The organism is Acetobacter sp., from assembly GCF_052102375.1.
Lineage (GTDB): Bacteria > Pseudomonadota > Alphaproteobacteria > Acetobacterales > Acetobacteraceae > Acetobacter.
In genome coordinates this window covers 1-57671 of record NZ_JBQDXI010000018.1, presented here as the reverse complement: position 1 = coordinate 57671, position 57671 = coordinate 1, and the positions used below count along the sequence as shown (strand labels likewise).

Below are 57671 nucleotides of genomic sequence, written 5' to 3'. Positions count from 1 at the left end.
GGGACCACCCCTCGAAAATGTTATGTTATATTATTTCTTTTCTGAATAAATTTTATTAGACTATTTGGGAGCAATAGAAAAAGACCGGAATTCCATACCGTGCCAAAGGCTTCCTCCTTCACTCCTGACACACCCTTTCTCCCCGTGTTGATCCTTGCTGCCGCACTGTCGAGCTTTGGGGCAGCCCCTGATGCTGATGCCGCAGCAGAAACCACCGATACCCAAATGGAAACACAGGATAAGGAGGCAGACGACACACGCGCCACGTCCGCGCATCCTGAATATGTAACGGTCAAAAGCCGCACAACTGCCGATGGCTCCACTGGCCATTCCCCCGGCGGTGGCCTGATGCCGCATCAGAAGGCTCCGCGGGCGCAAAGCGGCCTGACACGGGACTATATTGCCCGCCAAAGCCCAACAGAGAGCCCGGTTGCCCTTATCGCCAATTTGCCCGGTGTTATTTACTCGGCCAATGACCCGCTTGGCACGAACGATGACCAGCAAGGCCTCTCGGTACGGGGTCTGGACCAGACGGAGATAGGGTACTTATTTGAAGGGGTCCCTGCTGCTCCACCCCTTTTTCTGATGCCCTACACATCCGCTACCGCAGATACGGAAAACATCAGTTCCGTCACACTCACACAGGGGTCTTCTGATGCTGCATCGCCGCTTTATAATGCGGTTGGTGGACAATTAAGCGTGCATCTCTCCAAGCCCAAACGCACGGCTGGTGGCTTTATGGACCTCTCTTACGGCTCCTATGCCCTCAACCGTGAGTTTTTACGCCTTGATAGCGGAGAGATCGGACATACCGGCGTAACGGGGTTTGCGTCCTTTTCCTACCGTAATGCGTCCCAATGGCGTGGTGCCGGAGATAGCCCGCGTTTTCATGTTGATAGCCGTTTACTTAAGGAATGGGGCAAGGGGAATTCAGCCTCCCTCATCTTTTCCTTCAACCGGCAGAGGCAATATTATCTACGTGCTCCCACCAAAGCACAGTGGAAAGCACACGGCACGAACTTCAATTATTCCCGCACTTACACTGATGGCGATACATCCTATTATCTCTTGCAGGAAAACGCACGGGCGCAAATTTTTCTGGCAGCACCAGTCAACTTACACCTCAACCACCATCTGCAACTCTCCCTTACACCCTATTTTATTTATGTCAGCGGGTATGATGGTTTTGGAACATCCCTTGACCCAAACACCAGTTATCAAGGCAACCAACCTGCTGGACCGCTTCAGGGCGGTGTAGTTGGTGCAGATGGAAAAATCACTGCCGTTGCGACCGACACATTCAAACAGGCCCATTCAGGAATCACCGCGTCTCTCGAGTGGAAAGCGGGGCGAAACAGCCTGACAGCAGGCACATGGTATTCTTATTACGATTTTTCAAACCCGTCCCGCTATGCTACCGTGTACGCCAATGGCGGGGCTTCCAATATGCTGGGGCACCACCCCATTCTCACGGCATCAGGGGAGCCTTTGTCATCCTATAACTCTCACCTCGTGCAGCAGGTGAATGCACTTTTTGTGCAGGACAGTTTTAAAGCACTTTCCAATAAATTAACGGTATCAGCCGCCTTCCGGGCCATCATGGTCACACGCACCATTAGCAACGCCCTTCCCGGCGCACGCTACAGAAACGGGTCCAGCTATTTTTCACCCCAACCACAAGTTTCTGCCAGTTATGACATAACTCCGCATGATCAACTTTTCATCAATGGCACAACCGGCTTTCGTGCTCCTTCCGGTATTTCAAACTATAATGACCGCTTCAGCGTTGCGACCGGCAAGCAAAACCGCAATGCCACCAGTGACACGCGGCCAGAATATTCCATTGGGGAAGAACTAGGCTACCGCCACACAGGGGCCATCAACCTTTCTGCTTCAGTGTTTAATTACAATTTCACTAACCGCCAAATCAGCACAACCAGCACCCTAAATGGGGCGCAGGTTTCAGAATCCATTAACGGAGGTGGCCAGACCGCACGCGGCGCACAACTGGAAATCAGTCTGAAACGTTGGCACCATTTCAGCCCTTATCTGTCCGGGCAGTATATCCACGCGACCATTGATAATAATTTGAAATCAGGAGACGACTACCTGCCCACACGCGGTAAAAAAGCCATCCGTACGCCCACGCTCTCCGGCAGCATCGGCCTGTCTTATGATGATGAGCATTTTTTCGGCATGGCGACGGTTAACTATGTCGGCCCAACCTATTCAACCTTCATGAACGATGAGCGTATTCCCGGTTTTACAACAGCCAACCTCAGCATGGGCTACCGGCTTAAAAAGGTTGGCTTTGCCAAGTCTCCGCAAATTCAGTTGAACCTGATGAATCTGGGTCAGCCGGGTTATCTGTCCGGGGTCAATAGCGTGTCTTTTAACGCCAAACCCACAACAGGTGTTTATGGCACGCGCATAGCCGGGCGGGCCCCCTCCTACTTTGTGGGCGGTGGGTTTGCTGGCATAGTCTCCCTCTCCACTGGCTTTTAACGGGCAACTGCCAATCCGTTTTGCACAGGCATAAACAGGGCATACACCCTGTTATACGGGCTTGAATGCTGGACATACGGGCCAAGGGCGCATATCCCAAAGCTATGCTTTTCTTCCCTGCACGGCTGCGTCCGGCAGCCCTTCAGCCGGTAGCCCAATCATGACCCATTCTGACGCACCCCATCTTGTTCTGGTTGATGGCAGCGGGTTTATTTTCCGCGCCTTCCACGCCCTGCCCCCCATGACCAGCCCGGATGGCGTGCCGGTTAATGCCGTGTACGGGTTTACCAACATGCTGGCCCGTATGCTGCGTGAGCATGTGGGCACCCATTTGGCCGTGATTTTTGATGCCGGACGCCACACCTTCCGTTCAGACATCTACCCGCAATACAAGGCACACCGACCTGAACCGCCAGAAGACCTGCGCCCTCAGTTCTCGCTTATTCGGGACGCAACACGGGCCTTCAATGTCGCCAGCGTGGAACTGGCAGGCTGGGAAGCTGATGACCTGATTGCCTCTTACGCCCGCGCCGTGCGGGAGGTAGGCGGCACCTGCACCATTGTCTCATCCGACAAGGACCTGATGCAGCTTATTGGCCCCGGCGTCTGTATGCTGGACCCTATAAAGCAAACACCTATCAGCCTGCCTGAGGTTGAAAAGAAGTTTGGCGTCCTGCCAGAAAAAGTGGTGGAAGTGCAGGCCCTTATGGGAGACCCCACGGATAACGTACCGGGTGTCCCAGGCATTGGCCCCAAAACGGCGTCTGCCCTGATTAACGAATTCGGCACACTTGAAGCTGTGTTGGCCGCCGCACCGGACATGAAGAAGTCCAAACGGCGCGACATGCTGATTGAACATGCGGATGCCGCCCGTATTTCACGCCAACTGGTTGAACTGGCGTGTGATGTCCCCCTCCCCGTGTCCATTGCTGATCTGGCTGTGCGCGAGATGGACAAACTGACACTGGCTGACTGGCTGGAAAGTATGGGCTTCCGGTCTGTCCTGACACGTCTGGGCGTGGGGCATCCGTCCGGTGCGCATGCTCACCGTGCTGCCCGGGCCGCAGCCCATGCCTCCATTACCGGCGCGGCTGCTGAAGCAACGCCTGCCACCCCAGATCAGGACGCCCTGACCAAAGCGGCACTTGCAGCACCCTACGGTGTATATGAGACCGTGCGCACGGCGCATGACCTGCAAAAATGGGTAAGTGCTGCACAGGAAGCCAGTGTCTGCGCTGTGGACACAGAAACCGATGGACTAGACCCGCTGAGCGCCAATATGGTCGGCCTCTCTCTGGCCACTGCACCGGGCAAGGCCTGTTATGTTCCGCTGCGCCATGAGGGAACTTTAGAAGAACCCGCAGGTGAACAACTGAGTGTGCAGGCGGCTCTGGACATTATCTGCCCTCTCCTGACGGATGACACCACGCTCAAGGTTTTTCAAAACGCCAAGTTTGATCTTCTGGTCTTTGATCATGCAGGCCTTGATTATACCACCATAACAGCGGTGGATGACACCATGCTGATGTCCTATGCCCAGTCCGCCGGGCTGCATGGGCAGGGTATGGATGAACTCTCCACCCGGCATCTGGGCCATACCCCCATCAGTTATGATACGGTTACAGGCACAGGCCGCAATCGTATTCCGTTTGCACTGGTACCTGTCAAACGCGCCACAGACTACGCGGCGGAAGATGCAGACGTCACACTCCGGCTATGGCATGTGCTGCGCCCTACCCTGCGCACCAACAAAGCCCTTGCGCTTTATGAACAAATAGAGCGCCCGCTTTCACCTGTTCTGGCTGGCATGGAAAAAGCGGGCATTGCCGTTGACCGCGCAGAACTTGGTCGCCTGTCAAAAGATTTTGAAACCCGCATGGCGGTTATGGAAAAAGAGATCCATGCTGCCGCAGGCCGGGACTTCAATGTAGCCTCCCCCCGGCAACTCGGGGAAATTCTGTTTGATGAAATGGGGCTACAGGGTGGAAAACGCGGCAAGGCAGGCGCTTGGGGGACAGATTCCTCCGTGCTGCAAGACCTTGCTGACCAAGGGCATGAACTCCCGGAAAAAGTTCTGGCATGGCGGCAGCTTGCAAAGCTGAAAAGCACTTACACAGACGCCCTATTACGCCAAACCACAATGGAAGACCGGGTACACACCTCTTTCCAGATGGCTATTACCACAACAGGCCGCCTGTCTTCCAATGACCCTAACCTTCAGAATATCCCCATCCGCACGGAAGAAGGCAGCCGTATCCGGCAGACCTTTATTGCCCCCAAGGGTAAAAAGCTGATCTCTGCTGACTATTCACAAATCGAACTCCGGCTGCTGGCTGCGGTTGCCAATATTCCGGCCCTACGGGAGGCGTTTGAACTCAAACAGGACATTCACGCCCGCACGGCATCAGAAGTTTTCGGTGTTCCGCTGGAGGGGATGGACAGTCTGACGCGCCGGCGGGCCAAGGCCATTAACTTTGGTATTATTTATGGCATTTCCGCTTTTGGTCTTGCTCGCCAGCTCGGCATCCCTGCCGGAGAAGCACGCTCCTACATTGATGCCTATTTTGCACGTTATCCGGAAATTCGAGACTATATGGAGCGTATGCGTGAAGAAGCACGCGCGCAGGGTTACGTTCTCACACCCTTCGGGCGACGGTGCTACGTACCCGGCATTCAGGAAAAAAGTGCCGTAAGGCGGCAATATGCTGAACGACAGGCCATTAACGCTCCCTTGCAGGGCGGGGCTGCGGATATCATCAAACGCGCCATGGTCAGGCTGCCCCATGCCTTGGCAGAAGCTGGCTTCTCTGCCCGCATGCTCCTGCAAGTGCATGACGAACTTCTGTTTGAAGCTGATGAGGCGGAAGCCGAGGCCGTAGCACAGCTTGTAAAAACCGTTATGGAATCTGCGGCAGAACTCTCTGTGCCGCTGGTAGTAGAAACTGGCATTGGCAACAACTGGGCAGAGGCACACTGAACATGACCCCAACAGGCAAACGTATTCTCTTGACCGCCACAGCCATTTTGGCAGCAGGTGGTCTTGCAACCTATGTGGGCACAACCCTTGCCCTGCATCACACCATTAGCCTCAACACCTATGGGAATGAGGTTGGAGGCGCTTTTCGCCTGATGGATGCCACAACCGGCACCATGACAGACCAGACCTTTCTTGGGCGTTGGATGCTGGTGCTGTTTGGTGCAACCCACTGCACGCAGGATGCGTGCGAGCCAGCCCTGCGTGCAATGTCAGACGCGCTGGACAAAGTGGACCCCAGCAAACGCAAGGCTGTTATTATTTTTGTAAGCCTGGACCCAGACCGGGATGATGCTGAACGCCTGCACCAATACGCCGCGACCCTTGGCCCACGCATTGTGGCCGGTACCGCAGCGCCGCAGGCTTTGGCGGACCTTGCAAAAGAATACCATGCACCAATTGAAAAAGTTGCTGATCCTGAATGGTCTTATACCATGCGCATGTCACCCAGCTTTGTGGTGATGAACCCTGACACGCGGTACAAAGGTATGATTAGCGCAAACCAGAGCGCAGAGGCGATGGAACAGCAACTTCAAACACTCATGAGCAAGCCCGACTAAACACTTTGATACAGGGAGACGTGCAAACTCATGCCGGAAACTCCGTCTGACCTCTTTGCTGTCACTGGTTTTGTTCCCGCGCTCCGCGCAGGGGGCTGGACGCGGGTTTGCGTGCAGGGCAAGACCCTCTCCCCCGGACCTGTCCCTGCCTATAGCGGGCAACCCTTAGACGAGTTTGATCTGGGCCTGACGCTTTACAACGCCCACAGGTCTGGGCAGGACAATATGGTCAGCCTTCCCCACACCGGGCTGATGCTGTTTACGCTCCATAATGCACGTTTTGTCATAAATCCTGGCCTTGATGGCATGATTATAGACCAGCATGACCGGGTGGTAAGCGAACCCTCCTGCTTCTGCCAGCACGATATCTATCGCCATACGCACAAACTGCCCGATATGCCTGTGCATGAAGAACTGGATGAAGTTTTTATCGGGTTTGATAATGCCTTCCGGAATTACTACCACTGGCTTTTATATGGTATTTCCAAAACACAACTAGCCAATACGCTCCTGCCCTCCTCCGTTACACTTGCCATGCCTGAGCAAGGCTTGACGTTTGCCCGGCGGAACCCTGCTTATTCCCCTGATATTTTTGAAAAATCTCTTACACTGTCAGGCCTCTCTGACCGGGTAACTTATTTGGGCGAAGGCTTGCACCGGGCACGCACACTCCATTTCTTCTGGCATTCTCCGACAATGCCAGAACTGTACCTGAACCTTAACGAACCTTATGCCCTATTTGATGGCATGAAGGCTGCGCCACAACGGGACCTTCCAAAACGTATTTATATTTCGCGTGAAGGCGGGCATGACAGGCGCATTACACCAGAAGAACAGGCACAGATAGACCCGGTTTTGAAAGCAAACGGTTTTGAAAAAGTTTTTCTGGAAGATCTTGATTTTGAAATCCAGACTGCCCTTTTCAGTCAGGCCGAGGCCATTATCGCGCCCCATGGCGCGGGGCTGGCCAATCTGGTTTTTGTACAACCGGGCGTTAAACTGATAGAACTCAACAGACAGTTGGACGGCCAGCCCCATTTACGAAACTGTTTTTACCTGATTGCTGAAAAACGCCGTGCCCGATATTGCGTCTTTAACCTGCACACAGAAACCCTTACTTCTGCCAAACTACAAAATGCCCTCGACAACCTGGAAGCCGCACCGGTTCCCGCACTTCCACCGGCAGCGCAGGAGGGTGCCTAATGCTTTCTCCTGAAGACCTTACACTTCTGGTAACACGTTTTGCAGCACGCGCAGCGGCCCATGACGTGTCCGGGGAGATTGCTCTGGAAAACCTGGAGGACCTGAAAGCCGCCGGGCTGCTGTCCCTGACTGTTTCTCCTACCTATGGTGGCGGTGGGAAAAATCTGCGCGATATACTGCCACTTCTCGAACACGTGGCACAAGGCGATCCCTCCACCGCTCTTATTCTCGCTATGCAGTGCCTGCATCATCATGACATTGCAACTTCCAGACAATGGCCTGAAGCCACCCGTGAGATGGTCTCTACTGCGGCGGTTCGGGACGGTGCATTGCTTAATGCTCTCCGGGTTGAACCTGAGCTCGGCACCCCCTCCCGTGGCGGTATACCTGCCACCAAGCTTACTCAGAAAAATGGGCAGTGGGTTTTAAATGGGTGTAAAATTTACTCTACGGGCTCCACTGCGCTCCGTTGGGGGCTTGTCTGGGCCGCAACGGATGAAGCCGAACCACGCGTAGGGCATGTCCTTGTACCGCTGGATGCACCCGGCATACGCCTGGAGCCAACATGGGACCAAATGGGTATGCGGGCCACCGCCAGCCATACAGTCCATTTCGAAAATGTTGTTATTGCAGAAAACTATATTGTCGATATCCGTTCACCATCTGACTGGAAAAAGCAGGGCACGGACACCATCATGTGGCACGCACTCTGCATTGCCAGCCTCTATAATGGTGTTGCGCTGAGTGCGAAAAACTGGCTGGTCGATTTCCTGCATGAGCGCAAACCAGCAAACCTTGGGGCGTCTCTGGCAACACTTCCCCGCTTCCATATACTGATGGGAGAAATTGAAGGGCTCCTTATGAGCAATCGCGCGCTGATAGCAAACTGGCTGCAAAGCTATGAGGCTGGGCAAGCTACTCCTACCGATGCCAATCTTGTCAAACATCTGGTCACTGAAAACGCTATTAGCAGCGTGCAGAAAGCTGTTGCTGCCATTGGCAATCCGGCCCTCAGCCGCGCCAACCCGCTTGAGCGGCATTTGCGCAATGTTCTCTGCGCTCGCATTCACACACCGCAGGCAGACACCGCTCTAGCCATGGCTGGCAAAAAAGTTTTAGGCGTTTAATGGTCTTTTTTTTAAATAAGATTTCCTGTGCATGTTCTCTGCCGTCTCTGGCAGCATTTTGCCTTGTGCTTGGCAGCGCACCTGCACAGGCTCAAACATCCGTCAGCACCCCGGCCTCCGCACATGCAGGAGGTGCATTACGCCTGACCGGACAAAGTTCGGGCGGTACGCTGGACCCTCAAGTGGCCTATATGGCCCTGACCAAGCAACTCGAATTACCTGTGTATGACACACTCCTTTCCTACCCCAAATTTTCAGGAGCGGGTGCTGTACCAGTCGTGGCCAATCTGGTCGAAGCCATTCCCCTTCCGGAAGACGGTGCCCTGACATACCGCTTCACACTCCGTCAGGGCATTCATTTTTCCAACGGGCACGTGCTGGGCGTTGATGATGTTGCTGCATCGTTCAGGCGTTTATTCAAAGTAGGAAGCCCCACGGCTGGCCCGTATTACAGTCATATTGTTGGCGCAGAGGCCTGCCTCAAAAAGCCGGAAACCTGTACGCTCGAAGGTGGTATTGAAACAAATGCCGCAACCCACAGCATAGTTTTTCATCTCAGCACACCAGACCCGGAATTTCTTGCTCATCTGGCATGGGTTCATTCCACCATTCTACCCGCCAATACGCCTGCTCATGATATGGGTAATACAGCGCCTCCCGGCACAGGCCCCTACCGTATCACCGGCTACGACCCCACACGCTACATTCTGCTTGAACGCAATCCCTATTTTCAAGAATGGTCACACACCACCCAACCTGCGGGCTACCCTGATACACTCCACATGACGTTCGGGCTGGATCAGGAAGCAGAAGTGACGGCTGTAGAAAACGGTCAGTTTGACTGGATGTATGAAGACGTACCGCTCGACCGTTTGGGCGAGGTTGGCTCCCGCTATCCGCAGCAGGTACAAATTTACACGCAACTGCTCTATTATTATGCGGCACTCAACACCACGTTGCCGCCTTTCAACTCCCTGAAAGTACGACAAGCCCTCAACTATGCCGTAAACCGTCATGCCATGGTCATTTACCACGGCGGACCGGCCATAGCTCTTCCACTCTGCCAGCTTCTGCCCAAAGGCTCTCCGGGGTACGAACCCTCCTGCGCTTACACCAAAGGTGCTTCTGCGGAGCACCCGGCAGACCAGTGGCGTGCCCCTGACCTCGCCAAAGCTCGCCAGCTTGTGCAGGAGAGCGGCACTGCGGGGCAGAAAATAACACTCGTTGCCCCGCTGGATGGACGGTACGGCGCCATGGCGCTGGAACTACGCAGCACGCTTGCACAACTGGGGTATGACGCCACAGTCCGCAGCATGACCCAGGCCGTGCAGTTCCCCTATATTCAGAACAGTGACAACCACGTGCAACTGGCCCTGACCGGCTGGCAGGCAGACTATCCTTCCGCCGATTCTTTTCTGCATACCCTTTATTCGTGCGATAGCATCCATCCGCACTCCGATAACTCGCTCAACGTGTCAGCCTTCTGCCAGCAGGGTATTGAGCAACTCATGCATCAGGCGACAACACGTGCCATAACGGACCCAGCAGCCAGCCTACAGCTCTGGGCGGGAGTGGACAGAGCCCTTATGGCACAGGCTCCATCAGTTCCTTTGGTACAAATACGACGCGTTACCCTGTTGTCAAAACGTGTGCGTAACGTCATCGTAACACTCAATGATGAAATTCTCCTCTCTCAACTCCAGATCCAATGACCGCTAAGCCCCTTTCCGCAGGACCGTGGCAGCAGGCATGGCGTGCCATTTTGCGCAACCCGTCAGCCCTTGTCGCTCTGGCTGTATTGGCCTTCATGGTGCTGGCCAGCCTGCTTGCCCCGGTTTACGCACACCACATTGCCAAGGTTGACCCCTTCACTTCCAACGTAGCGGGAAGCATTCTGGTCAACGGGCAAGCCGTTGACATCATGCAGCCTAACGATAACCCGCTGCATCTGGGTCTCAGCCCTATCGGGCCGACAGGTCACGCGGCTTATCTGCTGGGGGCTGACAGTCAGGGGCGAGATGTTGCTGCCCGCCTTTTATACGGGGGGCGGAACTCACTGCTCATTTCAGCCAGTGCGGCTGTCATCTGCCTTGTTCTGGCGGCCATAGCAGGCATAGCCGCAGGTTTTTTTGGCGGTCTTGTTGATAGTATCCTGTCCCGCATGATGGACATTATGTGGGCTGTGCCTGTCTATCTGTTTGCAATTTCGCTCTCCATCGTTACGGTCAGTCAGGGACTGCATATCGGCCCCTTCGTGATTGAAGCGGATAATCTGCTTATTCCCATTGTCATTATTGCGCTGGTTTATGTGCCCTATGCTGCACGGCCTATCCGGGGGCGTGTGCTGGCCTTGCGGCAGGCAGAGTTTGTTACGGCCTCACGCTGTCTGGGTGTGCCGCAATGGCGTATTGTGCTCTATGATATTCTGCCCAATGTCATGACAACGCTGGTTGTGATGGGCCCTTTGCTGATGGCCCTTGCCCTGCTGGCGGAAAGCGCTTTGTCCTTTTTGTCCATAGGCGTGCAGGCCCCCGCGGCATCGTGGGGCACCATCATTCAGGACGGTGAAGGCTTGATCTATACTCGCCCCATGGTTGCCATCGCACCCGGTCTGGCCATTGTTATTGTGGTTCTGGCCCTTAACATTCTAGGCGATGGCCTGCGGGACGCGCTGGATGTGCGGGACGCCGCCCGCCGGTCTCCTTAAGAAAGGGGAGTTTTTATGATCATGCCCCTTCTCCGTCGGCTTGGGCAAACGGCATTTGTGCTGTTTGGTATCTCAGCACTCGTGTTTCTGGTGTTTTTTGCCACACCGGGTGCAGACCCCACAGCCCGTATTGCCGGACGCAACGCCTCCCCCCAAACCATGGAAAAAGTGCGTAAGGAATACGGTTTTGACCGCCCCTTACCGGTGCAATACGCCACCATGATGAAAAAGCTGTTCATCACGCAGGACCTCGCCTCCTACGTTGACCGTGGTGAACTTGTCGTACCTGAAATTATCCGTGCGGCACCGGTTACAGTCTCTCTAGTTGGCGGTGCGGCACTTATCTGGATTGCCTTGTCCATTACCATGGGCACCATAGCCGCCGCCCTGAAAGGCACATGGATAGACCGAAGCCTGATGATGATAGGGCTTGTCGGCATTTCCATACCTGTGTTCTGGCTGGGGCAGGTTACCAACCTGATAACGCAAAGCCGCTACCACGACACATGGCTTTTCTCCTGGGTGCCGGGGCTAGGATATGTGCCCCTGACAGAAAACCCATGGGGATGGTTCAAAGCGCTCATCATTCCATGGTGTGTGCTGGCTGTCATGTTTATTGGCATCTACAGCCGGGTGCTCCGGGCTGACCTTGTTGCTCTTGCGGGGGAAGACTTCATGCGCACAGCCCGCGCAAAAGGCCTTTCACCCACCCGCGTGCTGCTGCGCCACGGGCTGCGCACCTCCATGGTTACCTTTGTCTCCCTCTTCGGGTTAGACTTCGCTCAGCTTGTTGGCGGTGGAGCCCTGTTGACAGAGGTTGTATTTGGCCTGCCGGGTGTTGGGCGGCTCACCTATCAGGCTCTGACCAATCTTGATCTGCCGCTCATTATGGCCACTGTCATGTATTCTGCCGTATTTGTCGTATTGGCCAACGCAGTAGTGGATATTCTCTATCTCTTTCTTGACCCCCGAGTGCGTGATGCCCGTTAACCCCCCTGCCCCGGCACTTGACCCAACGCCGCTGCTCGAAGTCCGTAACTTCAGCGTTAGCGTGCAGTCCCGCGGCACACGGTTGCCATTAGTCGAAAACGTGTCCTTTACCATTGGCGCGCAGGATATTGTTGGGCTGGTTGGTGAGTCAGGCTCTGGCAAATCCGTAACCGCAATGGCTCTCATGGGGCTGATTGACAGCCCCGGCGTTAGCATAACTGGCTCAGCCCGTTTTAAAGGGCAGGAACTGGTAGGTCTGCCAAACCGCCAGATGCGCCGCCTGCGCGGGCGGGAAATTGCCATGATTTTCCAAGACCCCATGACGGCCTTTACACCCGTTTATACAGTAGGCTGGCAGATTGATGAGCAGATACGCGCCCACGAGCGCCTGTCCCGCAAACAGGCACGCGCCCGCACCGTAGAGCTTCTGTCCGAGATGGGTGTGCCAGATCCTGCCCGTATGGCAGACCGTTACCCACACCAGCTTTCCGGTGGCCTCCGCCAACGCGCCATGATTGCCATGGCCCTCTCCTGTAACCCCTCCCTCTTGATTGCGGACGAGCCCACAACAGCGTTGGATGTCACAGTACAGGCGCAAATTCTTGATCTGATACGGGGCCTACGTTCCCGCTATGGTTCATCCGTCTTGTTCATTACGCATGATATGGGCGTTGTGGCCGAAACCTGTGATGCCACGTTGGTTCTCTATTCTGGACGAATTGCAGAAACAGGGCGGACTGAGGCCCTTTTTGCACAGCCAAGCCACCCTTATACCGCCGCCTTACTTGCCTCCATCCCGCCTTTGGATGGCGTGCGCCCTGCCCGACTACCAGCCATTGCGGGGACACCACCCGCACCACAGGACCGCCCTCCGGGCTGTGCCTTTGGGCCACGTTGCGCGTTTGTGCATGCGGCTTGCCGGGCAAATCCACCGCCTCCCCTCATCAACACAGGCTTGCATCATCAGGCCGCCTGCCTGTTGCCCGCAGAAAGCTATGCGTTCCCGCTGCACCTACCGGAAGCACGCCCCCTGTCATGAGCACTTTGCCAATGCCTCATACTCATCCGTTACTGGAGGTCACGAACCTCCACAAAACCTATGCCTTGCCGCGTGGGCAAAAACTGAAGGCGGTTGATGGTATTTCCCTGACAGTCCATCGTGGAGAAGTGCTCGGTCTGGTTGGAGAGTCAGGGTGCGGCAAATCCACTCTGGGCCGCTGCCTCCTACGCCTGCTGGATGTTTCTTCCGGCCAGATTAAGTTTGATGGTCAGGACATTACGCACCTTTCCGACCGCGCACTCCGCCCCTTCCGCCCGCGTATGCAAATGGTGTTTCAAGACTCATACGCCTCGCTCAACCCGCGCCGCCGTATTGGCGACCTTTTAGTTGACCCACTGCGTGTACATCCCGCACCAGATGGCAGCACACGGACGGCACCCACCATACGCGCCCGCCTGCTGGAGCTGATGGAACTTGTCAGCCTGCCCGCAACGGCTCTGGACCGCTACGCGCATGAATTCTCCGGTGGGCAGAGGCAGCGGATCAACATTGCGCGTGCTCTAGCCCTTTCTCCACAGTTAATTGTTGCTGATGAGCCCGTTTCTGCACTGGATGTTTCCGTACAGGCTCAGATCGTTAATCTGTTTTCCGACCTTCAGGCGCAACTGGGCCTGACCTATGTTTTTGTCGCTCATGATCTGGCAGTTGTCCGTCAGATCTCTACACGTGTTGCGGTCATGTATCTTGGCGCAATTGTGGAACTGGGCGAAACAGATACCGTGCTACACCAACCGGCACACCCTTATACCTTTGCGCTTATGCAGGCGGTCCCACGCCCGCAGGTTGGTACTGTACGCCCACCACCGCTTGGAGGGGATATTCCCAGCCCTGTTTCACGCCCTGCAGGGTGCCGTTTCCATACGCGCTGCCCGGCTGTGCAACAACGCTGCCGCCAAGAAGAACCCAGCTTACGCCCGCTGACAGCCATGCGGTCCGTTGCCTGTCATTTTCCGCTGACAACATAGCTAAGAGACTCTTACTCAGTCAGGTTTCTACAGGGTAGAGACCTTCTCTGATCCTAAGATTGAAACAAAAATAGCTTCACTTGCGTAAAGTGAAGCCATTTTCCAAATATGCTTTAATAAAACAGCTTTATCAGCACATAGCTGGCCATAGCGGCAGGCAGGCAGCCGCAAACCATTAAGCCTGCTTTGTGTTCTGGCTTCCTGCTATTCTCGTAATTTTTAGCGTTTCTGAATGATAATATTTCCACATCATTCAAAAAACACTGAAACTATATGAAAGCATATTTTTATATGAAAACGGCCCACTGAATAAATCCAGCAGGCCGTTGTTACACCACAGTAATTTTTGCCTTTAAGCTGTGATTGCTTTCTTTAAGCTGTCCTTCAACATTGCTGTGATGTGCTCTGCCACTTTCGGAGAGACCTCACGGTTTTCAATGGTTTTAACCGTGCTGTTCTCCAGCGTCACAACAACATCGAGAGGTCGGATGCCAATATGGTCATTCACCGTATTAACAAGGCAGATGCGATAATCGCCCTTAAGTGCTCTTGGAAAGCCTGACTTAAACGTAATATCGGCCTCAAACCCGACACACAGAGGAGCATCGGAGAAGACACCGCTTACGTCACTCCGCACAGCACGCTCAGTGCCGAAGAAGAAAATCTCGTCTTCTGCTTCAGCAACGCAGGCCACAAAAAGCTGACCTGCGGCACGTAGATTATGCAAGAAGGCCCAGCCCCTCAGATACAGGCTAGTTTTATTAACTTCACGCGGCGGGTTCCCAATCAGACCCGTGCATTCATCAATATAATACTCAAGGTCCCCACCCTGGTAGACTTCCAGTGCGCGTTTACCTGCCTGCATCAGCTTCACACCGCGCAGCTGACCATCTTGATGTGCAATGCGGCGGAAGTCAGACATGACACGCAGGTTCGAAACCTTACTTTGCAGAATTTCAACAATCTTGCCGCCATCTACCTTAATCTGGAACGGCGTCAGGGCAAAACTGCCACGACCATTGATAACATTGATAAGACCAACGCGGAACGTGCCTTCACACCATTTACCACGCAGCGCAACTTGTCCGGCAAACCCGGAACGGCGGGGTGCATCCGGGTAAATGCTCAGCACGTCCGGGCGGGACTCACGAATGCAGGGCAGGAAAATAACCGGTTGGTCATTACCGCCAATCAGGACGGTATAAAGGTTACCAGACGCACTGACGCGCGGAACCATGTGCCAGCCACGAATATGGAATTCGTATGCCTCATTAAAGTCTGACAACTCGCTTTCAGCGAACACGTGATGGCAGATGTCGTCGATATAATATTCGGCATCCTGAATGGCAAACCAGTCGGAAACTGGCTCAGGCAGTTCCACCGCCACGTCACGCACGGTTGGCGGGTCAAAGATGTGGCGTGGTGGGGCCTGATGACGCCATGAAGCATGCGGCAGCAAATGTACCTGGCCAGCGTCAATCTGCATTTCAGAGAAACCAAGGCGCGTGTAAGGCGCTGCTTCTTTGTAAATTTCAAAAAGCTGCTGGCCGTAAGCCTGACCATCCGTCCAGAGTTCTGGGGTGATATTGCTCATCATCTTGCGGCGGAGAGGCTCTGAGGCAAGCAGAAGCTCCAGACGCGCCAGCACAACAGAAGGGCTATTGATGGGCACTTTAAAGCCGTTGACGCCATCTTCAACACGGTCATGCAAAGCACCCACATCTGTCACAATGGGCAGAAGACCATTCTGCCATGCTTCAGACAGAGAAATACAATATGTTTCCGGCCAGATGCTCAAGTTGAGCGCAACGTCTGCCACTTTCAGGGCATCTATGTCGCCCATGGAATACTGGCCATGCACGGTCACATTCGGACGGTTAAGATCCGCCAGAACCTGCTTGTACTCTGGATGCACAGCCCCGAAAATATGGAACTGGAAGTGATCCGGATGAGCAATCTCAATCAGGTTGAGAATGGTGTCTGCCCCCTTGGTACGCAGGAAGTTGCCAACAATGGCAACCCCAAGCTTACGACCATCCAGCGGAGCATAGTCTTTCCGTGCAACTGGCAGGGTGCTCTCCGGAGAAGGAATACCCATGATGGCGCATTTCTTCTCTTTTACAATCGGATAGATCTCGCTGATCAGATTGTAAGAATGTTCGGTGCCGAACAGAAGCGCATCAACAGAGTGGAGCATGAGAGCCACAAATGCGCGACGCGTCTGCTCTCCACCATACTCCACATTTTCAGCGTTTCTCAGGATGATGTCATAAGCAACAACTGACTTCACCAGATCTTCGTCATAACGGAAGCTCTGATCCAGCAGGTTATACCGTGAAGAAATCAGCCAGAAATCATGCGCTGAAAAAACAACCCCTGCCCCGCAAGCTTTGGCAATAATAGGCAGAGAAAGCGCGTGATGGCCGAGATGCTGGAAATGCACCACATCCATGTTGTAGTGGCTGATGACGTTTGAAAAGGCCATTTCTTCAGGCCCATCGCACATGGCATCTGTCCAGCCGACTTCTGGCACATCAAAGCGTTCGACCTCTTCGCCATCGGCGGTCAACAGGCGGCAATGGTTACCGCGACGCAACCAGTAATAGAAATCGACCTCACGGCCAAGCAGGTTGCACAGCGTTTCCTGATAAACTTCAACACCGCCCCAAGCAGCTTCATATTTTGTAGAGTGTGTGCACATCAACACACGCAGGCGGCGTTTGGCATCAACCGGTGCAGGCGCAGCACGACGACCAAAGTCAGCGCCTGTAATGTCCATCATCCTGCGCATGCGGTGTTCGTACAGATGTTTTTCCTGCACGGATTTTTTAGCAGCCTGTGCTGCACGACGACGCAATGACGGATTATTCAGAAAGCCATCAATGGCCGCAATAACACCCCCTACATGCCGCGCAAGCGCAACACCTTTGACATCATCAAAGTATTTGCTGTCCATAGCTTCGGGCGCTTCAATAACCTGTGCTGTGCCAGCAAGACCCAGCTCATAGAAACGCGGGCCAGGCGCTGTGGCCTGACTGGTATCACCATGGCTGGCGTAATCACGGAACATTGTGAGCGTGACAGCACTGGCGTTGGCAAAATCCACAAAGGCTTCATGGCTGACGGGGCGTTGAATAGCCAGTTCCGCCAAATCTGACGGCAGAGGCGGCAGATATTCGTTGCCCGGGCAAATAAGCTTCAGGCGTGCTTGCGGGAAAGCCGCAATAACGTGGCGGAGCGTCTCCACGCGGTTAGGCCACATCGTTCCCGCGAAGAAAATGTCGTAATCCAACTCTTCCAGAGTTTTGATTTTACGATCATGCAGGGAAGGAGATGCCGCCAGAGGCAGATAATGGCCTTTATGCCCGTAAGCATCTGCACAAGAAGGATCGTTTGTGAAAACGTAATCAAAAAGGCCAGCATTTGCAGCGTTGAAGTCCTTCATGAAAGGGTCTTCAAACGTCCACAGAATCATGGTTTTAAAAGCAGGACGCATACGCTGTAGCAGCGGCACATTGATACGCTGCGCATCAATACAGATCAGGGTTTGATGCTCGCCTTTGGCGGCTAGTTCACCCAGATCATGGTTATCGGCCACAACAACCTGATCATCCCCCAAAATAGCGCGCGCAGCACGCTCTACTGCCAATGTAAGGTAAGAGTTGGGGTTATGCGTATAATTTGTGTTGTAAATTATGGCCATTTGATTTTCTGCTGCCTTCTAAACCCTATTGTGCGCCATGTTCGGGCACGGAATGAATCATAATGTGCCAGTCACAAAACAACTGGCATGACATTACGTCAGTACTGATCACGATGCATGACGATACTTAACAGGGATGCCATGCTGACCCCTTAGGTGCTGCCAGAATGCTTTGTATTGTCTTAATATACGCCTCGGGCTGATTTTCCTGAGCAATACGGCGCAACTCGTTTTGTTGTACCCTCTCCCACAAATCCTGATCCTGATAGAGGTTAAGGATAGCATCCGCAAAGGCGACCGCATGCCCGGTTTCTGCTGCCAGAATATCCTGACCGCTCTGCCATCCCACCTGCTCACACAAAATGCTGGAGGCTACAATCGGTACCCCATGTGCCGCTGCCTCATGCAGCTTGTAAGGGATACCGCCAGCAAAGCGGGTTGGGGCCACAAAAACCCTGTGAGTATTATAGTACGGCGTCACACTGCCGACCCGACCGACAACATCGACGCGTGGATGCGGCAGAAGTTTTTTCAAATCAATCTCAGGATTTACAAATCCACAGATCCTGAATTTGACTGTGTCTGGCAACTTACCGTCCAGCAACGGCAAGACTTCATTGGTAAACCAGATCAGAGAGTCAAGGTTTGGTGAATCCCTATCGTGCACGGCCCCAACAAACAGCAGGTCTTTGCGGGATGCGTAATCTGGAGTTGCGGTATGCGGCTGCTGAAGGTGCCCCAAGACAGTGACATCTTCCATTCCAAGACGGCGCAGTGTGGCGGCGTCTCGCTCGTTCACAGCAACAAATTTGCGTGCCACACCTGCTGCGCGAAACTCTTTCTGGAGCAATTCCTCTAATGTGTGCTGCGGTTGCTCACCACTCAGTGCCCATTTTTGCAATTCACGCCCGGCGGCCACAGCTTCCGTGTCCAACACCACTGAACATCCGGCCAATGCCCCGACGCACTCAGACAGAATAGGGGCCAGACGCTCAGCATTATGGGTCCGGGCCATCCAGATCACATCATAGTAGCCAGCACGCGACTTCAGGAAGGCGGCCAGATCTTCCAGCCCCTTATTCCACATCACCTCCGCACGGTCCGGGAAGCCGGTATAGGTGTCTTCAATAACCCCCATAGGACGGAAAACCGGGTAAACGGTTACATGGCACCCAAGGCAGTTGACCATTGCGGTGATGATGTCATTGGAGCGGGTAAAGCCTGAACCCAAATGACGGAACGGCAAAAAATCTTCAATTACCAGCACGCGCTTGATAGCGGGATACGCAGACCGGGCATGGACTATCTGGTTAGCCTGCCGCACCGGGCGGTTTTCCAGATAAGCGCGGTTCTTCTCAATAAATTTCTGCTGGTTCATTAGCATCATCTGGTTGCTTTCCAGCGTACCTGATGTGCCATATTCATAATGCAGCACGACCACGGCAGGGTCATACACCACGTCCAACCCTAACTGGTTAATCCGGACGCATAGGTCAGTTTCTTCAAAATATGCGGGGGCGTAATCAGAGTCGAAACCAGACAGGTCTTTCAGCACTTTGGTTTGCACAAGCAGGAAAGCACCCGAGCAGAAATCAACAGACCGGACGTAATTGGCTTCTGGCACATCTGGCAATTGGTCACGCAGATAACCGCTCACAGAGCCATCATGCCAGACTGTGCACCCGGCTTCCTGTAGCAGGCCATTGGTACGAACAAGCTTTGCGCCGACAGCCGCTGTCTGAGGTTCTTTTGCAAACCGGGCAAGGGCAGCCTCAATGGCATGAGGCATCAGCTCAAGATCATTATTCAGGTAAAGCGTATAGTCAGCTTTTACAAATTCTAGCGCCTCGTTACAGCCTGTCAGAAAACCCACATTACCCAACGTCCGGATAACATCCAGTCCCTGCACATGGTTTTCAATATGCCGGATTTCATCAGACGAGCCTGAGTCAACAAGAATGACCTGAATCTGGCCTGTATAATTCTGACGCAAAGACCCAAGCGCTGTCATGGTCATGGCAAAATTATTATGCGCAACCATAATAACGCTCAGCTCCGGCTTGTCGTAAGCAAAGCTTATATTGGCACGCAGCAACAGAGGCAAACGAACACGACACATGCTCTGATAAACATTTTTGGAAATAAACTCTATTTCCTCGGGTGTGTAGCCTGTTTCTTCCACTATACCGCCATGCGCCATGTAATGCACAAAAAAGCTTGGATATGTTTGAGCCGCAACTTCGCTTTTTACTTTAGGATTATCCGCATAAGCTCGCAATTTAACGTCAGACGCTGGTTGGCGTAGCTCATACTGGCCGCATTTTACGAAATGCTCATAACAATTTCTGAAAGCACCATGTTTGACGGCTCCGGCCACATCTTCATAGGCCTGCATGTAAAATTTTTCTGAAAAATAGGCATTTGGATCATAGTTTTCAGGCGTAGGGTTGGCCAGATAATGATGGAGCGGGCCATACCAAAGCTCAGCATCTGCCTGCACTTCCGGGTAATTTTCCAGATACCACTCCGGGTCAAAATACCAAGACAAACGCTTGGTATATAAACTACGGTCTGGCATGGAGCGCAGCAGAGTAACGTACGGGCCTTCTTCGGTATTAAACGAAAAATCCGGCACTTCATGCAAAAAGAAAGACGGGTCAAAAAACATGGATGACGGGCAGAGCAAGCGACTGCCCTGATTCAGGTAATGGTCATACCCGTTCCGGATACCGCTTGCCTCCAGCTTCTCTGGCGAGAAGTCCAGAAAGGTGCGCCGATAATAGTCCTCGTCAAATAACCAATGAGGGTTATGCGCCCAGAAACCAACTTTCTGGTAGTGATCAAACCCGGTTTTGAATTCACCCGCTGCAATCTGGTCCTGTACCGCCGGGTAACGCAGCAGGTACCAAGCCTCGTCAAAAAAAGGATTGGGCGAATGCTTGAGACCAGCTCCTTTTTGATCATAAAAATCACGAACCGCTTCGTCTTCCACCAGATTTAAAAAGGACAGGACACGCTGGTACCGTTTTTTGTACCATTCAAGATCAAAAGCTGCCCAGTCGATCTTCTTACTCATCTTAGACAAAGACATTCTTGCTGCCCGCAGTTAACTTATGAGACCCGAGTTCTCTTGACTTGACTAACACAGGGTGGACCCGCAACCATTCCCAATGCTTTTAAATACTTAGGTGAGGCTCGTAACTCCAGCAAACCCCACCCCGAATATGCACCTCAAGTTAAGCAGCCATAAAGCCTTGTTCCTGCAGAATCCTCACCACGTCCTGAATACGATTGCCATACGTATGATCTGACAATGTGCGCGCCTGCGCACGTTTGGTTGCTTCCGCACGTTTTGCAGGAGCCTGCAAATAGGTTTCAATCAACTTGTCAAAATCACGCTTATTGGAAAATGTCGGGATTTCTTCGGCCGTGTAATACCGCCGCAATTCATAGGTGTCTTCATGGAAAACCTGAAACGCCCCTGCTGCTGCGGCCTCAAAAGTACGGGGCCCTGGCGTTGAGGGTGACACCATGAAGCGCTTGTTTTCAAAGTGCAGCGAACGCCCAAGGTTCAGCACCAGCTTGGAACGCTGATACAATTCAACAAGTTGAGTTTTTTCAATACGGGCGTCAGAGAAACCAACCCCGAATTCACCCCAGCCGGGCCCGATAATCCGAACATTCAGGCGGCGCAGACTTGGCAGAAGTGTGCGAACAATGTCCTTACGGCTCGTAAAGGCAACCCCACAGAACAACACGTCAATATTACGTTCGGCCTCACCAGTCAGTGGGGCGTAATGCAGCTTGCGGCTGGCAGCGAGTGGCAGGTGAAAAACCCGGTCACGCAAGTAGAAATTATGACCCCAGCGGTCACAGGAAAATACGACATCAAAGTCACCGGCAATACGGTAGTTCGCGTCCTGCTCATAGGGATCTTCCGTTGCCCAGAAAACCGTGGTAGCGCCAATTTTTTTTGCTTCACGGCAGACTTCACCAAAATAGGTGCTCTCCGGCAGATAGGAACCAATGGCAAAAACAATGGTTGGCTTAAGTTGTGCAATAGAGGCCGCTGCACCACTAATATGAACAGCGGTTACGTTATCATCGCCAAAGCACTCGGCCCACCCATCCATGATGGACTCCCGAATCTGGGCATTCGCCTGAGATTCATACCGGCCGCCACTACATACCAGAACCCGTTGATCTTTCCACATTGCTGGTAACACCGCGTTGTTCTCTTTGAGAGCTGCCATAAAATTGTCCGTGCGTTCCAAAAATTCTATTTAACCAGAGCTAGCTGGAGCGATAACCATTAAACTGCACAGTCGCATGTGCCGCAAACGCTGTAAAGCATTACACGCTAAAAAATCAGGCTGAAAAACACCTTAGACTTAATAAAAACAATGGTTTTTTACTGTAAATCGAATATGACTATTATAATATGTCATATCGAACATTCACATCAACTTTTAAAGTAATATTAAAAACCAACAAACATTGCATTAATCTGCCAAATACCGCACGGCATCCCTAAACACTATCGTCATTCTCTTTATCATACAATCAGTTAAGCCTTATGGCTTTTCTTTCCCCACGACTGAACTAAAAGTCATGGTATGTCTAACTCTGACCTGACACCCCCACCCATGCGCTCGACACCCGACCGCATCCGCCATGCCCTCCTGTTTGAATGCCTTGCTCTAGCCTTGGTTATCCCTAGTGGGTCTCACCTCTTCGGCCTCCAGACAGAAACCATGGGCGTTATTGGTGTAGGCAGTGCCGTAACAGCAGTTCTCTGGAATTACCTCTACAACCTTGGATTTGACCATCTGTTACAATACTATACAGGCAGCACAACCAAAACGCTCGGGCTTCGTGTTATTCATACGTTGCTTTTTGAAGCCGGATTACAGATTGTTCTTTTACCTGCCATTGCACTTTATTTGAAAATTTCGCTCATTGACTCATTTTATATGAGCTTTTCTATTGCTCTATTTTACCTTGTTTATGCTTTTTTCTTCAATCTGGCTTACGACAGTCTTTTCCCAATCCGTCGCCACCACACTTCCAAACCCGCTTCGTCCTCCTGAACACTGCCGCAGGCAATAGGACCACGGTTTTTGCCGGTCGTACGCCGCATGACACTTTGCGGCCCTTCCGTCCGTAACATGTTTTTAATCAAATTGAGGTCGATACCGCACTTCAGGCTATTGCGAATAATTCTCATTGTCCCTATATGAAGAATGCACGCCACTTTAAGAACGGGACGATCTGAATGGTCATCTGCTCTTGTAACCGCCTGACGCACAAAGATGTGGAAGCCGCTGTTGAAAGCGGCGCAACGCACCCGAGAGAAATTTACGCCTCCAAAGGCTGTAAGGCACAGTGTGGCAACTGCGTTCCGGGTGTTGTGTGTATGCTACGCGAAGCACGCATGAAAAAAATGCACATCGCCTAAAGTCACGCAGCCCATCTGGCAGCCTGCGCTCCGGCCAGCGTACCACTTTCTGCCTAAGCAGCAGCCCAACGCCGGAAAACCTCCGCTTGCCGGTTTCTCCTGTTTCTGGCACGGCTGAGGGTATGAAGAAGCATATTCTTGTTGTTGGGGCTGGAGCATGGGGCTGTGCTTTAGCACTTCATCTGCACCGAACAGGGGCACACGTGCATATCTGGGCGCGCAGCCCGGAACAGAGGCTTGCTTCCGGGGCTATGCCGCATTTGCCGGACACCCCTCTTCCCTTTAGCCTTCCTGTTAGCCGGACCATACCCTCTCGGGTAGACACTACTCTTGTTGTTATTCCCGTACAGCAACTTGCCTCTGTATTACCCCTACTACCAATTGCTCCTACTATTCTTTGCTGTAAGGGTGTTGAGCGCTCAACGCAGTCATTCCCGCTTGAAATCCTGCACCGTATTCGGCCAGACCTTGCTGGCGCTGTGCTATCCGGGCCAAATTTTGCGCATGAAATTGCCGCCGGCCTTCCCGCAGCCGCAGTGCTGGCCGCATCAGAACTGAGTGAAGCACACAGGCTTGCAGAACAATTATCCTCACCTGTGTTCCGACTCTATGCGAGTCAGGACTGTGTTGGTGTGCAATTAGGCGGGGCTGCCAAAAATGTTATCGCCATTGCTGCGGGCATAACCATTGGTGCAAATTTAGGTGAAAATGCTCGCGCAGCCCTTGTAACGCGTGGCCTTGCAGAAACAGCGCGACTGGCAACAGCGCTAGGCGGTTTACCTGCAACCCTCTCCGGGCTGGCGGGTATGGGGGACCTCCTTTTAACCTGCACCGGTGCGTCATCCCGCAATTATCAGATGGGACTGGCGTTGGGCCGCGGCGCACAAACAGAAGATGCTCTTGCTGCCCTACCGGGAGTAGCAGAAGGTGCCACAACAGCAAGCGCCCTCTTGGGGCTGGCACATAGCCACGGTGTTAGTGTGCCGATTATCGAGACAGTCTCACAGTTTCTGGCCAATACTCTAACACTTTCTCAGGCGCAGGAGGCATTGCTGAACCGCCCGCTCAAGGCGGAGTAGGACCTGCATTTAGTGTGACAATTTTCTTAATTTCTCTTGCATCATAGTCATGTCTGCTCTGCCACCTCTTGCATGCAACACTTTCCGCCCCAACATCGTTAGAACAGAAACGCCGCGCCATAGTGACGCAGTATTTCATTTCGCAGCGAGGAACAGTTTTATGAGCAAAACGCCGTCTGACGCCAAAGCCGCACACGTGAAGGAATATCTGGGTACACCAACAGACCTGAAAGCAGAGGCCGTGCAGGCTGTTGCTGTTGGGCTTGCCGATGTGCTGGCTGATGTTTTTGCACTTTATATTAAAACCAAGAATTTTCATTGGCATATGAGCGGACGCCACTTCCGCGATTACCACCTGCTGCTGGATGAACAGAGCGACCAGATTTTCGCAATGACAGACCCGCTGGCAGAACGTGCTCGTAAAATTGGTGGCACAACCCTGCACTCCGTTGGGGAAGTCAGCCGTCGTACGAAAATTCAGGACAATGACGCACTGTATGTCACCCCAGAAGACATGCTGGCAGAACTGCGCGACGATAACCTGACTTTGACCAAGCGCCTGCGTCAGGTCCACGCTGTGTGTGACGATGCCAATGACATTGCAACTGCAAGCCTGATCGAAAACTGGATTGATGAAACAGAACGCCGCACATGGTTCCTGTTTGAATCCACACGTCCGGCTTTTGGTAAAAACGACTGAGTTTATCGCACGTCCTTTATCTGACATCACACCAGAAAGCGGTGCCCCTTCAGGGTGCCGCTTTTTTTGTCATGCATCTGTCATAAACTGTGTGAATAGCGCACGTCAGCCTGCAAAAATGGGGCTGTTAGCGCTAAAATCTTGCTGTTTTCTGCCATATCTCGCATATACCGCCTCACATATCAGCCTGAACGGCTTTTTTGGTTTGGTGTCATATGGTGGGCAGGCGCAGTTGCTCTCATAATTTGATATAATGGGAGCAGGACCATTTTTTACTCCGTCTTCACAACAGTTTTCCAAACAGTCACATCGCGTCGCACTTTGTTGGCAGTCAGCACCACACTGGGGCTGGGCATTACCCCTACGTTCAGTGTGCCGGTTTTGGCCGCAGACAAGCCTGCCACACCTGCCCCTGCCAAAAAATCACGCCACCATTCGCCACGCACCGTTGCTGGACGCTCCACCACAATAGATGTCAGTGCCAGACGGCATGATTTTGCCTATCCGGAAGCACAGCATCAGCCAGACGCCACAACCCGATTGACGGCCGAACGCCTCCGGGAGAGAGATGTCACGACATTGCGCGGGTTGGAGCGCGTTGCCCCCAATCTGACAATCCAAAGCATTAACGGTACAGCATCCACCAACTTCTATCTCCGTGGCGTTGGGTTTAATGACTTTACCCAAAGCAATATGGCACCGGTGCTCACTTATATTGATGATGTCGCTTACCCGTACTCCACCATGTCAAACGGTCAGATGTTTGATCTGGCGGGCGCTTCAGTCACCCCCGGTCCAGTCGGCACGGAGCACGGACAGTCTGATACCGGCGGTGAAGTTCATATCCGCACCAACAACCCAACCGATACATGGCACTTTGGCGCAACGCAGGACGTTGCCTCCTACGCCCGCAGCCGCAGTGAAGCCTATATTTCAGGCCCACTCGCAAAAGGGCTGAGCTTCCGCCTTGCTGGCCAGACACTGCATGGTGGCGGCTGGCAGACCAACCCACAAAATGGCGACCATTTGGGTGATGCCGACCTATGGGCCTTACGCGGCAAGCTGCAATGGAAGCCAGATAGCCACACGACCATTTTGCTTGGCGGCCACTTTACGCAGGATAACAGTGAGGTTGTAACAAGTGTGCCCGTGCACAGGCTTATTGGCACACAGGCTTTGCCAAAATTTGCATCATGGCAGCAAGCCAACTGGTCTTCCCGCCCGGAATTTGCAAAACTGTTCGGCCGGAAGGCCGGCATCAAGCCCAGCGAGCATAACCAGTTCTGGGGCGCAGATCTTCACATCATTCACGATTTCGGGCCTGTCACCTTCACGGCCATCAGTGCTTTTGAGACCGAGCGCGAAGGCGAATATACGGATCAGGATGGCACAGCGCTTTCTGAAGCTGACACCTACCGCACCGTTGATGCCAACAGCTTTACACAGGAAGTGCGGCTGAATAACTCCAACACTAACGACAAACTGCAATGGGTAGTGGGAGCCTATTATCAAAGAAGCCGTATGAACCAGCGCTTCTTTTTTGATTATACCAACTACTCGGCTCGCCGTTACATGATGGCTACCAATTTTGGGCTTAATCAGGAAGCTGTCTCAGAATTTGGCCATGTCAGCTATCGCCTGCCGCATAATATAACACTGTGGACGGGCTTGCTGCACGAGTTGGATGATCGCTCCATCACTGGCTTGCGGTCAGAAATTTTTGGCGGTGCAACCAACACCTTCCACGGTGAGAGCACGGCATCCAACCAATTTGCGGGGCAGGTTGGCATTTCGTGGCAAATGACGGCCCATAGCTTAGTCTATTACAAAATGAGCAAAGGCTTTAAACCGGGTGGCTTTACAGCAAACAACACCCAAATTCAGGCGCAGCTTGACCCCTTTTGCCCTGAAACTGTTCTCACCTATGAAGCCGGGTTTAAAGCTGACCCCATCCCTAACCGGTTAAGAGTGAATGGTGCCACTTTTTATAATGACTTCCATAATCAGCAGATTTTGGGCACCGTTCTTATACCCAACTATGGACCGTTGAGCGAAATTACCAACGCCCCGAAATCTGAAAGCTGGGGGTTTGAGGGCACGATAGAAGCCCACCCCTTCAGCCACCTGTTCCTGACACAGAACATTGGTTGGCAGCGCGGTAATTTTCAGAATTTCCCGACAGTAAACCGGGCAAAAACAAATGCCTATTATGCACAGCACCATGTGTGGAAAGCTATCAACGATAATTTTGCAGGTGTTGATAACGGGCAACCCAAGCTCACCCTCAACGGGTCTGCGGACTGGCGGCAACCCATTGCCAAAGCCTATGCTCTGGACTTCGGGCCTGACTGGCAATATCGCGGCAGCCAGGCAATCACCCCCGGTGGCACCGGGTTTTATCGCCTTCCCCCTTATTTTCTATTGGGTGCACATGTGACATTCCGCCCAGCTTCCGGGCGGTGGGAAGCAACCTTGTATGCACGCAACATCCTCAACCGCCGTTACGCGGAAAGCGGGGGACAGGCCACGACAACCTATTTCTACATCCCCGGTGAGCCACGCTTTATAGGTGGCCGTGTTTCCTACGGATTTTAAAACTGACACCTTAATACTGGATGCTGGCCAAAGGTCTGCATTCAGGCGTTTTTTACATTACGACTCAATATTAAGGGCTTTCAGCTTACGGTATAATGTTGCCCGGCTAATGCCCAAACCCCGCGCGGCTGCACTCACATTTCCCTGTGTGGCCGCAAGAGCAGAGCGTACAACACATTTCTCTGCTCGCTTGAAGCTGATTTCCGTGCTGGTTTCCAATTCTGTCAGCAGGTTGGGGCGCTCATGAATCATGTCATCCGTCCACCCCATAAGCGTACGGGCTGCGTGTGTAGCCCCCGTTACCTCCCCTGCTTCATTGACGGCAACAAACAAGGATGAGCAGCCATCCGCAGGGCCAAGGGCCAGAATTTTTTCCCCTGCATAACGACTACGGAAAAGATCTTCCTCAATACGCCTACCGGACAGTTTAAGAGTTTCCATCAACAGGTTGGCGTAAGGGCGGGTCGTGTCACCGCTCATGGCTGCCATATTCAAGGCACCCGCAATATGACCCTGTGCATCAAATACCGGGACGGCATAACTTGCCAGCAAGGAAAAGCAGAACCGCCAGTGATCTCCCTGCCCCAAGAATACCGGGCATTTTTCCTGCATGCAGGTTCCAACCCCATTTGTTCCGGCTGAGGCCTCGCTCCAGATGGCGCCTTTCCGCAAATGCAGGCGACGGCAGACAGATAAGTGCGTTTCATCCACACAGCGGGCAAGAATAGTCGCGGTCGGATCTGCAAGCAGGACCATAAGCCCCATACCCTGCACCAATTCAAATAAATGGTGCATCTCTCCCATAGCAGATTTCAGAAAAACGGCTGAACGCCCACTGATATGGCGGAATTCTGCACCAGACAGAATGTCAGGCGTCCACCCCTGTGCAGGGTCCATATGGTAAGCAGAGGCGCACCGTTGCCACGAATGCTCAACCGCAGGCATACCGTTAGAGAGCGCAGCACGGGCCTTGTACCCGCTTGGCACATCTCCTTCAGAACGCGACAACAGTGGTTTTCTCTCGGTAGGACTATCCTTCACTTGTCGCCATCCCGCCTATGTCTGCTATACGTTTTTTCTTTAACTACTCTCTCTGTTAGCCCATCCTCGGGGGTAACTTAAAGTGAAATCGCCTTGATCTCAGGCAAGGTCAGACCGCCTACCCTACCAGAGATACACAAATTTAACGTAATAGGCATTGGTTTCAGGCGTGTTTCGCCCTTCTAATGAATGGGAGTAACGCGTTGTAAAAGATACTTTTTTGGAAATATTGAACATAATACCCGGCCCCATAGCCACTTCCCGACTATTGGTGTCACTAACGGATTGCCGCATGGTATTGTCGTACGTTCCGGCAACATTCTGCCAGTCGAACGCCATGAAGGGTTCAATTTTAGGCGTTGCTTTCCAGCTAAACCGCAAATTGGCAAAAAATACGTTGCCGGGCCGGTAGCTGTGCTGCCCCTTCATATGCTTGGTTGAGCCAACAACGCTCCCGAGGTCACCGTCAAAACTGACATGCTTCCATTCGTAATCAAAAATAAAGCTGGAAATATTGGACCAGTAATTGGGAGATGTGGCATCCCGCGTCCCAACAGGCGTCTGCATAAAGGTCTGAATACCAAAGGTACTATGTGCGTTTGGTTTAAACCACGCTGCTGGCCCTACAATGGTCGGACCTAACCCGCCATAGTCTGTCCCATTAGCGAGTGCGTAGCTCTCACCTTGAATAATTTCAAACGCAAACCCGACATGCGGAATAGCTTCAAAAGTGCGAAAATGCACATATTTGGTCAGGCCAGACCATGTGTGGCTGCCACCGCGTGCCATACGCTGCCCTGAGCTGTTATAGGTACTCCCCGCCGCATTGCCGTTACCGTACTGCACCAGCACGTTGAACGGTTTAAAATCTACCGGCAAATCATATTCATGCGGGCCAATGATGCCCAATGTAATGTCCGCAGCATACGCTGCCGGGGCATAAGCCAGTGCCATGCAGGGCATGACAAAACCAAGCAGAGAGCGCAGGCGCTCCGCCTTTTTCATCAGATGCATCATGTTGTTCCGTAAAAGGAGAAACGGGGCTTCAGGTCAAATACCCAAAGCCCCGCGTCATCGTGCTTAATTACTGAGCGTTGCCGCCCTGAGCATTATCAAGCGTATAGGCGATGATGTAGTCACCACTCCGGGTGCCCAGACCACCGTGGCCACCAGCAGCAATAACAACATACTGCTTGCCGTCCTGTTCGTAGGACATTGGGGTAGCCTGTCCACCTGCTGGCAGACGGTCACTCCAGATGACCTTACCGGTCGCCAGATCAAAACCGCGCAGGTAATCATCGGCGGTAGCGCCCATGAACACCACACCACCTTTGGTCACAATGTTCCCACCGATGTTATACATGCCTGTTGGCAGTGGCAGGTTGTTGTGTGTGCGGAAAGGCCCTGTGTCACGCGTGGTGCCAACCGGGTGCTGCCAGACAATCTTCTTGGTCACAAGGTCGATTGCCGTAATGGTGCCCCATACTGGCCCCTTACAGGGGATCTGAAGTGGGTTCAGCCAAGGGTTGGTGTAGGCAATGTAAGGTGTGCCGTAGTCAGGAGAGACGGACAGTGCGTCACCCTTTGCGGCAGGCTCTTCCCCTTTACCATCCCATTTTGGCAGTGTGCCGTCTTTTTCCAGCGTGTGGCGGTGCTCAAGCCGGATACGGAACGGCAGGTAGCTTGCGTTAGCAAGAAGCAGTTTGCGCTGCGGGTCAATGGTAATGCCCTGCCAGTCAACCACACCGTAGAATGCCGGATAGACAATGGTTGTCTGACCAACATGCGGCGGCGTGAACTGACCTTCATACGCAGACTGACGGTACTGGATACGGCAGATCATCTGGTCAAGCAGGGTTGCTCCCCACATGTCAGATTCCTTGAGGTCGGGTGGCGTCAGAGAGGGCATGGCCGTTGGGTATGGCTGTGTTGGAGAAACACGGTCATCTGGTGCTATGCCAGCCGTTGGCACTGGCTTTTCAGCAACCGGATAGCCCGGAACTGGCTGGCCGGTAAGGCGGTCAAGCACAAAGAACTCACCACGTTTGGTGCTTTGCACCAGCGCCGGGATGTTCTCACCATTCGGGCCAGGCAGGTCAACCATGGAGGGGCCGGACGGAATATCCATGTCCCACAGGTCATGATGCACGGTCTGGTAGGTCCAGCGGCGTTCGCCTGTTTCAATGTCCAGAGCGATTGTGGCGGAGGACGTTGCATCGTCAAACGGACGACGTGAACCACCCCAGTTATCCGGCGGGGAGTTACCTGTAGGAATATAAACCAGCCCCAGGTTGAGGTCTGCGGTGTACACGCCCCATGCGTTCGGGGTGTCACGCGTCAGCTCGTCTTCAGCGCCGGGTTTCCACGTTTCAGGCGTATGGCCTGCATCCCATGCCCACTCAATTTCACCAGTGGTGGCATTGAAAGCACGGATAGCGCCAGACGGTTCAAAGTTTGCCTGATTGTCAAACACCCAACCGCCAGTAATGACGCGGTTTTTGGCCACCATGGGTGGGGATGTAACAAAGTGGAAGCCATGCGGAACGTGACCGAGGTACTGACGCAGGGAAATAAACCCATGGTCACCAAAGTCATCGCAAGGCTCACCTGTTTCAGCGTTAACGGCCACCATGCGGACGTCAGCAACCGGAGAATAGATACGGTTGCGGCAGCTTGTCTGAATTTCATCAGGAATATGGTAATAAGAGACACCACGGCATGCGAGATAAACGTTTTTATCAAGGTCAGCCGTTGCAGGTTTTGGGTCAAATTTCCATTTGACCTTCCCGGTCTTAGCATCCAGTGCCATCACCCAGCTGTGCGGCGTGCACATATACAGGGTATCACCCACTTTAAGCGGCGTCAGTTCAAGGTTGAACTCGTGCCCTTGGTCGGGACCGGCCACCGTGCCTTCGCCATCCTGCTGCACGTCACCCGTGCGCGTGACCCAAGCCCGTTTAAGATGGCTGATGTTTGCTGGTGTGATTTGACCAACTGGAGAATACCGGTCCCCGCCGACTGTACCACCATAAGCAGACCAGTCTTTGTCCGACACACCGTTGGATGCCATGTCGGACTGGCCTGTAGCAGACATACGGTCAGACGGCACAGTGCCGTTAATGGAATAAGACGAGAAGCAGCTTGCAACCACAACTACGCCTGATACCACAACTGAGCCGAGCACTTCGCGTTTGTCAGCCAGCCAGTTGTCACTGGTACGCCAGACCCACGGCAGAAGAAGCCATACGCCCAGACCAATGAGTGTGAAGAGCCGGACTTCAAGACCCCAGATATCAAAGCCCACTTCAAAAACGGACCAGATGGTTGCAACCAGCAACAAAGCGGCATAAAGGCGCGCTGCCAGTTTGGGATTTCTGAACCCGTTAAATGCTGCGGCGAGCATGACAGCGCCCGCCACAATGTAGAACCACGAACCGCCAAGTACAAGCAGTTGGGCACCACCAAAAAATAAGAATAGTCCGATAAGAGCCAGTAAGGCTGAGGTTATTATGGAAAATAACCCCTTATTACTCTCTCGCATGTTGCGTGTCTCTCTGAATGTTTCAGTGGCTGCCAGCGAGCAGAGGGGTCATTAGGGCCACGTCTCACCACCAGCCATTTTGTCTGGTGAACAGCAATTGCCTAGAAAATGCCACTGTTCGAGGTGGTTTACTCACAGATCTTTGTACAAATAGCAGAAACTGTTTCAGATATGAGACATAAACACCAAAGCAATTGTTTTCTGCCATGCACAGCACGAAGAGCTACCGCTCCTCCTCTTCCCAAAATGCAGGAATCGGACACAGAGGCAAAGCGGCTGGCCTTGTCTGTAGAGAGCAAAGCCGTAGCTGATATAACACGATAAGAGCCCACTGCTAACGACACATGCACAAAAAAAAGCATGGCACACCTTGATATTTCAAAGGACACCATGCTTGCCGTTGTGTTGTTTTGGGAGAAGCTACCTGCGCAGTGCGCAAAATATCTATGCAGGGTTATTTATCCCGCTTCCGTCGTTGTGCCTTACAAGATCAACCAGAAATACGCAGGTTTACGAAAAAATTGCGCCCTTGCTCAGGAAAACCTGAAACAAGCTGGTAGTTCTGGTCCAGCAAGTTGGACGCATTAACCCCCACCTGCACATTAGGCGTAATCTGGTAATCCAGACGCGCTGCCAAATTGACGTTATGCCCGGTCCGGAAATAGAACAGCCCCGATGTATCTGTTGTCCACCGGTTAGATGCCACAGCAACGTTGGGAACAAACCTTAACCCTTTTACTGGTTCCCACTCTACATAAGCAAAGGCCTTATGTGTTGGCACATCACCGGGTTTATAATTGGGTGTACCTGGCACACTGACACTTTGATGAATATACGTATAGTTACCACCCAATAAAAGGTTTTTACGAAGCGGAATCGCTATGGAAAATTCTGCCCCCGCATAATTTCCGCTACTCACGTTTCGGCTTTGGGAAACCGCAACACCATTATAGATAGTAGGGAACGATGCTATCAGATCGTTCAAGTGCGAATAAAAAAGAGCTTCTGCAATCTGTATTTTTCCAAAATTATGAGAGCCACCCAATTCATAGTTCTGTGCACGTTCAGGTTTAAGCCATGGGCTTGAAACCGCCCCACCAAACCGCGTACTGAACCGTTCAAACAGAGTAGGAAAACGCACCCGATCAGAAAAACTGATATGGAGCTCGGAGACCGCATCAGGTTTCCAGCTTAAACGCGCCTGCCCATTAGGGGCGCCCCTGTTACGGGTAGGATAGTTGATAATACCTGCTGAATAGCCTTGCGCCCGTTCCAGCACACGCCAGTCATAACTGACACCAGCAGTAAAAGATAAATTACTGAGAAGGGTAAACGTATTTTCTGCTGCAATACTGTAACTCTGCTCAACAGAGGTCAGACGCGGTTGGTAACTTCCGCCGGGAAAAACCTGCTGTATTTCAGCATGTTCGTCACGCCGCCCGTAAAAGGCCAGACCAAATGTATCGCGCCGCGAGACCTCGGCATCCAGACGGGCAGAGCCACCCCAGGCTGTATCATCATATTGGCTATTAAACGCTTTGGGCTTGGTTTGTGTATCCAGACTGGAGGTATCGAAGCTACGCAGTAAGTTATAAAAAGTGTTGCGGTACAGCTTGGTACGTAACGTCAGCCTATCCGCAAGGCGCGTGCGGCTGGTTAGGGAGAGACTGTCCAAATTCCAGTCAGGCCACGTCCAGTTTCTCTGCAACGCCACAGAATCATTGACGTTATAGGGCGCTCTTTTTTCTCCACCCTGACGGGTATAATTGACGGTATATTCGTCCGTTGCATTGGGCGTGTAACCCGCCTTCAGGTTCACCCGCCAGTCCGCAGAATCAGAGAGCAGCCTTTTGCCTTTCCCTTGCGTAGCCGTAGGTGTGTAATGAGAAGACAGGTCCGTATGGTCAACATTATTGACTGCAAAACTGGCCTGAGCGTACCACTTGTTTTGCCACGTACCGATAAGGCCTGAAACGTTATAACCGGAATACCCGCCCCCATGCCCCAGCATGGTGCCTCCGCGCAACTCGCCTTCCAGCGCTTTGCTAGGTTTGCGTGTCACCAGATTAACCATGCCGCCCATGGCGTCCGGACCGTCCAGAACCGAGGCATAGCCTTTAGCAACCTGAATTTCAGCAATATCTGATGTCAGGAAGCGACCATAATCCAGCCGGTTATCAGCGGGTAGATAAATACGCACACCATCCACCAGCAACGGCACCTGAAAACGGTTGAACCCACGCACCGTCAGTGTCCGCTCATTCCGACTGCCTCCGGTGTTTGCCGAACTGACACCGGGAATAAGGTTGGCTGCTTCATCCAACGTATTTTTATTAAACATGTAAATAGATGCAGCAGAAAGTGTTGAACTTCCCACCAAGGCCTGCGGCGTACGTGTCCCGTAAACCGTAATCTGCCCCGGCCCATACACATCTGTCGCGCCCTGCGCCTGTGTCTGGGGTGCTGCACGGCCACCCGCCCTAGCAGAAGTGGCAGCGGGCCTGCTTTTACGCGTTTTGGTGTTCTCGTTGGTATCCGCCACATAAGTGGCATCCTGTGACTGTGACCACGCGTCCTCTACACCAAGACTCCCCATTCCTAGGACAGTCATGAAAGAGAGGGATGCCGTTCTGGCAAGGAGGCGTGCAGTCATTTACGATTCCGGTGGTTATCTATATATGCACAAATATAGATAATAGGAGAGCCTTATGGCAAGAGTGAAACAGTTCCTGCACCTGACCGCACTGTTAGCCTGCACAGCGTTTTACCCTGTTGGCACAGGTTGGGCCGCAGAGCATGCAGCGCATTGCACACCGCAACATGTAGCCGCTCTGCCCCCTGCCCTCGCACCATGGGCCACTCCATCCCCAGTCAGCGCTGCCATCCAACCGGATGGCCTGAATGCCGCTTTATTGACTGTTGGCAAGGCAGCGCAGGTCACCCTGCACCCCACCACGGACATACAGTATAGCATTCGACCAGAAGCCCCTGGCGGCAAAGTCAGTTCAGGGGGATTACTGGCATTTGACACACCAGATGCTGGTACATACCGCGTCATGCTGTCCGGCCGGGCATGGCTGGACGTTGTTGCACACGGCACTGTTACTGACTCGACCCACCATCAACATGGGCCAGACTGTAGTGGTATTGGTAAAATGGTGGACTTCACTCTTCCAGCAGGCCGCCAGACTATTCAGATAAGTGGTAGCGGCACCCCTACTCTTGAAGTGATGGTTATTAAAGTTCAGTAGAGTGCGCTTCGCTTTCTTCTGGTTTCTGCTTTTGCTGTTCTGCACAGCGCTATTTTCGCCTGTGCAGGCAAACCCTCTTTCGCAGGATGCAGCACGGACTGCATTAGGCAGACGGCTGTTTTATGATGCAGACCTCTCGGCAGATGGCAGTATGTCCTGTGCAACGTGCCACAACCAGAAACATGCTTTTGCAGAGAGCAATGCAACGCATATGGGCGTGACAAATGAGGAGGGCATTCGCAATGTCCCCTCACTGGCAAATATCAAGGATTTCACGACCCTCACATGGCTGGAGCAGCATATCTCCCGGCTGGAAGACCAGTTTTTCACGCCTTTGATGGGCCATCATCCTGTTGAAATGGGTATGACTAGCAAAGCCGTTCTGGAGCAGAGAATTTCATCAGACGCCTGCTACCAGAAACTTTTTAAACAGGCATTCCCCAAAGACTCAGGCCGTATAACAGCAGACACCATTGCACAGGCAGTCTCTGCTTTTGAACGCACTTTAGTATCTAACAACAGCACGTGGGACCGCGCTCAAACAGGGCACCAACCTCTTTCCCTCCGGGCGCAAGAAGGCGCCGACATTTTTTTCAAAAAGAAAAAATGTGCGTCCTGTCACACTGGTTTTTTACTATCGGACCAGAAATTTCATAAGCTGACTGCCGCAAGCCCTGCGGCCATTAGAACGCCATCGCTCCGCAATGTAGCCGTAACAGCCCCCTATTTGCACGACGGCAGCGCCCCAACATTGGAAGCAGCCTTGCAAGCTCACAAAGCCATTGAGCTTACGCCGCAGGAGATTGAGGCTCTGGTCACTTTCATGCAGACGCTGACAGACCAGATTTTTCTCCATAACCCGGCCTTTGGTCTCCCTTCGGAGGAGTGCCCTCTTTAAAAGGGTACTCCTCCATAAAGAGCCCAATGGTCCGGCAAAACTACCCCGCGCTAAAAGAGCGGGCCAATCCTTTACTCTACGCCTACCATCACGTCAGAAGCTTTAATAACCGCTACAGCCGGCTGACCGACAACCAGCCCAAGGTCAGCCACTGCTTCGTTGGTAATCGACGCCATGACGACGGCACCCCCCACCAGTTCGATGCTGACATGAGAGGTAGTAGCCCCTTTCTGGATAGAAAGAACCGTACCCTTTAACTGGTTTCGTGCACTGAGTTTCATGTTTTAGACCTCACTAAGGTTAAAAGCCGGAAGACAGTGCGCTGGTGCACCCTGCTGCCCGGAACCAGCTTGTTAGTTCAATTTGCCACGATTGGCATAATTGTCCCGCCGTATTTCCTGATGCATGTGTAAACCACGCATGAGTTTGTCTGAATCCTGAGGCGTTAAAACCAACCCGACTGGTCCATAGGCTGGATGCTGGAAGGCCAGTACGGACCCATCCGTACTGGCCTCTGGTTGCAGAGCCCAGCGTGTACGGACAACCGGGGTAAACCGTGCGCCTTCAATGGAAGGGACATCCTGCCCTTCCTGCATGGTTTCCCGCACTCGTCCCAAAATCTGAATAATCTGCGTCACCTGCTCTACCGAAAGAGACATGACCGCAGGTTTATCCGCAGCGTCGTCAGATGAGAGCGTCATGGTGACCGTTTTTTTGTCGTCAGCAGGTGTAAAGTCTATCTTAGAAAACATCATCACCCCCCTCTTTATTTCAGATTATGGGACCGTATATCTTATTCTATGTGTGCTTTACTTTCCACTTACAACCATTAGCATAGAATTTTTAATGTTTGCGGAATGTTAGTGTCCGCTACACCAAAGCTCCACCCCATATCCACCACTCTGGCTTCTGCTGAGCAAGCTGTTGAGCGGCCTGTTGTGCCAGATCAGGCGTAGGGAACAAGGCAAAACAGGTTGCCCCGGACCCGCTCATACGCGCAAGCAGGGCCTTTGGCAGATGCGCCAATGTTGTCAAAACATCCTGTACAGGCGGACAGATCTGGCAAGCGGGCGCTTCCAGACTGTTTGTCTGCTGGGCAAGACTATCGACCAGTTCCTGTGCTGAAGCCCAGCGCGCTGGCAGATCTGCGCGGGCATGGAAAGCACCCTCACGCTTGCGGAAAACCTCTGGGGTAGAAACCCCTACCCCACAATTAACCAGAACCATCCCACAGTCAGGCACTGCTGGCCCGGAGGAGAGCTGCTCGCCAATCCCTTCCATCCGTGCTGTTTGGCTGGCCAGACACACCGGCACATCCGCTCCAAGCTGCTCGGCCAACTGTAAAAGGGTGGTGGTCTCCACCCCCGCGTGCCATGCCCGGTTCAGCAACCGCAGCGCCGCAGCAGCATCCGCTGAGCCGCCCCCAATACCAGAGGCAACGGGCAGATTTTTCTCCAGCACTAATCTGCCGCCCTGTACTCTGGCACCCGGCTTGCTTGCTGCCTGCAAAAGGGACGCAGCCTTCATAACCAGATTGTCCGGGCCAGCTGCATCCGCCCCCAGCGTGGCACCAAATCTGCCGCCCAGTTCAAGCGTCAGGGGTGTGGCGTCAGGAAAATATGTCAGCCGGTCACCTGCTCTCGCAAAGACAACAAGGCTATCAAGCACATGATACCCATCGGGCCGCTTACCCGTAACATGCAGATAAAGGTTGATTTTGGCGTGTGCCTCCTCAGTCAAGATGGACTGGGGAGCTGTCAGAACTGTAGCGGACATTACGGCGTATGCTTTCCTTGAGCCTGTACTTCGGAAGAAGATGGATGGGGTGCTTGTTGTATCTGCTCTGCTTTCTTATCACCCGCTGCGGCTGCACGCGCCAGCGCAGCGCGTATCAGAGCCTCGTCGTGTGGCTCGGGCTTCAGGCCGAGCGCCACGTTCCATTGATCAACACCTTCACTGTGCCTGCCAGCACGCCAGTAGGCCTCACCAAGATGGTAGTTGACTTCCGGGTCTTCAGGGGTCTGTTCGGCAGCCTGTTCCAGAAGGGCTGTCCCCTCTTTCAAGTCGCCCTGCTCCACCCTGACCCAGCCAAGGCTGTCACGTATGGCAGCATCATGCGGGTCCAGTTCCACAGCATGGCGCAGCATGCGCTCCGCCTCAGCTAACTCTTCCCGGCGCTCGGCCATGGAGTACCCCAGGAAATTTAGCACCAGCGGTTCATTAGGCACCAACGCCAGTGCTGTTTTCAGGTCGGCCTTGGCGCGGGGCCAATCATCCATTTCATGATAAGTGACCGCCCGCAAGAACAGCAGGGACCAGTCATCTTTCTTGTTGTGAGCCTTATTCAGCTCAATGGCCTTGTTGTAAGCGGCCAGAGCCCCTTTCCAGTCTTTCAACGCTGCCAGCGTGTTGCCCAACACCCGAACAGGCAGAAGCTGGTCTGGATTATCCTGCACAAGCTGTGTCAGCTTGAGCCGCGCTTCTTCCAGATGATCGGTCGTATTATCTGCCAGCGCCAGCTTGAAAGCAGCCACAGGAGCTAAAGGAGATGTCTGGGGAATACGCAGCAAAGTGTCACGCGCTGCATCATGGTGCCCTTCATCGTCCTGAATATCCGCAAGCATCAGGCGCGCCTCAGCCAGACGGGGGTCCAGCCCCAAGGCGAAACCCAGCATAAGGCGGGATGCTTCATCAAACTGGTGATCGGTCGGGCTGTGCTGGTTTGCCGCGGTAGGCTCCTGTGCCTGTTGACGGGATTGCTGCCGTAACAAAAAAGCCGTCAGCACATAGGCCCGCGCAAGGCCCTGCTGGGCTGTCGTTACAGGAAAATGGCTAATTTCAGCCTGCAACTGTTTACCAGCAAGAGCGAGAATGGGGTCTGACTCTATCATACCGCGCAACAGATCTCGGGCTTTGCTTTGCTGGCCTTGGGACCAGTACCACGCCGCATGGGAGCGTGTCAGAAGCAGGTCATACCCCGGCATAAGCTTTGCTGCTTGTGCAAACAGATCGCCCGCGCGGGGCGCATTGCCGGAAACCTGCGCGATAAGAGCCGCATGCGTTGTGTAAAACGGCACCAGAACAGACCCCTGAGTCCGGGTCAGGCCGTTTATGGCCTCATCCATACGGTTCTGGGCTTGAGCGCACCATGCTTGCAGCAGTGGCATAATAAGGTGCGCCATTGGGTCGGCTTCTGCCTTACGGTAAAAATTGGCAGCCGTTTTCCAGTCACCCCGTGCGGCGGCATCATTCCCCAGAACCAGAGAGGAGATGATGGTCTGACCGCCCGGCAGTTTCTCGTTCCTTGCGGCAAGCGTGACAGCCTCTGGATCTCCAGCCAGCACACTGCGGACGAAAGCCTGCCTGATCAGCTCCGGGTTAGCAGGGTCTGCTGCGGAGGCCGCACGAAACGACTGAGCTGCCTGTACATCATCCCCGTTATGCGTTGCCACAACAGCGGCAAGAAAGGCAGCCGAGTCGACTCTACCCGTCTGGGTTGGCCCCTGCGCAGCTTTCTGGGTGGGTTGAGTGGCCAGTGCTGCCGCAGCGGGCTGGGCTGTCAGCAGTGCTGTGGCAGAAAGCAGGAGGAAACCCGTAGGCAGAAGGCGACAAAATAGCATAATGACCCTATCCAGGAGCAACGAAGGCCTAAAAACCACTCAGGCCCGTCCCGCTCCGGTAACGACTGGGGAGAATGACATGAACGGCGGATACATCTCTACCCTGCCCGCAGCCAAGCGCCAAACCGCACGCAGCATCACAAGGTCTGTATGATGGACGGCGCGCTTGCTCTCCTCCAGCTTTATAGCGACTGGGGCATAGATTGTGCGGTTGGGGATCAGGCGCTGGACCAGCGGCTGGCCTATCTTTCCCCTCTTCCCAGCACACGCCCCGCACAGCAGGAGCCTTCACCCGCCCGCACGGCTGGCGCTTCTGCGACATCCTACACCCCGCCCGGCACACCAGCTGCCGCACCTGTTGCCCCTGCTCGTGTGGCCAAAATGCCCAGTGCGGCTGTTCCTCCCCTGCCCGCGGAAAGCGTAGAACAGGCCCACGCCGTGGCATCTGCCGCCACAAGCCTTGAAGCCCTCCGCAAAGCCATGGAATCTTTCGAGGCCTGCTCACTCCACACAACAGCCATGCACACGCTCTTCCCGCAAGGGCCGCATGGGGCACCGCTGATGATCATTGGTGAAGCGCCTGATGCCGATGAAGACCGCAGCGGACATGTGTTCTCTGGCCTCGGGGGAGATCTGCTCAGCCAGATGCTCACTCCTATCGGCCTGAAGCGTGAGGACCTCCTGCTGGCCACGGCGATTCCGTGGCGTCCCCCCGGCGGCCGCCCCCCTGCCGAGACGGAATTACGGATTTGCCGCCCCTTTCTTGAGCGCGCAATAAGCCTGCTTGCCCCCCAGCGCCTTTTGCTGTGCGGGCGCCTGCCAGCCCGCATTCTGACAGAGTCGCACACACAGATGGCACGGCATGTCTGGCACCCTATTCGCGTGACAGGTCTGGCAGCACCAGTCCCTGCTCTGGCCATCCGCCACCCCATGCAACTTCAGACCAGCCCGACTGCGCGGAAAGACATCTGGCATACACTTTTGCTTGTTGCACAAACGCTACAGCAAAACAGCTGAAACGTATGGAAAAACTGAGGAATTTTATGCCGTGTGAAGAATAATCACAAATGGCAAACAAAATATTTTCCTTAATTTTCTAAATAGTTCCTCTCTTTACCCATCAGGCTTGCCCTCTTTCTCTCTGCGTGTTCTGACGGCTGCTTTTTTATCATTAGAAAAAGGCAAACTTGCTTTTTGCCGCAGAACCTCATAGACCCCGCCAGCCATGCGAGCGATAGGTCAAATATCTCATCAGATCGCGGCGAAGGCCTTTTTGGCTGGAGCAGCTTTGTTGGCTAGCGCAACCGTCGTAACGACGCGAGCCCACGCCAAGCCGCCTGAATCCGGGCAGGACACGCACAGCGAAGAGCTGGCGATGGTTCTGCCTAGACAGGCCTTTCCGGACGGGGATGACATTCCCTTACCTAAACCGCTGCCGCCTGAAATCAGCACCCAGATCAAGGCCATCTTCCGCCTGCAACGGCAGGGTGCCTTTGCAGAAGCCATTAGCAGTAGCACCCGTCTGACAGATGCCACCCTGCTGGGCGAGATAGAGGCAGACCGCTACCTGAACCCTGCCTACCATCCGGGTGCCACTGAACTGCGGGCATGGTTGAAAAACTACTCATCCTACGCAGACGCCGCGACCATCTGGGCCCGTCTTGCCGCCTTACCACAGCGCGGAGGCCCTCTGCCCCCCGCCCCAACCGGCGAACGACTGGCCCCCAACCACCCGACTATTCCTGAAAACCCGCTGACGCACGAGTTCACACGCAACCCGTTGCTGGACAAAACCCTGCGCGAGCGGACCACATGGGGTCTTAAAGGGGTACGCAGTGCGCTCAAGCTCATTGCGGCAACGCCCGGCATAACGCCTGCATATGCAGCGCAGCTACAAGCAGAAACGGCGCAAGCCATGCTCAGCATGGGTGAGACGGATTTTGCACTGGATATTGCGCGGTCCGGGGTAGATCATGCTCACGGTACCAATGCGTTGGCCGGATTTATTGCGGGTCTAGCTCTGTGGCAGCAGGAGCGTTATGCTCAGGCCGCCCCGTTCTTTGAAAAAGCGTCTCACGCAAGAAACGCGACCCCGGATCTGCGTGCCGCCTGCGCCTTCTGGGCAGCGCGTGCGCATGACAAAATGGGCCGTGACCGTACGCGCCACCTGTGGCTCCAACATGCAGAGGCCTTCCCAAATACCTTTTACGGTATTTTGGCGGCTCACATGAACCATCCAGCAAAGGATGGGCATGGCAAAGAGGCGCTGCACAAGATCAACTTTGCCCCACTGGAAACCCCGTCTTCCACACCCTCAGCACCTGTGCTGACGGAAATTGATATTGAAGCTGTTGAGGCAACAGAAGTGGGGCATCGTGTTTTTGCCCTGCTTCAGGTGGGAGAGCAGGAGAGAGCCGAAAACGCTATTCGCCGTGCATGGCCTGACCTGCGGGACGTCACGCTGGCACGCTCCTTTCAGCTTGTAGCTGAAAGCGCTGGCCTTCACGATGTTGCCGCCGAGATGTCCGATGCTCTGGCAACCCATGAAGCCCACGGGCAAGCGCATGACGACATGCCGCTACCCTTGCTGCGCCCTCGGCATGGTTTTACCATGGACCCTGCTCTGGTTTACGCCCTTACCCGGCTTGAATCGAACTTCGACCCCAAAGCTGTGTCCAGCGCTGGTGCGCATGGTCTGATGCAGCTACGCCCTCTGACGGCTGACTTTGTGATTAGCGACTCTCCTGCCAATGTCACCCGCCGTTTCGAAAACGCTGCCAACAGCCTGCACGACCCCAGTCTCAATCTGGAAATCGGGCAGCGTTATGTACAATATCTGGCTGAACGCACACGCATTAACTCCCACCTGTCAGTGCGTGGCGGAGATATGATTCGGCTTCTGGCAAGCTATAATGCTGGCCCAACTGCCCTAGCGCGGTGGGAAAAAGAAGCCTCCCTGTCAGATGACCCACTGCTGTTTATGGAACTTCTCCCCAACACAGAAACACGGGATTATGTGCATCGTGCCCTGTCGTATCTTTGGATCTACGCAGGCAAATTAAAGCTGCCAACGCCATCCCTTTCCACTCTAGCCCGTAACGAATGGCCGGATTTTGCGGATGAAAAGGCCATGACCCACACCCTGAACCCACGGCTGATCCACTAGATCAGCCGCCTCTTTAAAACCGCAACGCCTGAACTTCCCGGATCAGGGTGTGGATATAAGTCAACTTATCTATGACCCCTTGTGTCAGCACAAACGGGTAAAAGTCCGGCAGGCCCATGGAGCGGTTCAAGCTATTCACCGCGTAAGTCAGCGGTAGCCACGCCTGAATAATCTCATCAAACGATGCCTCAGTATACGGATTGGTCTGCCGCTGGGGCCAGACTGTAGGGCCATCCACAAAATCTGGACTAATGGTCACACCGTGAGCCCACGCAGTCTCCAGCGTTGAGACGATATGCAGGTAGTGCGCCCATGTTTCTGCAAAATCTTCCCATGGGTGAGAGGTCGCATAAACACTGACATGCTGGTCTCGCCACCCCTCCGGTGGTGGAGCGGCATAGTAACGCTCCAGCGCTTCCTGATAATCCTGCCGGTCATCGCCAAACACGGCACGGCAAGCCTCCAGCCGCCCGCCGTCCCGCACCAGAATATTCCAATAATAATGCCCTATTTCATGGCGGAAATGCCCGAGCAGAGTGCGGTAATATTCCCCCATTTCAACGCGCATTCGCTCACGGCGCTCATCATCAGCTTCCTTGACGGCAATGGTGATGATACCGTTGTTATGCCCAGTCAAAACGGGTGCGGACCCATCTGGTGCGTCATCCAGAAAATCAAACGCCAGCCCGTTCTGGGGATCTTCCTGCCGGGTTTTGATGGGCAGTTTGAGGCGCTGTAATGTGTAAAACAACCTGTGCTTAGCAACTTCCAGCTTACGCCACCGCTCCAGATTATCTGGTATCGCAAGGTTGGGAATTGTGCGGTTAAAGCGGCAGGCCAGGCAAAAGCCAGCCGAACCATCAGCATTGGGGGCTGTCAGCCAGTTGCACACATCGTGGGCATGGTTAGCGCAAAATGCCACTTCCGCACGACGCACCGTGCGCTCTAAGGGGCGCCATAATCCATTATCGAGCGGCTCTAGAGCCGTTAGGGAAAACAGCCCCGGTAGATACCCTAATGTGTGGTGACAGCGCTCACATGAGGTGTTTTCAAAAAACACAACCTGCTGGCAGGACTGGCAGGTAAATATCCGCATGTGTGCGCTCTTTTCATAGCATCAGACCAGGTGTCAGTTTCCAACTCTAGCCGTGTATGACGGGCTTAGGCAAACAGGCGTTGGGCCTGCATTGTCACATCCATTTCTGCATGACACGCATCCAGCAAGCCGGAGACAGGGGCAGCTTCCTCGGGCATCACGGTTGCTGCCAACCCAACATGCGCCTGAGCAGTTAACAAACCTGATGTTGTGTCAAAACCAATCCACCCGGCCCCTGGCAAATAGGCCTCAGCCCAAGCATGAAGGTCACAGGTCAAGACCTCAACACCCTCCCCGTTCATGCAGGATTGGATGAGATAACCGGAGACAAAACGCGCAGCAAACCCCAGTTCTCGCAGTAATGCGACCAAAAGCCATGCGCTGTCCCGGCAAGAGCCTGTCTCCCGTTCCAGTGTTTCTTCAGCGCCCCATACCCCCGGTACAAGCCTGACCTGATACCGGATACGGGAAGCCAGCGCCCGGTTAAGCGCCATCAGCATGGCAACTGTTTCCGTAGGTGCCTGCGCTGTCCAGCCTTGCAGGAAGTTTTGAACCAACGGGCCGGTTTGAACAGGCGTAAAATAAGGCTTCAACTCCTGCTCACGCTCTGCAAGGCCGTAAAATGGCTGGATAAATTGCGGCTCCTGCGTGGGCCGATGCATCCAGTGCTGAGCCTCATCCTGCACAACAAAATTCAGCGGGTTTCTTGGGGTAAGATCAGCTTGCAGTTCAACTGTAATGTCGAAAAAAGTGACTTGTTGGTCAAACACAACCTGAGCAACCATATTGCCGTAACCATCATGGTGCCATGTCTGTGCAGAATACGGTGGCGCTACCCGTAGCGCGTAAGCTGACACAGTAGAGAGCGCTGCCGTAACAGGCCGGAGCCGAATTGTCTGCGGGCCAAGCATTACCGGCCGGTCGTAGCGATACCGTGTATGATGATGCAGCCGGACATAGGAACTCATGATGTCGTGCCAAAGCCTTTTTTAGCCCCAACATACCGGGGTGGCGTGTGTTCTTTTCCGTTACACGCACAGCGCCCTGTGCCTGAACACCCTAGGCTAACAGCATTGCGGGCCGATAAGGAAGCCTCCGACAGTTTAATTTCGAAAAAATAACGATTTTCCATTTTGCCGCTTGGCAAAGCTCTGAATTCTTGCTCCGTTAGTAAACAATCGTAACGATAACGCCGCGGGTCGTGATGGCACCTTTTCTCTACCGCGCCGTTCTCAGTAAAAACCGGGAGGCAGGGATGACCAACACGCAAATACAGGCACCTGTTTCCACAGCCAGCCTTTTTGAAGACTATCAGGTGCCTGACTATTTTTGCGAACTGACCAACCGTACAGGCCCCCTGCCCCCCCGTCTGGCACATATTCAGGAACGACTGGACCAATATAGTCTGACAGAACTACGCCACCGCGCAGCCGCAGCGGAAGGTCAGCTTTACAAACACGGCATTACGTTCACCGTCTATTCTGACAGCAAAGCGATCGACCGTATTCTACCGTTTGATCTGGTACCGCGCGTAATAACCGCACAAGAGTGGGACCATGTAGAGCGTGGTGTGCAACAGCGCGTCAAAGCACTCAACCTCTTCCTGCATGACATTTATCATGAACGCGCCATTCTGCGTGATGGTATTGTGCCCTCTGAACTTGTACTCATCAACCCCAATTACTGTCAGGCCATGGTTGGCCTTAAGGTTCCGGGCGGCGTGTATGTCCATATTAACGGGACGGACCTGATACGGGACCAGAGTGGTCGTTTTCTTGTGTTGGAAGACAACGCCCGCACACCATCCGGCGTCTCATACGTCATAGAAAACCGGCATATGATGCTGCGCCTGATGCCAGACCTTGCCTCTGGCGTCCCCCTGCGTTCGGTCGATGATTACGGCCAGAAATTGCGCGAAAGCCTGTGTCAGGTAGCACCTGACGGGGTAACTGACCCGCAGGTCGTACTGCTTTCACCCGGCATCTATAACTCTGCTTATTTTGAGCATGTTTTTTTAGCGCGGGAGATGGGTGTTCCCCTTGTTGAGGGGAAAGACCTGACGGTTGAGAACCACCGTGTTTATATGCGCACCATTGCTGGCCTCAGGCCTGTTCACGCCATTTACCGCCGCCTGAACGATGATTTTCTGGACCCGCTCGTCTTCAACCCTAACAGCATGTTGGGGGTCCCGGGTCTTGTGGAAGCCTACAGGCGGGGCAACGTAACCCTTGCAAACGCTTTGGGCACTGGCGTTGCAGATGACAAAGCAGTCTATGCCTACATGCCACGCATTATCCGCTATTACCTGGGTGAAGAGCCTATTCTGGACAGTGTTGAAACCCATATTTGTGCAGAACCGGAAGGACTGGCTTACACGCTTGCCAACATGCACAAGCTGGTCATTAAACCTGTTGGTGAGTCTGGCGGATACGGGCTGCTGATAGGGCCGCATGCCAGCAAAGCAGAACTGGATGAATTCAGAAGCCTGCTACAGACCAACCCAGCCAATTATATCAGCCAGCCAGTCATCAACCTTTCCGTCTCCCCAACACTTTGTGAGAATGGACTTGAGGCACGGCATGTTGACCTGCGCCCCTTCGCGCTGACAGGCCGCTCAACATGGGTGTTGCCCGGTGGGCTGTCCCGGGTGGCCCTTCGCAAAGGTTCTCTGGTTGTCAATTCGTCACAGGGTGGCGGTTCCAAAGATACATGGGTGCTCGCATCATGATGCAGACTTCCGTCCAGTCTTCCCATACGCTTCCCGGCCTGAATAATCTGCTCTCTCGGTATGCAGAAGGCATGATGTGGCTTGCCCGCTATAGTGAGCGTATTGAAAACCTAGCCCGCCTTCTGGAAGTTACCGAAGGGTTCGTGCGTGGCCCTGATGGCCAGACCGGGTGGGATTCCATTATTCAGATCAACTCTGACGAAACACCCTTCTTTGCTCTGCATACAGAGGCAACAGAAGCGAATGTGGTGGCATTTTATGTCACGGAAATGGCCAATCCCAATTCTATAAAGTCCATGGCGCATGCCATGCGCGAAAATGCCCGCGCCGTGCGCCCCCTCATTTCCACAGAAATGTGGACGCATCTCAACATGTTCACACGGTGGGTGCTGGAACTGCAATTTTCCGATATTCGGCAGAACAGCCTGTCCAGCATCTGCAACCGCCTAAAACACGACTGTCAGACGCATTACGGCGTGACAGAAGGCACACTATACCGGGATCAGGCGTGGCTGTTTTACCAGCTGGGCAAACAGCTAGAGCGCAGTGACCAGATTACCCGCCTGATTGATATTCGCTATCACACGCTGCTTCCCACAGGAGAAAAAGCGGGATCGGAAATTGATAGCACACAATGGGCTTCCATTCTGCGTTCCGCTGCTGCTTATCACGCGTTCTGGCGGATTCAACCTATTGCCACAACTCCTGCCAATGTTGTGGGGTTTCTGCTTAAAAACGATGGCTTTCCACGTTCTCTGGCTGTGTGTCTGGAGGTGTTCGACAGCACCCTATCCGTGCTGGCAGGCCACAACAGCCTACGCCGCCTGTGTGGCCCCATTCAGGAGCGCGTGGCGTATTTACGCGTCACGCTTCAGGACCAAACTGCCGATGACATGATTATCCGCGGTCTGCACGAATATATGCAGTGGATCCAAACCCAGATAGCGCACATTCAGAATGATATTGCACAGGCATTCTGGCCACCGGTTTCCGCAATTGAAAGCAGCCAGACGCAGGTTCAACAATAGACCATAGTCACCGATGCCGCACCAAAACCACTTTATACAACGGCACTATGACGTTTAACAGGCATTGAGACCGGTTTGGTCACCACTGAGGTGACCAAACGAAACTGAGACAATAGCCGCTACAATTTCGTAGTTTTTTAGAAAAATCCAGTTAAGCTCAGAGCGTTGAGCTTAACTGGCAGACCTCACATGACTTATGGCTTAGTCGTTTTAGGCGCATCAAAAACATCGGGTTTCAAAACAGACAACGGATGCTCCGTTATTTGTTTCTGCAAATATGTTAGCGCGGCTTCAAGTTGCTGGTCCTGCCCATTGAAGGTGGCAACAGGCATATTTTCCACCTCGATATCCGGGCTCACGCCCTTGTTTTCGACAAGCCAGTGCCCCTGCATGTCAAAATATGGGTTTTCAGCCGTGCGCGCACTACCCATGTCCATGAGCCGTGTCCCGTCAGAAAGCCATACACCAGCACCAGCCGTACGTTCACCAATAACAGGGGCAAGGTGAAGCGCTTCGATACCCTGTGCAAAAGCCTCACCGTCTGAATAGGTCCGTTCATCCGTAATAACGGCAATCTGTCCCTGAAATGCCTGCTGGAAGTTTACTGATGGGGCGTTGCCATAGCGTGCCCAGAACATCCAAGGCCGCCGCATAAGTTGTGTCAGAACCCAGCTATCAATATTGCCGCCATTATTGCCTCTGACATCAATAACAAGGCCTTTTTTATCGATGTTTGCATAGAATTCCCGGGTAAAGGATTCCATATCTTCGCCCGTCATGCCGCCCAGATGCAAATAGCCAATTGTGCCCTGGCTGGCTTTCTCTACCGTATTCGCGCGGTCAATTTCCCAATCACGCGTACGCAAGTCTCGCTCATCATTGGCGCTGACAGCTGTGACAATGACCTTATGCTCTTTGCCTTTTCTGGAAAGTGTAAGCAGAACCTGCTTGCTTGCCTGATCTGCCAGTAGAACGGAGAGGTCAGGAACATTTAGGGTCGATTGCCCATTCACAGCGGTAATAACATCACCATTCTGCGCATCAACACCCGGTGCGGCCAGTGGAGACTGCTGATCTGGCAGATCTGTATCACCCTGATAAATGTGCTCTACCCGGAAACCCGTACCCGCTTCACGCACCAGATAAGCACCCAGACTGGCAACAAGCGAGGTTGCCGGTTTTTCCGTGCTTTTGGCAGGGATGATCTGGGAATGCATTGCCCCAATTTCTGCAACCATCTGGGCCAGAACATCATCAAGGTCTGAACGATCGCCAACCCGCGCCAGCAGGGGTTCAAAATGTTTGCGGATACCGGGCCAGTCTACACCATGCAGGGCATGGTCATAATAATGGTCCCGATGAATACGCCACGCATCAAGGAATTCTTCATTCCACTCCTGCACTGGGTCTATACGCAGGCGCAGGCCTGAAATATCGAGCGTTTTCCCTGCCAGATCATCAGGTTTTTTGGCAGTTGTTGGCGCAATAAAAAGATCTGGCGCGTCTTTTTTGGCATCATTTGTAACAACCAGAATGCTCTTTCCATCCGGCGTGACGTCAAAATCACTGACCTTAGGCGCAAATGTCTCGATCTTATGTTCATTATTATCAATATGAATGGACTTGAGCGGTCCCGTCTCTTCAGATGTGTCCAGCGTGTACAAGAACTCATCCGTAGCGCCCAACCCACGGTAATCAGCCGCAGGAACAGGCACTTTGTAAAGACGTGCGGCCAGACCGTCCCATTCTATAGCAGGCAGAGGTTTTTTAGTTTGCGATTTGCTTTTGTCGTCTTTCTTTTTCTCATCATCTTTGTGGTCAGATGGTTCATCCAACTCGGTTGAAGGCTGAAAGGGAAAATGGCTCTTCTTTTGCAAAGCGAGCGCATAAATTCCCGTTCTATGGGCAAAGGCCGACCCGAGGTTACGGTCACCCCAAGGGGAGTCGTTTCCTAGTGAAAAATTCCGGTCTGATAAAAACCATAGCCATTTTCCATCAGGGGAGAAGGTAGGTGTATAAGATTCATAACGGCCATCTGTTACCCACTCCAGCCGCTTGGAACCTGTGTCAAAAAAAGCAATCTGGCGGCGCAAGTTAGAACCACGGGTTCTGACAAAAGCCAGTATTTTACCATCTGCTGACCAAGATAAACCGTCGAAACTGCTGGTGCCATCAGTTGTGGCTGTATCGATGATCTGGTCTTTTTTCGAGGCGATATCCAGAAGCCACAAACGGCCCGCCAGATCTGTATGCGCAATCTGTTTACCATCGGGTGAGACTGACAACGCGACAGGTTCAGCCGCCACTGCGTCATTCAGCTGCTCGCCAGCACCGCTACCATCTGCTGAGAAACGCCAAATGCTCGATTCCCCTTTAGCATCACTAAAAGCAATAACCGATTTTCCATCAGGGCTAAGCTGGGCGTGGCGCAGACGCACCGTATCCGGCGTTGCGATAACGACTTGTCTGCGGGGAGAAGGTCCTGCAACCACCGCATGCCCGCGCATGGTGAAAACTGCGGCATCACCTTTGGCGGAAAACGCCATATCCGTTAAGAATTTTGCCGGTTTTGACAACCAATAGGGGGTGCGCGGTATGTTATCGGAAACCAGATCAAGCGCGACAGGTTTTGTCTCGTTTGTGGTCAGGTCATACTGATACAGGTCAGCACCTTTCCGGAAGACCACATGATCGCCGGAAATGCTAGCTTCCAGAACACTGTAATCTGTAAAGTGTGTGAGTTGCTTTGCATCAGACCCATCTGCCGCAAGGCTCCACAGATTATAACGCTCATTTTCATCCGAGAGGACAATCAAGCGATCATACCACGGCATAGGCCGGATCAGATTGACCTGACGCGACCCAATACGCTCTGCCTCTTTCCCCTCTTTAAGGTCAAACCGCCAAAGCTGGGACATACCGCCACCACGATAGGCACGCATGTTGTCACGGGTCATGCTCAAGCCAAAACGGGTGAAATAGATCCAGCGGCCATCATCACTCAAAGCGGCATCATTCGCATTTGCCAGAGGATAGAGGCTTTTTTTACCAGTTTGCGGATCAACCGCAGCAACAGTGTAAAAATAATAGGGACCTTTGGCTGCCGGGGACGCAAAGAGAACCCCAGCATTTTTGTCCCACGCTATAAGGCGTATGCGCCCGTTTTCATAAGTGAGCCTGCGCGGGACACCCCCATTTGTGGGCATGATATAAATTTCTGACGGGCCGTCAAAATTAGCCAGAAACGCAATCTGGCTTCCGTCTGGTGAAAGAACAGGATGTGGGTCAATATCGTGCGGTGCACGAGGCGCACTTGTCAGGCGCTGCGCTTTGCCGCCGGCAAGTGGGGCACTCCAGATAGATTGCTCAGCATTAAACAAAACTGTCTGGCCGGAAACAGAAGGCTCTCTTACATAACTGGTTGCTGCACCGGCTTGAAGCGGCAGTGAGAGGCAAATCCAAGAGCTGCATGACAGAAGAAGCTGCTTAGAACGGTTGGAAAAATCTTTAAGAGTAGCCATATGCGTGTGTACCCGGCGCCTTTATAAACGTGGAGTTCCTGTAATTTCTCTCCTGCAGTCGTATCATGTTGTTGCGATATATCAATAATAAACTACGGCACGCATTTATAAGGATGTGGATGACTCTCAAGCCGCTTGCCGTGGACCAGAACCCGCTTTGAAGCATTGTCAGAGCACACGCCAAATGCGGAGCTTACTAATTTATTGAATTACGCTTTAGGGTATAATGCACAGCCCCCTATTAAAGGTAAGGCCGTGCAGTTATTTTTTAGCCGCAGGGAGACACGCTCCCCAAACCACAGCTTACTTTACCAACTATACCCAATAGAAGCCTGCGCGTTCCGACGCTCGCCATAGTAACAGAACTCCTGCCCGTAAGACGCGTAGGCAAGACAGTTGGCAACAAATTTCTTGTCAAAAATATTCCTGACACTGGCTGAAACATTCCAACCGTGTAGGGATGAAGACAGCTTGGACAGGTCATACCGTATGGAGCCATCAAAGAGCGCATAATTCGGCACCCATACGCTGCCGTAGGAGGCTTCACCACCATAAGCTTTGGCTGTGTACCGCATCCCTCCCCCAAACCCCAAACCTTTAACAGGGCCTGATGGCATGGTGTAGAAAGCAAACAAGGAGGCATTTCCCTTGCCTGTCTGGATAAGCGGTTTGCCTGTCGTGGTGTCTTTGACCTTCTGCACGCTGACGGCCGCTGTAATCATCAGGTTTTTATAGGGCTCAGCGTGGGCTTCAAATTCAAAACCATCTGAATGTACCAAGCCATTTTGTATACTATACGGCGAGTTTGCAACACTCACCAGAACATTGGTTTTTTCAATATGGAAGCCTGCTGCCGTCAGGAGAATTGACGTGCCAGGAACCTGATATTTCAACCCGCCTTCCAACTGCTTGCCAATACTTGGGTCAGCCTGTCGCAGGCTCTGTCCACCATTGTTTGAAACAATGCCGGTTTGCGGCTCAAAGGACGTTGAGTAGCTAATGTACGGCGCCAAGCCAAAATCAAAATGATACAAGCCGGAAGCGCGCCATGTTATCTGGCTATTGGACTGTTTAGTCAGGGAGTTTCTTAAATGCTCCATCTGGTGAGAATGGTACCAGTCATTCCGCAAACTTCCTGTGATGATCAGTCTTTTGAAGCGAATTTCGTCCTGACCATACACACCGGCCTGGTGTGAGTCTGTTACATAATTGAGGTAGGGCGACATATCAGCAACAGCCATCCGATAGTCAGGATGGAACACGTTCATAACAGGCGCAGCCCCCGAAAAAGCTGTTTCTGTGGCGTGCTGCTGCATATAGTCAAAGCCGAACATCAGACTATGCGTCAGTGGTCCTGTCGTGACATGCCCTTTAAACTGGCTATCAAACTGAAGATTGTTTGCATGCTCGTTTGTACCAAAGGCATAACGTGGCAAAAGGCCAGCCGCTTCATTTGTATAATACCCTGCATTATAAATGCTACGATATATTGTCTTGATATCGTCGTAACGCCCGCGGGTTGTAAAGCTCCATTTATCATTGAATTTATGATTGAAAATATACGTAATGGAACCATGTCGACGATTAAATTTTTCAAAAGGCACGTCACCATCATAAAAATTACGCGGTAAATACCCGTAAACAGCAGGTTTGAGAGACCCAACCAACGGCACACCACCATATGTTCCGTTTTCTGGATCATACTGATAGTTACCCAGCAGTGTCAGGGTTGTGGGGCCGTCCCCACCAAATGTAAAAGATGGGCTTATGCTGAATCGGCGGCTACCTGTACGCGCCAACTGCGTATGCTGGCCATTGATAGTTCCATTGAGCCGGTAACGCACCATTCCGTTATGGGTGGCATACCCTCCTACATCTGCATCAACACGGTACAAGTCAAACATGCCGCCCGTAGCATTCACGCCACCATAAAACCGCTCCGCGGTAGGTAATTTACTGGAAAGTGCGGTCAGTCCCCCGGGGCTGGACTGCCCATATAAAGCGGAAGCGGGACCTTTAAGAATCTCAATCCGGTCAAGGCGAGAGGTATCGGTCTGGGCTGACGCATAACCCAAGCCTTTTTGCAGCTTCAGGCCATCCAAAAATGTCGGGACCGTAAACCCACGCAAAGCAAATTGGTCATATCGTGTCCCCACGCCTCCGCGCAGGTCCGGCGTAATACCGGCAGCATACCGAACCGCCTGATTCAGGTTAAGCACACCACGGATATCCATTTGATTCCGGGTCACCACGGTTACTGATTGAGCCGTTTCTACCAAAGGGGTGTCTGACTTGGTGGCAGAAGACGCCGTTGTTGAGGCGCGACGCCCGCGGACCTCAACCTGCTCCAATTCTTTTTTACTAACTTTCTTCTGGCTTTTTGTCGGGGCACGCCCCTGATGCGACAGATCAGAAGAGTTGACCTGTTCCGCAGCGAAAGCTTGAGAAGCCACCAAAAGGGAGAGAACGCTAAAACAAATAGCCTTGCTGCCGGGCATGTACTGATTCACTTATTTTTCGTTGCGGACGCAGGAGCAGGGCTTATCGTAAATGAGAATTATTTGCATAATTAAATAAGATCAATGTTTTTAATGAGTCGTAACACTGCATGCTTCATTAAATATAATTTTATGTATTCAGAGGATACATAGAGACTAAAGAAGCCAGATTATAAGTATCGGAAAATAAAAATTTTTATATGAAATTACCCGGCAACATTGAGCTGCCGGGGTACCTATTTTAGTTTTCTGCTAAAATCTGACGGCTGGCCCGTACTCGAGAGACACGGCGGCCTTCCATATCCAGCACTTCAAATAGCCAGCCCGAGTAGGCCACTTTATCACCTGTTGCCGGAACACGACGCAGCAATGCCAGCAATAGCCCGCCCAGCGTGTGATAGCTCCCCTCATCAGGCAAAGCACGAAGGCCTAGGCGATCTTTCACTTCATCTGCTGAATCGGTACCGTCCAGTATCAGCACATCATCTTGCGCTGCCTCACGAGAGTTATTGGCGGCTTGTTGCGTTTCCGGCCGGCCCTCCCCGACAATCGCGTCAAACAGGTCAGACGCCGTGACAATCCCTTCAAAGGATCCGTATTCGTCAAACACGAAGGCAATACCCAACTGGATGCTCCGCATACGCTCCAGCATATCAAAAGCTGAAATGCTGTCTGGCACCACGACCATCTGGCGTAATCCCGCCTCAATAGAAACAGGCATGCCATCCAGTGTACGGTCCAGCATGTCTTTTGCCAGCACCACACCAACGGGATTATCAACACCACCTTCACACACTACGATACGGGCGTAGGTTGTTTCTTTTAGAGCCTTGACCAACGCTTCCCGTCCGGCGTGCCGGTCTATCCAGTAAAGCTCGTTCCGTGGCGTCATGATGGCACGCACAGGTCTGTCAGCCAGCCTGAGCATGCGCTCAATCATCGTCCGCTCTTCATGCTCCAGCACGCCTGTACGGGCACCTTCGGCAATGTAGGCTTTCAGCTCTTCTTCCGTCAGGGTCTGACTGACGGCATCCCCGGCCCCCATAAGTTTGAGCACAAGGTTGGAAGACTTTCGTAATACGGACACAATGGGGCGGGAAACGGTAGCCAGAATTTCCAGCGGCAAGGCCAGACGGGCTGCCATAATTTCCGGCTGGCGCAAAGCAAGCTGCTTGGGCACCAGTTCACCCAGCACCAGCATAAGCGCCGTAATGGCAAGCACCACAACCACCATGGACACCTGACTCGCGAAAGGCCGAATCAGGTCTATTTTTTCCAGCATAGGGGTCAGGTGGGCTTCAATCTGCACCCCACCAAATGTCCCTTCCAGAATAGACACAAGGGTCATACCCACCTGAACAGTGGGAAGAAAAATCTGTGGATCTTCTGCAAGCCGCATGGCGCGGTCGGCCCCGCGCAACCCTTGTTCACGCAGAATGGCGAGCCTTGGCGTTCTGACAGAAATAAGGGCCAGTTCGCCCATGGCGAAAACGGCGTTCAGGAAAATGAGGAGGAAAATAACGAGGATGGAAACGGTCATGAAAAAGCGGGAGCCCTGCGTGACGGAATGTCTAGGCATAACACTACGGGAACATGCGCGCCAAAACCAGCCACACGACACATGTGCGGCCAGAATATCCCCTTAAAACACTGTATCTGCTCTGATACGCCACCATGCCTGCTTATGCAGGCACAGTATGTCAGCCAGACCAATAAAACAGCCTAATTTGGTCCTGTTTCTCCCGCGAGCACAAAAAAAAGCGGCTCTGTTCCCAGAGCCGCTTTCCTTGAAAAACCGAGTCGGGAATCCCGTCTGGCTTAGTCTGCTGCTGTTGCTTCAACTGGCGCTACAGCAGGTTTTGCTGCTGCGTCTGCTTTGGCATCGGTACGAATGACCTTTACGCGGGGTGCTTTGGCAGGTTTGCGAGCCGCAATATCAGCCATCTGCTCTTCAACCTGCTGGGCAAAAACGTACTGGGCCGGGCGCTGGTTGGCCAGCGAGATTTCCGGTGCCATCGGTTTTTCCGTTTCCGGACCAAACAGTGCCACCTTGGCAATGTGCCATGGGCGACGGACAGCATCCATCACGGCTGTGGATTCGTAACCGGAATGCACCATGCAGTCAGCGCATTTTTCGTAGTTACCCGTGCCGTAGTCGTCCCATTTCGTGTCTTCCATCAGCTCTTTGAAAGACTTGGCATAGCCTTCACCCAGCAGATAGCAGGGACGCTGCCAGCCAAACACGTTACGCAGCGGCTTACCCCATGGGGTGCAATGATACTGCTCGTTCCCGGCTAGGAAGTTCAGGAAGAGCGGGGACTGTGTAAAGCGCCACTTCTTCCCTTTACCCAGACGGAAGACGTCACGGAACAACTGCTTGGTTTTCTGGCGGTTCAGGAAGTGTTCCTGATCGGGTGCACGCTCATACGCATAACCCGGTGCCGTCATGATACCGTCCACACCCATTGCCATCACTTCATCAAAGAAGGAGGCAATGCGCTTGGGGTCTGCACCATCAAACAAGGTGCAGTTGATGGACAGACGGAAACCGCGGGCCTTGGCTTTTTTAATGGCCGCGACCGCACGTTCGTACACACCATCCTGACAGACGGAGGAGTCGTGCATGGCTTTGTCGCCATCCAGATGCACGTCCCATGAGAAGAACGGTGAGGGTTCATACTCATCCATCTTCTTCTCAAGCAACAACGCATTGGTGCAGAGATACACGTATTTTTTCCGGGCGATCAGGCCACGGATAATTTCCGGCATTTCCTTGTGCAGCAGGGGTTCCCCGCCAGCAACGGCAATAACTGGTGCGCCTGCTTCTGCATCTGCATCCAGACATTCCTGCACGGTCATGCGCTGGTTGAGGATAGCCGCAGGGTAATCAATCTTACCGCACCCGGCGCAGGCCAGATTGCAGCGGAAAAGCGGCTCAAGCATGAGCACCAGCGGGTAGCGCTCGCGCCGTTTGAGATGCTGTGTGACAACATATTTGCCGACCCTGACGGCCTGCATTATCGGTACGGCCATAAACCCCCGCTCCGGCGCTTTATCTCACGCCCGTATCGTAAACTGGATGAGACTGTTAGTGTGTCAAAAAACGTGGCTGTGCCACTTGACCGGCTAAGCCTGCTGTTTTGAGGCAACCGCTCGTGCACGGGGTGACCACCACGCATTCAGGAACTGTTGGCCTGCATATAGGTCGCTCTATTTGTCAAGCTCAAGTCTTTTTAAACTTACGTGACAAAAAAGACACAATCACGACTTAGTTTGCACGAAAGCCTTGCGTTAAAGGCAGAAACATTAAACCAAAATGACGGTTCGCAATGTCCACCGACATTTGGCGCGACGTAAGACACGCATACGGCAGCCGGAAGCGCGCCTGAATACTCACAGGCCGCCTTCTGGCATGCCACAAGCAAGAAGATGGAAACGATCGCATGGACAGTTCTCCTTCTAAAAAAACGGCCTCTCTTTCCGCCGTTGCCTCTGGGCCGCGCACTACTGGCAATGCCCCTCCCCCCATCCCCACCCTTGGTCGTTTTCCTGCACTGGACCGGGTGACCTATCCGTCAGACATGCGGAACTTCTCGG

At 53.2% G+C, this 57671-nt stretch carries 38 protein-coding genes; 21 read left to right on the top strand and 17 right to left on the bottom strand.

All coding sequences use genetic code 11. The features are described 5' to 3' along the window. Window positions 1-99 precede the first annotated feature (99 nt). From ACTIDN_RS09185 to ACTIDN_RS09140, 10 genes are all read left to right on the top strand, one after another. Window positions 100-2505, top strand: a complete 2406-nt coding sequence (locus tag ACTIDN_RS09185; protein ID WP_441376810.1) for a TonB-dependent receptor — start codon at window positions 100-102, stop codon at window positions 2503-2505. A 160-nt stretch (window positions 2506-2665) separates the two neighbouring features. Further along, complete coding sequence (polA, locus tag ACTIDN_RS09180; RefSeq protein WP_441376809.1) at window positions 2666-5482, top strand: DNA polymerase I; 2817 nt, start codon at window positions 2666-2668, stop codon at window positions 5480-5482. 2 nt (window positions 5483-5484) lie between these two features. Beyond that, the gene (locus ACTIDN_RS09175) at window positions 5485-6099 is read left to right on the top strand and encodes an SCO family protein (protein WP_441376808.1); all 615 of its coding nucleotides are present in this window, start codon (window positions 5485-5487) and stop codon (window positions 6097-6099) included. 30 nt (window positions 6100-6129) lie between these two features. Next, complete coding sequence (locus ACTIDN_RS09170) at window positions 6130-7302, top strand: glycosyltransferase family 61 protein (protein WP_441376807.1); 1173 nt, start codon at window positions 6130-6132, stop codon at window positions 7300-7302. Continuing rightward, window positions 7302-8429, top strand: coding sequence for an acyl-CoA dehydrogenase family protein (locus ACTIDN_RS09165; RefSeq protein ID WP_441376806.1), 1128 nt, complete (start codon window positions 7302-7304; stop codon window positions 8427-8429). Before ACTIDN_RS09170 ends, ACTIDN_RS09165 begins: the two co-directional genes overlap by 1 nt. Continuing rightward, the gene (locus tag ACTIDN_RS09160) at window positions 8429-10141 is read left to right on the top strand and encodes an ABC transporter substrate-binding protein (RefSeq protein ID WP_441376805.1); all 1713 of its coding nucleotides are present in this window, start codon (window positions 8429-8431) and stop codon (window positions 10139-10141) included. The genes ACTIDN_RS09165 and ACTIDN_RS09160 overlap by 1 nt, the downstream gene beginning before the upstream one ends. After that, complete coding sequence (locus ACTIDN_RS09155; protein WP_441376804.1) at window positions 10138-11136, top strand: ABC transporter permease; 999 nt, start codon at window positions 10138-10140, stop codon at window positions 11134-11136. Before ACTIDN_RS09160 ends, ACTIDN_RS09155 begins: the two co-directional genes overlap by 4 nt. A gap of 15 nt (window positions 11137-11151) precedes the next feature. Further along, the gene (locus tag ACTIDN_RS09150) at window positions 11152-12126 is read left to right on the top strand and encodes an ABC transporter permease (protein ID WP_415507151.1); all 975 of its coding nucleotides are present in this window, start codon (window positions 11152-11154) and stop codon (window positions 12124-12126) included. After that, window positions 12116-13165: an ABC transporter ATP-binding protein gene (locus tag ACTIDN_RS09145; RefSeq protein ID WP_441376803.1), complete on the top strand. Its 1050-nt coding sequence runs from the start codon at window positions 12116-12118 to the stop codon at window positions 13163-13165. Before ACTIDN_RS09150 ends, ACTIDN_RS09145 begins: the two co-directional genes overlap by 11 nt. Beyond that, window positions 13162-14151, top strand: a complete 990-nt coding sequence (locus ACTIDN_RS09140; RefSeq protein ID WP_441376802.1) for an ABC transporter ATP-binding protein — start codon at window positions 13162-13164, stop codon at window positions 14149-14151. The genes ACTIDN_RS09145 and ACTIDN_RS09140 overlap by 4 nt, the downstream gene beginning before the upstream one ends. A 352-nt stretch (window positions 14152-14503) precedes the next feature. On the opposite strand, the gene ACTIDN_RS09135 is transcribed toward ACTIDN_RS09140, so the two are convergent. The 3 genes from ACTIDN_RS09135 to ACTIDN_RS09125 all read right to left on the bottom strand — a co-directional run bounded on the left by ACTIDN_RS09135 (window position 14504) and on the right by ACTIDN_RS09125 (window position 22107). Beyond that, window positions 14504-17854: a glycosyltransferase gene (locus ACTIDN_RS09135; protein ID WP_441376801.1), complete on the bottom strand. Its 3351-nt coding sequence runs from the start codon at window positions 17852-17854 to the stop codon at window positions 14504-14506. 127 nt (window positions 17855-17981) lie between these two features. Further along, on the bottom strand, window positions 17982-20930 hold the full coding sequence (locus tag ACTIDN_RS09130; RefSeq protein ID WP_441376800.1) for a glycosyltransferase: 2949 nt from the start codon (window positions 20928-20930) through the stop codon (window positions 17982-17984). A gap of 160 nt (window positions 20931-21090) precedes the next feature. Continuing rightward, on the bottom strand, window positions 21091-22107 hold the full coding sequence (locus ACTIDN_RS09125; protein ID WP_441376799.1) for a CgeB family protein: 1017 nt from the start codon (window positions 22105-22107) through the stop codon (window positions 21091-21093). A 363-nt stretch (window positions 22108-22470) separates the two neighbouring features. Between ACTIDN_RS09125 and ACTIDN_RS09120 the strand changes: the two genes are divergently transcribed. From ACTIDN_RS09120 to ACTIDN_RS09100, 5 genes are all read left to right on the top strand, one after another. Continuing rightward, entirely contained in the window at window positions 22471-22944 is a 474-nt protein-coding gene (locus tag ACTIDN_RS09120) for a PACE efflux transporter (protein WP_441376798.1), read from the top strand. 185 nt (window positions 22945-23129) lie between these two features. Further along, the gene (locus ACTIDN_RS09115; RefSeq protein ID WP_441376797.1) at window positions 23130-23312 is read left to right on the top strand and encodes a (2Fe-2S)-binding protein; all 183 of its coding nucleotides are present in this window, start codon (window positions 23130-23132) and stop codon (window positions 23310-23312) included. Between the two features lie 122 nt (window positions 23313-23434). Beyond that, the gene (locus ACTIDN_RS09110; protein WP_441376815.1) at window positions 23435-24391 is read left to right on the top strand and encodes an NAD(P)H-dependent glycerol-3-phosphate dehydrogenase; all 957 of its coding nucleotides are present in this window, start codon (window positions 23435-23437) and stop codon (window positions 24389-24391) included. Between the two features lie 160 nt (window positions 24392-24551). Further along, window positions 24552-25091 carry a Dps family protein gene (locus tag ACTIDN_RS09105; protein WP_415507143.1) on the top strand — a complete coding sequence of 180 codons (540 nt, stop codon included), beginning with the start codon at window positions 24552-24554 and terminating at the stop codon, window positions 25089-25091. 324 nt (window positions 25092-25415) lie between these two features. After that, a complete protein-coding gene (locus tag ACTIDN_RS09100; protein ID WP_441376796.1) occupies window positions 25416-27686 on the top strand; it encodes a TonB-dependent receptor in 2271 nt (756 codons plus the stop codon). A gap of 57 nt (window positions 27687-27743) precedes the next feature. Here the strand turns inward: ACTIDN_RS09100 and ACTIDN_RS09095 are convergent, their stop codons facing one another. The 4 genes from ACTIDN_RS09095 to ACTIDN_RS09080 all read right to left on the bottom strand — a co-directional run bounded on the left by ACTIDN_RS09095 (window position 27744) and on the right by ACTIDN_RS09080 (window position 34921). Beyond that, window positions 27744-28631 (bottom strand): helix-turn-helix domain-containing protein, encoded by an 888-nt coding sequence (locus ACTIDN_RS09095; protein WP_415507284.1) that lies wholly within the window; start codon window positions 28629-28631, stop codon window positions 27744-27746. Between the two features lie 219 nt (window positions 28632-28850). Next, window positions 28851-29690 carry a transporter gene (locus ACTIDN_RS09090; protein WP_415507283.1) on the bottom strand — a complete coding sequence of 280 codons (840 nt, stop codon included), beginning with the start codon at window positions 29688-29690 and terminating at the stop codon, window positions 28851-28853. 121 nt (window positions 29691-29811) lie between these two features. Then, a complete protein-coding gene (locus ACTIDN_RS09085; RefSeq protein ID WP_441376795.1) occupies window positions 29812-32268 on the bottom strand; it encodes a membrane-bound PQQ-dependent dehydrogenase, glucose/quinate/shikimate family in 2457 nt (818 codons plus the stop codon). 490 nt (window positions 32269-32758) lie between these two features. Beyond that, a complete protein-coding gene (locus ACTIDN_RS09080) occupies window positions 32759-34921 on the bottom strand; it encodes a TonB-dependent receptor plug domain-containing protein (protein ID WP_441376794.1) in 2163 nt (720 codons plus the stop codon). Between the two features lie 55 nt (window positions 34922-34976). On the opposite strand from ACTIDN_RS09080, the gene ACTIDN_RS09075 reads away from it, so the two are divergent. Then, window positions 34977-35519, top strand: coding sequence for a hypothetical protein (locus ACTIDN_RS09075; protein WP_441376793.1), 543 nt, complete (start codon window positions 34977-34979; stop codon window positions 35517-35519). Window position 35520: 1 nt separating this feature from the next. After that, a complete protein-coding gene (locus ACTIDN_RS09070; RefSeq protein ID WP_441376792.1) occupies window positions 35521-36417 on the top strand; it encodes a cytochrome-c peroxidase in 897 nt (298 codons plus the stop codon). A 71-nt stretch (window positions 36418-36488) separates the two neighbouring features. Here the strand turns inward: ACTIDN_RS09070 and ACTIDN_RS09065 are convergent, their stop codons facing one another. From ACTIDN_RS09065 to ACTIDN_RS09050, 4 genes are all read right to left on the bottom strand, one after another. Continuing rightward, window positions 36489-36698 carry a TOBE domain-containing protein gene (locus ACTIDN_RS09065; RefSeq protein WP_441376791.1) on the bottom strand — a complete coding sequence of 70 codons (210 nt, stop codon included), beginning with the start codon at window positions 36696-36698 and terminating at the stop codon, window positions 36489-36491. Window positions 36699-36770: 72 nt separating this feature from the next. Continuing rightward, a complete protein-coding gene (locus tag ACTIDN_RS09060) occupies window positions 36771-37172 on the bottom strand; it encodes a hypothetical protein (RefSeq protein WP_415507136.1) in 402 nt (133 codons plus the stop codon). A gap of 115 nt (window positions 37173-37287) precedes the next feature. Next, entirely contained in the window at window positions 37288-38178 is an 891-nt protein-coding gene (locus ACTIDN_RS09055) for a 4-(cytidine 5'-diphospho)-2-C-methyl-D-erythritol kinase (protein WP_441376814.1), read from the bottom strand. Between the two features lie 14 nt (window positions 38179-38192). Beyond that, complete coding sequence (locus ACTIDN_RS09050) at window positions 38193-40037, bottom strand: tetratricopeptide repeat protein (RefSeq protein ID WP_441376790.1); 1845 nt, start codon at window positions 40035-40037, stop codon at window positions 38193-38195. A gap of 150 nt (window positions 40038-40187) precedes the next feature. On the opposite strand from ACTIDN_RS09050, the gene ACTIDN_RS09045 reads away from it, so the two are divergent. Together ACTIDN_RS09045 and ACTIDN_RS09040 are read left to right on the top strand one after the other, a co-directional pair. After that, a complete protein-coding gene (locus ACTIDN_RS09045; RefSeq protein ID WP_441376789.1) occupies window positions 40188-41054 on the top strand; it encodes a uracil-DNA glycosylase in 867 nt (288 codons plus the stop codon). 208 nt (window positions 41055-41262) lie between these two features. Continuing rightward, window positions 41263-43203 carry a lytic transglycosylase domain-containing protein gene (locus ACTIDN_RS09040; RefSeq protein ID WP_441376788.1) on the top strand — a complete coding sequence of 647 codons (1941 nt, stop codon included), beginning with the start codon at window positions 41263-41265 and terminating at the stop codon, window positions 43201-43203. 13 nt (window positions 43204-43216) lie between these two features. Here ACTIDN_RS09040 and ACTIDN_RS09035 read toward each other — a convergent pair whose 3' ends face one another. Beyond that, window positions 43217-44299, bottom strand: coding sequence for a zinc-binding metallopeptidase family protein (locus ACTIDN_RS09035; protein WP_441376787.1), 1083 nt, complete (start codon window positions 44297-44299; stop codon window positions 43217-43219). A 65-nt stretch (window positions 44300-44364) separates the two neighbouring features. Continuing rightward, entirely contained in the window at window positions 44365-45267 is a 903-nt protein-coding gene (locus ACTIDN_RS09030; RefSeq protein ID WP_415509052.1) for a transglutaminase family protein, read from the bottom strand. A gap of 287 nt (window positions 45268-45554) precedes the next feature. Between ACTIDN_RS09030 and ACTIDN_RS09025 the strand changes: the two genes are divergently transcribed. Then, window positions 45555-47027: a circularly permuted type 2 ATP-grasp protein gene (locus ACTIDN_RS09025; protein ID WP_441376786.1), complete on the top strand. Its 1473-nt coding sequence runs from the start codon at window positions 45555-45557 to the stop codon at window positions 47025-47027. Next, entirely contained in the window at window positions 47024-48055 is a 1032-nt protein-coding gene (locus ACTIDN_RS09020) for an alpha-E domain-containing protein (protein ID WP_441376785.1), read from the top strand. The genes ACTIDN_RS09025 and ACTIDN_RS09020 overlap by 4 nt, the downstream gene beginning before the upstream one ends. 194 nt (window positions 48056-48249) lie before the next feature. On the opposite strand, the gene ACTIDN_RS09015 is transcribed toward ACTIDN_RS09020, so the two are convergent. From ACTIDN_RS09015 to hpnH, 4 genes are all read right to left on the bottom strand, one after another. Continuing rightward, window positions 48250-51576, bottom strand: coding sequence for a S41 family peptidase (locus ACTIDN_RS09015; RefSeq protein ID WP_441376784.1), 3327 nt, complete (start codon window positions 51574-51576; stop codon window positions 48250-48252). Window positions 51577-51884: 308 nt separating this feature from the next. Beyond that, entirely contained in the window at window positions 51885-54074 is a 2190-nt protein-coding gene (locus tag ACTIDN_RS09010; protein WP_441376783.1) for a TonB-dependent siderophore receptor, read from the bottom strand. 241 nt (window positions 54075-54315) lie between these two features. Then, window positions 54316-55614: a hemolysin family protein gene (locus tag ACTIDN_RS09005; RefSeq protein ID WP_441376782.1), complete on the bottom strand. Its 1299-nt coding sequence runs from the start codon at window positions 55612-55614 to the stop codon at window positions 54316-54318. A 278-nt stretch (window positions 55615-55892) separates the two neighbouring features. Continuing rightward, on the bottom strand, window positions 55893-57107 hold the full coding sequence (hpnH, locus tag ACTIDN_RS09000) for an adenosyl-hopene transferase HpnH (protein ID WP_441376781.1): 1215 nt from the start codon (window positions 57105-57107) through the stop codon (window positions 55893-55895). Window positions 57108-57671: the final 564 nt, after the last annotated feature.

Excerpts from the sequence above, each read along its gene's own strand:
- polA (WP_441376809.1), top strand. The coding sequence starts at position 2,666 with ATGACCCATTCTGACGCACCCCATCTTGTTCTGGTTGATGGCAGCGGG.
- ACTIDN_RS09175 (WP_441376808.1), top strand. The coding sequence starts at position 5,485 with ATGACCCCAACAGGCAAACGTATTCTCTTGACCGCCACAGCCATTTTG.
- ACTIDN_RS09170 (WP_441376807.1), top strand. The coding sequence starts at position 6,130 with ATGCCGGAAACTCCGTCTGACCTCTTTGCTGTCACTGGTTTTGTTCCC.
- ACTIDN_RS09165 (WP_441376806.1), top strand. The coding sequence starts at position 7,302 with ATGCTTTCTCCTGAAGACCTTACACTTCTGGTAACACGTTTTGCAGCA.
- ACTIDN_RS09160 (WP_441376805.1), top strand. The coding sequence starts at position 8,429 with ATGGTCTTTTTTTTAAATAAGATTTCCTGTGCATGTTCTCTGCCGTCT.
- ACTIDN_RS09155 (WP_441376804.1), top strand. The coding sequence starts at position 10,138 with ATGACCGCTAAGCCCCTTTCCGCAGGACCGTGGCAGCAGGCATGGCGT.
- ACTIDN_RS09150 (WP_415507151.1), top strand. The coding sequence starts at position 11,152 with ATGATCATGCCCCTTCTCCGTCGGCTTGGGCAAACGGCATTTGTGCTG.
- ACTIDN_RS09145 (WP_441376803.1), top strand. The coding sequence starts at position 12,116 with ATGCCCGTTAACCCCCCTGCCCCGGCACTTGACCCAACGCCGCTGCTC.
- ACTIDN_RS09140 (WP_441376802.1), top strand. The coding sequence starts at position 13,162 with ATGAGCACTTTGCCAATGCCTCATACTCATCCGTTACTGGAGGTCACG.
- ACTIDN_RS09135 (WP_441376801.1), bottom strand. The coding sequence starts at position 17,854 with ATGGCCATAATTTACAACACAAATTATACGCATAACCCCAACTCTTAC.
- ACTIDN_RS09130 (WP_441376800.1), bottom strand. The coding sequence starts at position 20,930 with ATGAGTAAGAAGATCGACTGGGCAGCTTTTGATCTTGAATGGTACAAA.
- ACTIDN_RS09125 (WP_441376799.1), bottom strand. The coding sequence starts at position 22,107 with ATGGCAGCTCTCAAAGAGAACAACGCGGTGTTACCAGCAATGTGGAAA.
- ACTIDN_RS09120 (WP_441376798.1), top strand. The coding sequence starts at position 22,471 with ATGTCTAACTCTGACCTGACACCCCCACCCATGCGCTCGACACCCGAC.
- ACTIDN_RS09115 (WP_441376797.1), top strand. The coding sequence starts at position 23,130 with ATGGTCATCTGCTCTTGTAACCGCCTGACGCACAAAGATGTGGAAGCC.
- ACTIDN_RS09110 (WP_441376815.1), top strand. The coding sequence starts at position 23,435 with ATGAAGAAGCATATTCTTGTTGTTGGGGCTGGAGCATGGGGCTGTGCT.
- ACTIDN_RS09105 (WP_415507143.1), top strand. The coding sequence starts at position 24,552 with ATGAGCAAAACGCCGTCTGACGCCAAAGCCGCACACGTGAAGGAATAT.
- ACTIDN_RS09095 (WP_415507284.1), bottom strand. The coding sequence starts at position 28,631 with ATGCCTGCGGTTGAGCATTCGTGGCAACGGTGCGCCTCTGCTTACCAT.
- ACTIDN_RS09090 (WP_415507283.1), bottom strand. The coding sequence starts at position 29,690 with ATGCCCTGCATGGCACTGGCTTATGCCCCGGCAGCGTATGCTGCGGAC.
- ACTIDN_RS09085 (WP_441376795.1), bottom strand. The coding sequence starts at position 32,268 with ATGCGAGAGAGTAATAAGGGGTTATTTTCCATAATAACCTCAGCCTTA.
- ACTIDN_RS09080 (WP_441376794.1), bottom strand. The coding sequence starts at position 34,921 with ATGACTGCACGCCTCCTTGCCAGAACGGCATCCCTCTCTTTCATGACT.
- ACTIDN_RS09075 (WP_441376793.1), top strand. The coding sequence starts at position 34,977 with ATGGCAAGAGTGAAACAGTTCCTGCACCTGACCGCACTGTTAGCCTGC.
- ACTIDN_RS09065 (WP_441376791.1), bottom strand. The coding sequence starts at position 36,698 with ATGAAACTCAGTGCACGAAACCAGTTAAAGGGTACGGTTCTTTCTATC.
- ACTIDN_RS09060 (WP_415507136.1), bottom strand. The coding sequence starts at position 37,172 with ATGATGTTTTCTAAGATAGACTTTACACCTGCTGACGACAAAAAAACG.
- ACTIDN_RS09050 (WP_441376790.1), bottom strand. The coding sequence starts at position 40,037 with ATGCTATTTTGTCGCCTTCTGCCTACGGGTTTCCTCCTGCTTTCTGCC.
- ACTIDN_RS09045 (WP_441376789.1), top strand. The coding sequence starts at position 40,188 with ATGATGGACGGCGCGCTTGCTCTCCTCCAGCTTTATAGCGACTGGGGC.
- ACTIDN_RS09040 (WP_441376788.1), top strand. The coding sequence starts at position 41,263 with ATGCGAGCGATAGGTCAAATATCTCATCAGATCGCGGCGAAGGCCTTT.
- ACTIDN_RS09035 (WP_441376787.1), bottom strand. The coding sequence starts at position 44,299 with ATGCGGATATTTACCTGCCAGTCCTGCCAGCAGGTTGTGTTTTTTGAA.
- ACTIDN_RS09030 (WP_415509052.1), bottom strand. The coding sequence starts at position 45,267 with ATGAGTTCCTATGTCCGGCTGCATCATCATACACGGTATCGCTACGAC.
- ACTIDN_RS09025 (WP_441376786.1), top strand. The coding sequence starts at position 45,555 with ATGACCAACACGCAAATACAGGCACCTGTTTCCACAGCCAGCCTTTTT.
- ACTIDN_RS09020 (WP_441376785.1), top strand. The coding sequence starts at position 47,024 with ATGATGCAGACTTCCGTCCAGTCTTCCCATACGCTTCCCGGCCTGAAT.
- ACTIDN_RS09015 (WP_441376784.1), bottom strand. The coding sequence starts at position 51,576 with ATGGCTACTCTTAAAGATTTTTCCAACCGTTCTAAGCAGCTTCTTCTG.
- ACTIDN_RS09010 (WP_441376783.1), bottom strand. The coding sequence starts at position 54,074 with ATGCCCGGCAGCAAGGCTATTTGTTTTAGCGTTCTCTCCCTTTTGGTG.
- ACTIDN_RS09005 (WP_441376782.1), bottom strand. The coding sequence starts at position 55,614 with ATGACCGTTTCCATCCTCGTTATTTTCCTCCTCATTTTCCTGAACGCC.
- hpnH (WP_441376781.1), bottom strand. The coding sequence starts at position 57,107 with ATGGCCGTACCGATAATGCAGGCCGTCAGGGTCGGCAAATATGTTGTC.